At 68.0% G+C, this 55,660-nt stretch carries 55 protein-coding genes (2 of these 55 only partly in view); 20 read left to right on the forward strand and 35 right to left on the reverse strand.

Annotated elements, in window-relative coordinates; translation table 11 throughout:
* The 16 genes from ASF41_RS03680 to ASF41_RS03755 form a co-directional block, all read right to left on the reverse strand.
* On the reverse strand, positions 1-626 hold the start of the coding sequence (locus ASF41_RS03680) for a ribonuclease J (protein WP_056214634.1). It extends 1,048 nt beyond the left edge of the window; the window shows 626 of its 1,674 coding nt (coding positions 1-626); it begins with the start codon at positions 624-626; the stop codon falls past the left edge of the window.
* A gap of 14 nt (positions 627-640) precedes the next feature.
* Positions 641-1,420: a biotin--[acetyl-CoA-carboxylase] ligase gene (locus ASF41_RS03685; protein ID WP_056490904.1), complete on the reverse strand. Its 780-nt coding sequence runs from the start codon at positions 1,418-1,420 to the stop codon at positions 641-643.
* Positions 1,421-1,424: 4 nt separating this feature from the next.
* Positions 1,425-2,867: an NADH-quinone oxidoreductase subunit NuoN gene (gene nuoN / locus ASF41_RS03690; protein ID WP_056214627.1), complete on the reverse strand. Its 1,443-nt coding sequence runs from the start codon at positions 2,865-2,867 to the stop codon at positions 1,425-1,427.
* Positions 2,868-2,879: 12 nt separating this feature from the next.
* Positions 2,880-4,403, reverse strand: a complete 1,524-nt coding sequence (locus ASF41_RS03695) for an NADH-quinone oxidoreductase subunit M (RefSeq protein ID WP_056214623.1) — start codon at positions 4,401-4,403, stop codon at positions 2,880-2,882.
* 31 nt (positions 4,404-4,434) lie between these two features.
* Positions 4,435-6,528 carry an NADH-quinone oxidoreductase subunit L gene (nuoL, locus tag ASF41_RS03700; RefSeq protein WP_056490908.1) on the reverse strand — a complete coding sequence of 698 codons (2,094 nt, stop codon included), beginning with the start codon at positions 6,526-6,528 and terminating at the stop codon, positions 4,435-4,437.
* A 148-nt stretch (positions 6,529-6,676) separates the two neighbouring features.
* Positions 6,677-6,982, reverse strand: coding sequence for an NADH-quinone oxidoreductase subunit NuoK (nuoK, locus tag ASF41_RS03705; RefSeq protein WP_055947368.1), 306 nt, complete (start codon positions 6,980-6,982; stop codon positions 6,677-6,679).
* A gap of 43 nt (positions 6,983-7,025) precedes the next feature.
* On the reverse strand, positions 7,026-7,646 hold the full coding sequence (locus ASF41_RS03710) for an NADH-quinone oxidoreductase subunit J (RefSeq protein ID WP_056214617.1): 621 nt from the start codon (positions 7,644-7,646) through the stop codon (positions 7,026-7,028).
* A 217-nt stretch (positions 7,647-7,863) separates the two neighbouring features.
* A complete protein-coding gene (gene nuoI, locus ASF41_RS03715; protein ID WP_056275243.1) occupies positions 7,864-8,352 on the reverse strand; it encodes an NADH-quinone oxidoreductase subunit NuoI in 489 nt (162 codons plus the stop codon).
* Positions 8,353-8,376: 24 nt separating this feature from the next.
* Entirely contained in the window at positions 8,377-9,399 is a 1,023-nt protein-coding gene (nuoH, locus tag ASF41_RS03720) for an NADH-quinone oxidoreductase subunit NuoH (protein ID WP_056275240.1), read from the reverse strand.
* 12 nt (positions 9,400-9,411) lie between these two features.
* Positions 9,412-11,493: an NADH-quinone oxidoreductase subunit NuoG gene (nuoG, locus tag ASF41_RS03725; protein ID WP_056490911.1), complete on the reverse strand. Its 2,082-nt coding sequence runs from the start codon at positions 11,491-11,493 to the stop codon at positions 9,412-9,414.
* A 45-nt stretch (positions 11,494-11,538) separates the two neighbouring features.
* The gene (gene nuoF, locus ASF41_RS03730) at positions 11,539-12,840 is read right to left on the reverse strand and encodes an NADH-quinone oxidoreductase subunit NuoF (RefSeq protein ID WP_056275233.1); all 1,302 of its coding nucleotides are present in this window, start codon (positions 12,838-12,840) and stop codon (positions 11,539-11,541) included.
* Position 12,841: 1 nt separating this feature from the next.
* Entirely contained in the window at positions 12,842-13,945 is a 1,104-nt protein-coding gene (gene nuoE, locus ASF41_RS03735; RefSeq protein WP_056490914.1) for an NADH-quinone oxidoreductase subunit NuoE, read from the reverse strand.
* A 19-nt stretch (positions 13,946-13,964) separates the two neighbouring features.
* Positions 13,965-15,155 carry an NADH-quinone oxidoreductase subunit D gene (locus tag ASF41_RS03740; RefSeq protein WP_056490918.1) on the reverse strand — a complete coding sequence of 397 codons (1,191 nt, stop codon included), beginning with the start codon at positions 15,153-15,155 and terminating at the stop codon, positions 13,965-13,967.
* Between the two features lie 16 nt (positions 15,156-15,171).
* Positions 15,172-15,819, reverse strand: a complete 648-nt coding sequence (locus ASF41_RS03745) for an NADH-quinone oxidoreductase subunit C (protein WP_056490922.1) — start codon at positions 15,817-15,819, stop codon at positions 15,172-15,174.
* Positions 15,820-15,834: 15 nt separating this feature from the next.
* A complete protein-coding gene (locus ASF41_RS03750; RefSeq protein WP_056214588.1) occupies positions 15,835-16,422 on the reverse strand; it encodes an NADH-quinone oxidoreductase subunit B family protein in 588 nt (195 codons plus the stop codon).
* 60 nt (positions 16,423-16,482) lie between these two features.
* Positions 16,483-16,848, reverse strand: coding sequence for an NADH-quinone oxidoreductase subunit A (locus ASF41_RS03755; RefSeq protein ID WP_055948771.1), 366 nt, complete (start codon positions 16,846-16,848; stop codon positions 16,483-16,485).
* A 425-nt stretch (positions 16,849-17,273) separates the two neighbouring features.
* Here ASF41_RS03755 and ASF41_RS03760 point away from each other — a divergent pair, with 425 nt between their 5' ends.
* Together ASF41_RS03760 and ASF41_RS03765 are read left to right on the forward strand one after the other, a co-directional pair.
* Positions 17,274-18,407, forward strand: coding sequence for a glycosyltransferase family 4 protein (locus ASF41_RS03760; protein ID WP_056490925.1), 1,134 nt, complete (start codon positions 17,274-17,276; stop codon positions 18,405-18,407).
* A gap of 160 nt (positions 18,408-18,567) precedes the next feature.
* Complete coding sequence (locus tag ASF41_RS03765; RefSeq protein WP_056275218.1) at positions 18,568-20,898, forward strand: glycogen debranching N-terminal domain-containing protein; 2,331 nt, start codon at positions 18,568-18,570, stop codon at positions 20,896-20,898.
* Between the two features lie 190 nt (positions 20,899-21,088).
* On the opposite strand, the gene infC is transcribed toward ASF41_RS03765, so the two are convergent.
* Both infC and ASF41_RS03775 read right to left on the reverse strand, forming a co-directional pair.
* Positions 21,089-21,610: a translation initiation factor IF-3 gene (gene infC, locus ASF41_RS03770; protein WP_238280755.1), complete on the reverse strand. Its 522-nt coding sequence runs from the start codon at positions 21,608-21,610 to the stop codon at positions 21,089-21,091.
* 186 nt (positions 21,611-21,796) lie between these two features.
* Positions 21,797-23,029 (reverse strand): glycosyltransferase family 4 protein, encoded by a 1,233-nt coding sequence (locus ASF41_RS03775; protein ID WP_056490928.1) that lies wholly within the window; start codon positions 23,027-23,029, stop codon positions 21,797-21,799.
* Positions 23,030-23,212: 183 nt separating this feature from the next.
* On the opposite strand from ASF41_RS03775, the gene ASF41_RS03780 reads away from it, so the two are divergent.
* Entirely contained in the window at positions 23,213-24,004 is a 792-nt protein-coding gene (locus ASF41_RS03780; protein ID WP_056490931.1) for a carboxylesterase, read from the forward strand.
* Here the strand turns inward: ASF41_RS03780 and ASF41_RS03785 are convergent.
* Together ASF41_RS03785 and ASF41_RS03790 are read right to left on the reverse strand one after the other, a co-directional pair.
* Positions 23,991-24,275, reverse strand: coding sequence for a DUF1150 domain-containing protein (locus ASF41_RS03785; protein ID WP_056214573.1), 285 nt, complete (start codon positions 24,273-24,275; stop codon positions 23,991-23,993). The two genes, ASF41_RS03780 and ASF41_RS03785, sit on opposite strands and share 14 nt — an antisense overlap.
* Before the next feature lie 74 nt (positions 24,276-24,349).
* Entirely contained in the window at positions 24,350-24,787 is a 438-nt protein-coding gene (locus tag ASF41_RS03790) for an Hsp20 family protein (protein ID WP_056214570.1), read from the reverse strand.
* Between the two features lie 582 nt (positions 24,788-25,369).
* On the opposite strand from ASF41_RS03790, the gene ASF41_RS03795 reads away from it, so the two are divergent.
* The 7 genes from ASF41_RS03795 (at position 25,370) to ASF41_RS25550 (ending at position 29,491) form a co-directional block, all read left to right on the forward strand.
* Entirely contained in the window at positions 25,370-25,771 is a 402-nt protein-coding gene (locus ASF41_RS03795; protein ID WP_244479557.1) for a Tat pathway signal protein, read from the forward strand.
* A gap of 60 nt (positions 25,772-25,831) precedes the next feature.
* The gene (locus tag ASF41_RS03800) at positions 25,832-26,521 is read left to right on the forward strand and encodes a MotA/TolQ/ExbB proton channel family protein (protein ID WP_056214567.1); all 690 of its coding nucleotides are present in this window, start codon (positions 25,832-25,834) and stop codon (positions 26,519-26,521) included.
* Between the two features lie 118 nt (positions 26,522-26,639).
* On the forward strand, positions 26,640-27,134 hold the full coding sequence (gene tolR / locus ASF41_RS03805) for a protein TolR (protein ID WP_056214562.1): 495 nt from the start codon (positions 26,640-26,642) through the stop codon (positions 27,132-27,134).
* A gap of 3 nt (positions 27,135-27,137) precedes the next feature.
* Positions 27,138-28,238, forward strand: a complete 1,101-nt coding sequence (locus tag ASF41_RS03810) for a TonB family protein (protein ID WP_056214558.1) — start codon at positions 27,138-27,140, stop codon at positions 28,236-28,238.
* A gap of 21 nt (positions 28,239-28,259) precedes the next feature.
* Positions 28,260-28,790 (forward strand): metallophosphoesterase family protein, encoded by a 531-nt coding sequence (locus ASF41_RS03815; RefSeq protein ID WP_056490935.1) that lies wholly within the window; start codon positions 28,260-28,262, stop codon positions 28,788-28,790.
* A gap of 158 nt (positions 28,791-28,948) precedes the next feature.
* Positions 28,949-29,260 (forward strand): hypothetical protein, encoded by a 312-nt coding sequence (locus ASF41_RS03820; protein ID WP_056490937.1) that lies wholly within the window; start codon positions 28,949-28,951, stop codon positions 29,258-29,260.
* Between the two features lie 90 nt (positions 29,261-29,350).
* Complete coding sequence (locus tag ASF41_RS25550; RefSeq protein WP_200941248.1) at positions 29,351-29,491, forward strand: hypothetical protein; 141 nt, start codon at positions 29,351-29,353, stop codon at positions 29,489-29,491.
* An 18-nt stretch (positions 29,492-29,509) separates the two neighbouring features.
* On the opposite strand, the gene ASF41_RS03825 is transcribed toward ASF41_RS25550, so the two are convergent.
* On the reverse strand, positions 29,510-29,755 hold the full coding sequence (locus ASF41_RS03825; RefSeq protein ID WP_056381226.1) for a hypothetical protein: 246 nt from the start codon (positions 29,753-29,755) through the stop codon (positions 29,510-29,512).
* Positions 29,756-29,928: 173 nt separating this feature from the next.
* Between ASF41_RS03825 and flaF the strand changes: the two genes are divergently transcribed.
* Entirely contained in the window at positions 29,929-30,288 is a 360-nt protein-coding gene (gene flaF / locus ASF41_RS03830) for a flagellar biosynthesis regulator FlaF (RefSeq protein ID WP_056214542.1), read from the forward strand.
* 82 nt (positions 30,289-30,370) lie between these two features.
* Here flaF and ASF41_RS03835 read toward each other — a convergent pair whose 3' ends face one another.
* Positions 30,371-30,778: a flagellar biosynthesis repressor FlbT gene (locus ASF41_RS03835; RefSeq protein WP_056214538.1), complete on the reverse strand. Its 408-nt coding sequence runs from the start codon at positions 30,776-30,778 to the stop codon at positions 30,371-30,373.
* A 244-nt stretch (positions 30,779-31,022) separates the two neighbouring features.
* Between ASF41_RS03835 and ASF41_RS03840 the strand changes: the two genes are divergently transcribed.
* The gene (locus ASF41_RS03840; RefSeq protein ID WP_056490940.1) at positions 31,023-32,687 is read left to right on the forward strand and encodes a flagellin; all 1,665 of its coding nucleotides are present in this window, start codon (positions 31,023-31,025) and stop codon (positions 32,685-32,687) included.
* A 115-nt stretch (positions 32,688-32,802) separates the two neighbouring features.
* Here ASF41_RS03840 and ASF41_RS03845 read toward each other — a convergent pair whose 3' ends face one another.
* The 5 genes from ASF41_RS03845 to ASF41_RS03865 all read right to left on the reverse strand — a co-directional run bounded on the left by ASF41_RS03845 (position 32,803) and on the right by ASF41_RS03865 (position 36,299).
* Positions 32,803-33,198, reverse strand: coding sequence for a hypothetical protein (locus ASF41_RS03845; RefSeq protein WP_056490943.1), 396 nt, complete (start codon positions 33,196-33,198; stop codon positions 32,803-32,805).
* Positions 33,199-33,346: 148 nt separating this feature from the next.
* Positions 33,347-34,459 carry a molybdenum ABC transporter ATP-binding protein gene (modC, locus tag ASF41_RS03850; protein WP_056490946.1) on the reverse strand — a complete coding sequence of 371 codons (1,113 nt, stop codon included), beginning with the start codon at positions 34,457-34,459 and terminating at the stop codon, positions 33,347-33,349.
* A gap of 4 nt (positions 34,460-34,463) precedes the next feature.
* Positions 34,464-35,177, reverse strand: a complete 714-nt coding sequence (gene modB, locus ASF41_RS03855; RefSeq protein WP_407067251.1) for a molybdate ABC transporter permease subunit — start codon at positions 35,175-35,177, stop codon at positions 34,464-34,466.
* Positions 35,178-35,187: 10 nt separating this feature from the next.
* Positions 35,188-36,009 (reverse strand): molybdate ABC transporter substrate-binding protein, encoded by an 822-nt coding sequence (gene modA, locus ASF41_RS03860; RefSeq protein ID WP_056490949.1) that lies wholly within the window; start codon positions 36,007-36,009, stop codon positions 35,188-35,190.
* Between the two features lie 86 nt (positions 36,010-36,095).
* Positions 36,096-36,299, reverse strand: a complete 204-nt coding sequence (locus ASF41_RS03865) for a hypothetical protein (RefSeq protein WP_156389705.1) — start codon at positions 36,297-36,299, stop codon at positions 36,096-36,098.
* A gap of 131 nt (positions 36,300-36,430) precedes the next feature.
* On the opposite strand from ASF41_RS03865, the gene ASF41_RS03870 reads away from it, so the two are divergent.
* The 5 genes from ASF41_RS03870 to ASF41_RS03890 all read left to right on the forward strand — a co-directional run bounded on the left by ASF41_RS03870 (position 36,431) and on the right by ASF41_RS03890 (position 43,660).
* The gene (locus ASF41_RS03870; RefSeq protein WP_056275201.1) at positions 36,431-37,369 is read left to right on the forward strand and encodes a 50S ribosomal protein L11 methyltransferase; all 939 of its coding nucleotides are present in this window, start codon (positions 36,431-36,433) and stop codon (positions 37,367-37,369) included.
* A gap of 22 nt (positions 37,370-37,391) precedes the next feature.
* Complete coding sequence (locus ASF41_RS03875; protein ID WP_056490951.1) at positions 37,392-39,218, forward strand: aminopeptidase P family protein; 1,827 nt, start codon at positions 37,392-37,394, stop codon at positions 39,216-39,218.
* Between the two features lie 154 nt (positions 39,219-39,372).
* Positions 39,373-41,550 (forward strand): protein-disulfide reductase DsbD, encoded by a 2,178-nt coding sequence (locus ASF41_RS03880; RefSeq protein WP_056490954.1) that lies wholly within the window; start codon positions 39,373-39,375, stop codon positions 41,548-41,550.
* 121 nt (positions 41,551-41,671) lie between these two features.
* Entirely contained in the window at positions 41,672-42,904 is a 1,233-nt protein-coding gene (locus tag ASF41_RS03885) for an MFS transporter (RefSeq protein WP_056490958.1), read from the forward strand.
* 177 nt (positions 42,905-43,081) lie between these two features.
* Complete coding sequence (locus tag ASF41_RS03890) at positions 43,082-43,660, forward strand: hypothetical protein (RefSeq protein ID WP_056490960.1); 579 nt, start codon at positions 43,082-43,084, stop codon at positions 43,658-43,660.
* A gap of 24 nt (positions 43,661-43,684) precedes the next feature.
* Here the strand turns inward: ASF41_RS03890 and tolB are convergent, their stop codons facing one another.
* The 4 genes from tolB to tolQ all read right to left on the reverse strand — a co-directional run bounded on the left by tolB (position 43,685) and on the right by tolQ (position 47,781).
* The gene (gene tolB, locus ASF41_RS03895; RefSeq protein WP_056214500.1) at positions 43,685-45,004 is read right to left on the reverse strand and encodes a Tol-Pal system beta propeller repeat protein TolB; all 1,320 of its coding nucleotides are present in this window, start codon (positions 45,002-45,004) and stop codon (positions 43,685-43,687) included.
* A 165-nt stretch (positions 45,005-45,169) separates the two neighbouring features.
* Positions 45,170-46,579, reverse strand: coding sequence for a cell envelope integrity protein TolA (tolA, locus tag ASF41_RS03900; RefSeq protein WP_056490965.1), 1,410 nt, complete (start codon positions 46,577-46,579; stop codon positions 45,170-45,172).
* An 11-nt stretch (positions 46,580-46,590) separates the two neighbouring features.
* Positions 46,591-47,037 (reverse strand): biopolymer transporter ExbD, encoded by a 447-nt coding sequence (locus ASF41_RS03905; RefSeq protein ID WP_056214495.1) that lies wholly within the window; start codon positions 47,035-47,037, stop codon positions 46,591-46,593.
* Positions 47,038-47,064: 27 nt separating this feature from the next.
* A complete protein-coding gene (tolQ, locus tag ASF41_RS03910; protein ID WP_056214491.1) occupies positions 47,065-47,781 on the reverse strand; it encodes a protein TolQ in 717 nt (238 codons plus the stop codon).
* 394 nt (positions 47,782-48,175) lie between these two features.
* Between tolQ and ASF41_RS03915 the strand changes: the two genes are divergently transcribed.
* Positions 48,176-49,429 (forward strand): methyl-accepting chemotaxis protein, encoded by a 1,254-nt coding sequence (locus ASF41_RS03915; RefSeq protein ID WP_200941249.1) that lies wholly within the window; start codon positions 48,176-48,178, stop codon positions 49,427-49,429.
* 51 nt (positions 49,430-49,480) lie between these two features.
* Here ASF41_RS03915 and ybgC read toward each other — a convergent pair whose 3' ends face one another.
* Complete coding sequence (gene ybgC, locus ASF41_RS03920; RefSeq protein ID WP_056214484.1) at positions 49,481-49,927, reverse strand: tol-pal system-associated acyl-CoA thioesterase; 447 nt, start codon at positions 49,925-49,927, stop codon at positions 49,481-49,483.
* A gap of 341 nt (positions 49,928-50,268) precedes the next feature.
* Between ybgC and ASF41_RS03925 the strand changes: the two genes are divergently transcribed.
* Positions 50,269-53,022: an EAL domain-containing protein gene (locus ASF41_RS03925; protein ID WP_056490972.1), complete on the forward strand. Its 2,754-nt coding sequence runs from the start codon at positions 50,269-50,271 to the stop codon at positions 53,020-53,022.
* Positions 53,023-53,146: 124 nt separating this feature from the next.
* Here ASF41_RS03925 and ruvB read toward each other — a convergent pair whose 3' ends face one another.
* Positions 53,147-54,148, reverse strand: coding sequence for a Holliday junction branch migration DNA helicase RuvB (gene ruvB / locus ASF41_RS03930; protein ID WP_056215338.1), 1,002 nt, complete (start codon positions 54,146-54,148; stop codon positions 53,147-53,149).
* 276 nt (positions 54,149-54,424) lie between these two features.
* Between ruvB and ASF41_RS03935 the strand changes: the two genes are divergently transcribed.
* Positions 54,425-54,979, forward strand: a complete 555-nt coding sequence (locus ASF41_RS03935) for a Uma2 family endonuclease (RefSeq protein ID WP_056491257.1) — start codon at positions 54,425-54,427, stop codon at positions 54,977-54,979.
* A 40-nt stretch (positions 54,980-55,019) separates the two neighbouring features.
* Here ASF41_RS03935 and bfr read toward each other — a convergent pair whose 3' ends face one another.
* On the reverse strand, positions 55,020-55,517 hold the full coding sequence (gene bfr, locus ASF41_RS03940) for a bacterioferritin (RefSeq protein ID WP_056214475.1): 498 nt from the start codon (positions 55,515-55,517) through the stop codon (positions 55,020-55,022).
* Between the two features lie 62 nt (positions 55,518-55,579).
* Positions 55,580-55,660 carry the 3' end of a bacterioferritin-associated ferredoxin gene (locus tag ASF41_RS03945; RefSeq protein ID WP_056214472.1) on the reverse strand. Its footprint extends 189 nt past the window's final position, so only the last 81 of its 270 coding nucleotides appear in the window; its start codon lies off the right edge, out of view; it ends in the stop codon at positions 55,580-55,582.

Genomic DNA, 55,660 nt, shown 5'->3' on the forward strand with positions numbered 1-55,660 from the left:
CGCCCCTCGCGCACGACGTTGGTCGAATCGCTGATCATCGCCAGGATGCCCTCGTCGCCGAGCGCCCGGAAGGCGGTCTCCGAGGTCACGTCGCCGAGGATCGGGGTTGGATCGAGCTTCCAGTCGCCGGTGTGGAGCAGGAGGCCGTGCGGCGTCCGGATGGCGACCGCGTTCGACTCGGGGATCGAGTGCGAGACCGGCACGTACTCGATCTCGAACGGACCGACCTGCACCCGGCGGCCGGCCTGGATCTCCTTGAGGATCACCTTGGGCGCGCCCGGCTCGCTGAGGCGGCGGGCCTCCAGAAGGTTCTTGGCGAAGCGCGTCGCGTAGACGGGCGCCTTGAGCTTGGGCCACAGCTCACCGATCGCGCCGATATGGTCCTCGTGCGCGTGGGTGATGAAGATGGCGAGGAGGTCGTCCTTGCGCTCCTCGATGAAGCTGAGATCCGGGAACATCAGGTCGATGCCGGGGAATCCCTCCTCGCCGGCGAAGCCCATGCCGCAATCGACCATGATCCATTTGCGCCGCTTCGGGGGGCCGAAGCCGTAGAGCGCCGCGTTCATGCCGATCTCGCCCACGCCGCCGAGCGGCACGAAGACGAGTTCGTCTTGCCCTGTCGTCATTGTCCGTCCAAACCTCAAGCCGCCGTCGCGGCCGTTCCCAGATGCACCTCGCCCGCCGTCACGGTCCGTCGCGTCCCATCCTCCGATCGGACCACGAGCCGCCCTGCCTCGTCGATCGTCTCGAAAATTCCTTGTACGGACGTGTCGCCCATGCGCACCGAAACCGGCGCGCCGATTCCGGCCGCGTCCGCGATCCAGCGCTCGCGGATCCTCGCGAATCCGTAGCCACACGCCCAAAGCCGCGCGGCGTCGACGATTCCATCCGTCAGGTGGACGAACAGATCCTCGGCGCGCGTGTCGTACTGCATCTGCCTGAGGCACGTGGCGCGATAAGGCAAGCCCTGCGGCGTCGCAGCGACATTGACACCGAAGCCCATCACCACCGCGCGGCGCCCGCCGGGCCGGCTCTCGGCCTCCAGCAGGAGCCCCGCCAGCTTGGCGCCCGAGGCCAGGACGTCGTTCGGCCACTTCAGGCGGCACCCGGTGACGCCGGCCGCCGCGAGGGCGGAGACCAGGGCGAGGCCGGCGACGAAGCCGAGGGTCGGCACCTGGCCGGGCTCCACGTCGTCCACGGGCCAGAGCAGACTCGCGGTCAGGTTTCCGGGCTCGGACAGCCAGCTGTTGCCGCGCCGGCCCCGTCCGGCCTCCTGCCGCCGCGCCACCACCCAGAGCGGCCCGGCCTCGCCGTCGCGGAAGCGCGCCAGCGCCTCGGTGTTGGTGGAGCCGAGGCTTTCGTGGACGTGGAGGCGGTGCCCCTCCCCCCGCGCCCGGGTGCCGAGGACGTAGCCGCTCAAGGACCTAGAACAGCGACTTGGCGGCGGCACCCGCGGCGCCCACGATGGGACCGGGCACGATCCCGAGCAGCACCACGACCAGGCTCGCCAGGGCGAGGACGATGCGGGCCCCCGGCGGCATCGGCTCGTAGGCGGCGACCGGCTCGTCGAAATACATCACCTTGACGAGGCGCAGGTAGTAGAATGCACCCACCACGCTGGTGACCACGCCGATGATCGCCAGGGCGACGAGGCCCGATTTGATGGCCGCGAGGAAGACGTAGTACTTGGCGAAGAACCCCGCCAGCGGCGGGATGCCGGCCAGCGAGAACATCATCGCGGCGAGGCAGAAGGCCATGACCGGATGGGTGCGCGACAGCCCGGCGAGGTCGTCGACGGATTCGAACATCCGGCCGCCGCGGCGCAGCGACAGCAGCACCGCGAAGGCCCCCAGCGTCATCGCCAGGTAGATGATCATGTAGACGACGACGCCGCTGATGCCCTCCTGCGAGCCGGCGGCGAGGCCCACCAGGGCGTAGCCGACATTGCCGATGGAGGAATAGGCCATCAGGCGCTTCAGGGAGCGCTGGCCGATGGCGGCGAAGGAGCCCAGCGCCATCGAGGCGATCGCCACGAAGACGATGATCTGCTGCCAGATCGCGGTCACGTCCGGGAAGGCGCCGATGAAGAGGCGCACCGTCATCGCCATGGCGGCCATCTTGGGCGCCGAGGCGAAGAAGGCGGTCACGGGGGTCGGCGAGCCCTCGTAGACGTCGGGCGTCCACATGTGGAACGGCACCGCCGCGAGCTTGAAGGCGACGCCGGCCGCCACGAAGACGATGCCGAGCACGATGCCGAAGCCCGCGGTGCCGTCCAGCGCCGCGACGATGCCGGGGAACGAGACGGTGCCGGTGAAGCCGTAGACCAGGGAGGCGCCGTAGAGCAGCATGCCCGAGGAGAGCGCGCCGAGGACGAAGTACTTCAGCCCGGCTTCCGTCGACTTCAGGTTGTCGCGATGGAAGGCCGCGATGACGTAGGCGGCGAGCGACTGCAGCTCCAGGCCGAGATAGAGCGCGATCAGGTCGTTGGCCGAGGCCATGACCATCATGCCGATGGTGCAGAGGATCAGCAGGATCGGGAACTCGAACCGGTCGATGCGCTCCCGCTGGAAATAGTCGCGCGAGAGCAGGATCGTGGCCGCCGAGCCCAGCAGGATCAGGGCCTTCATCACCTTGGAGAAGTTGTCGACGATGAAGGAGCCGTTCAGGGTCGTGACCTTGGCGCCCGACTGGGACATGACCGCGAACAGCGCCACCACCAGCAGGATCAGGGCCCCGACATTGACGCCCTCGGCGGAGCGCTCGCCCCGGAACGCACCGTAGAGGATCAGCACCAGCACGCCGACGCTGAGGATCAGCTCCGGCAGGGCGGGCCCGAGCGCGGGCAGGACGATCTGAGCGGCGTTCATCGGGTCAAGCCTTCAGCGCGACGCGGGCGGCAGGGTGGCCGCGGCGGTCTGCGTGTTCGAGAGCGCGGTCCGCATGCTCTGCATCAACGCGTCCGTGGAGGGCGCGAAGGTGTCGAGCACGGGGGCCGGGTGGACGCCGTAATAGATCGTCAGGGCGACGAGCGGCGCGATGATGATCTTCTCGCGCAGGTCCAGGTCGAGGATGCCCTGCAGGTTGGGCTTCTCGAGCTTGCCGTAGATCACGCGGGCATAGAGCCAGAGGGCGTAGCCGGCCGACAGGATGATGCCGAAGACCGAGAAGAACGCCACCGTCGGGTTGGCCCGGAAGGCGCCCATCATGGCGAGGAACTCGCCCACGAAGCCGGAAGTGCCGGGCAGGCCGACATTGGCCATGGTGAAGACCATCATGGCCGCCGCGTAGAGGGGCATCCGCTTCACGAGGCCGCCATAGGCCGCGATCTCGCGGGTGTGCATCCGGTCGTAGACCACGCCGACGCAGAGGAAGAGCGCGCCCGACACGATGCCGTGCGAGATCATCAGGAACAGCGCGCCCTGGATGCCCTGCTCGTTCATCGTAAAGAGACCCAGCGTCACGAAGCCCATATGCGCCACCGAGGAGTAGGCGATGAGCTTCTTGATGTCGGTCTGCATCAGGGCGATCAGCGAGGTGAAGATGATCGCGATCACCGAGAGGGCGAACACCATCGGGGCGAAGGCGTGGCTCGCGTCCGGGAACATCGGCAGCGAGATCCGGATGAAGCCGTAGCCGCCCATCTTCAGGAGGATGCCCGCCAGGATCACCGAGCCGGCGGTGGGCGCCTCCACGTGCGCGTCGGGCAGCCAGGTATGGACCGGCCACATCGGCATCTTCACCGCGAAGGAGGCGAAGAAAGCCAGCCAGAGCCAGGTCTGCAGTTCCACGGGGAAGCGGGTGTGCAGCAGGGTCGGGATGTCGGTGGTGCCGGCGTGCCAGTACATCGCCATGATGGCGAGCAGCATCAGCACCGAGCCGAGCAGGGTGTAGAGGAAGAACTTGAAGCTGGCGTAGATGCGCCGCTTGCCGCCCCAGATGCCGATGATGAGGAACATCGGGATCAGGCCGGCCTCGAAGAACAGGTAGAACAGCACCAGATCGAGGGCGCAGAACACGCCGATCATCGTCGTCTCGAGGACGAGGAAGGCGACGAAGTACTCCTTCACCCGGACGTTCACCGAGAGCCACGAGGCGCCGATGCAGAACGGCATCAGGAAGGTGGTCAACAGGATCAGCGGCATCGAGAAGCCGTCGACGCCGAGCTTGAACCGGGTGGCCTCGCTCAGCCAGGCATGGGTCTCGACGAGCTGGAAGTTCGCCGTGGTCGCGTCGTAGCGGCCCCAGGCCACCAGCGAGAGCAGGAAGGTGGCGAGCGTGGTGATGAGTGCGGCCCAGCGGGCGTTGCGCTTCGCGGCTTCCGTCTCCTCGCCCAGGGTGAGGATGAAGGCTGCGCCGCAGAGCGGCACGATGAGCAGGCCGGACAGGATTCCGAGGCCTAACATGAGCGGGCGCTCCGATACGTGACGGCGGCCATCAATGGGCGACCTTGGGCAAGCCGGTCAGCATGTACCAGCTGATGAGGGCGGCGACGCCGACGAGCATGACGAAGGCGTAGTGGTAGACGTAGCCGGTCTGGAAGCGGACCACGCCGCGGGTCACGTCGAGGACGCGGGTGGCGATGCCGTCCGGGCCCATGCCGTCGATGACGCGGCCGTCGGCCTCCTTCCAGAGGAACTTGCCGAAGTCCTTGGCCGGGCGGACGAAGATCCGGTCGTAGAGCTCGTCGAAGTACCACTTGTTGAGGAGGAACCGGTACAGGCTCGGCTGCTGGGCGGCGAGCTGGCCCGGCAGTTCCGGCCGGCGGATATACATCCAGTAGGCCAGCACGAAGCCGATCAGCATCATGATGAAGGGCGAATAGGCCACCAGCGCCGGCACCGCGTGGATGTCGTGCATAATGTGGTTGTCGGGGCCGTGGCCGAGGGCGTGGCCCCAGAACGAGTCCATGCCCTCGCCGATGAACCGGTTCTTGAAGATCAGGCCGGCGAAGAGCGCGCCGAAGGCCAGGATGCCGAGGGGGATCGTCATCACCAGCGGGCTCTCATGCGGGGTGTGCGCATGGTCGTGGTGCTCGATGGCGCTGTGCGAGGCCGGCTCGACGTCGTGGCCGTGATCGTCGTGGGCGACGCCCTCGTGGTGGCCCGGGGCGCCGTCGGCCTGGGTCGAGGCGGCGGCTTGCGCCACCGCGTGGGTGTCGTCGTGGTGCGCCCCGTGGCCGGCCCAGCGGGCCGGTCCCTCGAAGGTCATGAAGAACAGGCGCCAGGAATAGAACGAGGTCATCAGCGCGGCGACGACGGTGCAGATGAAGGCCAGGGTGTGCCCGGGCCGCGTCGAGGCGTAGGCCGCCTCGATGATGGCGTCCTTCGAATAGTAGCCCGCGGTGAAGGGGAAGCCGATCAGCGCCAGGGTGCCGATGGTCATCATCGCCGAGGTGAAGGGGATGTAGCGGCGCAGGTTCCCCATGTTCCGCATGTCCTGCTCGTGGTGCATCGCGTGGATGACCGAGCCGGCCCCGAGGAACAGCAGCGCCTTGAAGAAGGCGTGGGTGAAGAGGTGGAAGACGGCCGCCGAGTAGGCACCGACGCCGAGCGCCACGAACATGTAGCCCAGCTGCGAGCAGGTCGAGTAGGCGATCACGCGCTTGATGTCGTTCTGCACGAGGCCGATCGTGGCCGCGAAGAACGCCGTGATGCCGCCGATGACCGTGACCACGACGAGGGCGTTGGGGGCGAGCTCGAACAGCGGCGACAGGCGCGCCACCATGAAGACGCCGGCCGTCACCATGGTGGCGGCGTGGATCAGCGCGGAGACGGGGGTCGGCCCCTCCATCGCGTCCGGCAGCCAGGTGTGCAGCAGGAACTGGGCCGACTTGCCCATGGCGCCCATGAACAGCAGCAGGCAAGCGAGGGTCAGGGCGTTCCAGTCGTAGCCCAGGAAGTGGAAGGTCGCGTCCTTGATCTCGGGCGCGCGGGCGAAGATGCCGTCGAAGGCGATCGAGCCCGTCAGCACGAAGACGAGGAAGATGCCCAGCGAGAACCCGAAATCGCCGACGCGGTTGACGATGAAGGCCTTCATGGCCGCGGCGTTGGCGGAAGGCTTCTCGTACCAGAACCCGATCAGCAGGTAGGAGGCGAGGCCGACGCCCTCCCAGCCGAAGAACATCTGCACGAGGTTGTCGGCCGTCACCAGCATCAGCATGGCGAAGGTGAAGAGCGACAGGTAGGCGAAGAAGCGCGGCCGGTGCGGATCCTCCTCCATGTAGCCGATGGAATAGAGGTGCACGAGGGTCGAGACCGAGGTCACCACCACCAGCATGATCACCGTCAGGGTGTCGATGCGGAAGGCCCAGTCGACCACGAGGTCGCCGGCGGTGAACCAGGTGGCCACCTGCACGCGGGTGGCGTGCTCGGTGCCCGGCACCTCCAGGAAGGCGCCCCAGGACAGCAGCGCCGAGAAGGCGAGGAGGCCGGTGGTGATGCCCTCGCTGAGCTTCGGGCCGAGCTGGCGGCCGAACAGGCCGGCGAGCAGCGCGCCGACGAGCGGGAGGAAGACGATCGCGTGATACATCGCTGGCTTGTCCGGCCTCCTGGGTGCGCCCGGTCCCCGCGCAATGCGCGGGGAGCCCGAGCGGCGCCCTGTGGGGTTCGTGTCACCGCCCCGGCGGCGCGCGCACCGCGCTGCCGGGCGTCGAATCGGGTGGCGTCGCGGTCCCGCGTCAGCCCTTCATCATGTTGACGTCCTCCACCGCGATCGAACCGCGGTTTCGGAAGAACACGACGAGGATGGCGAGGCCGATGGCCGCCTCCGCCGCCGCGACCGTCAGCACGAACAAGGCGAAGACCTGGCCGGTGATGTCGTTGAGGTGGGTGGAGAAGGCGACGAGATTGATGTTCACCGCCAGCAGGATCAGCTCAACGGACATCAGGATGACGATGACGTTCTTGCGGTTCACGAAGATGCCGAGCACGCCCAGCGTGAACAGGATCGCGGCGACCGTCAGGTAATGGCTCAGGCCGATCATCGGATGTGGCTCCCGGTCTCTGCCGTTCGAGGTCCGCCGGCCATCAGACTTCCACGCCCTGGCGCGAGGGCACCTTGCGGGTTTCCACCGCCATGGTCTGCGTGCGCGCGTTCTGGACGGCGATGTTCTGGCGCTTGACGCCCGGTCGGTCGCGCAGGGTCAGCACGATGGCGCCGATCATCGCGACGAGCAGGATCAGGCCGGCGAGCTGGAAGAAGAAGACGTAGTCCGTGTAGAGCACCCGGCCCAGCGCTTGGGTGTTGGTCACCGCCTCGGCGCTGGCGACCGGACCGAGGGGCGCCTGCACGAGGCCCGGATCGATGGTCCAGGAGCCCACCACGAGCAGCAGCTCGATCAGGAAGACCGCGCCGATCAGCGCGCCGATGGGCAGGTATTGCTGGAAGCCCTGGCGCAGCTGGGCGAAATCCACGTCGAGCATCATCACGACGAACAGGAACAGCACCGCCACCGCGCCGACGTAGACGACCACCAGGATCATCGCCAGGAACTCGGCGCCCATCATCACGAACAGCCCGGCGGCGTTCACGAAGGCCAGGATGAGGAAGAGCACGGAGGCCACGGGATTGCGCGAGGCGATCACCATGAAGCCCGAGGCGATGGTCACACCTGCGAACAGGTAGAAGAAGGCAGCGGCTGCGCTCATGCGATTCTAGAGATCAGCCGTCCCGAGGACGGCCCCTTCTGCCGAAATTGTGCCACGGCCCACCGGCCGCCCGTCTATAGAACCCGCCCCTGCGGCGCACAACCGCCTCGGCGGGGTCCAGCCGACTCCGTGGGAACGGAATCGCCCCTGATGTCTCGTCCGCGGGCCGCGCGAAGGATGCGCCCGGCAAGAGGATCCGCCCGGCGGGAGCGCGCGCTCAGCGGTAGGGCGCGTCCACCGCGAGGTTGCGGGCGATCTCGCGCTCCCAGCGGTCGCCGTTCAGGAGGAGCTTCTCCTTGTCGTAGAGGAGCTCCTCGCGAGTCTCGACCGAGAACTCGAGATTCGGCCCTTCCACGATCGCGTCCACCGGGCAGGCCTCCTGGCACATGCCGCAATAGATGCACTTGACCATGTCGAGGTCGTAGCGGGTCGTGCGGCGGGTGCCGTCGTTGCGGCGCGGGCCCGCCTCGATGGTGATGGCCTGGGCGGGGCAGATCGCCTCGCACAGCTTGCAGGCGATGCAGCGCTCCTCGCCGTTGGGGTAGCGGCGCAGGGCGTGCTCCCCCCGGAAGCGCGGGCCGCGATGGCCCATCTCGAAGGGGTAGTTGATCGTGGCCTTCGGCTTGAAGAAGTACTTCATCGCCAGGACGAACCCGGACGCGAACTCCTTCAGCAGCAGACCCTGAGCGACCTGATCGAGCTTCATGGCTCGGATCTCCGTGAGGGGTTGTCAGGCGCCCGGCGCGAGGCCGGTGAGCTTGAGGACAAAGGCGACGACGATGACCGAGACGAGCGAGAGCGGCAGGAACACCTTCCAGCCGAGGCGCATGAGCTGGTCATAGCGGTAGCGCGGCACCATGGCCTTCACCATGGCGATCATGAAGAAGAGGAAGCTGGCCTTGAGGGCGAACCAGATCAGGCCCGGCACCCAGGTGAAGGGCGCGAACGGGATCGGGGAGAGCCAGCCGCCGAGGAACAGCACCGTGCCCAGCGCGCACATGGTCATGATGGCCACGTACTCGCCCAGCATGAACAGCAGGTACGGCGTCGACGAATACTCGACCATGTAGCCGGCCACGAGTTCCGATTCGGCCTCCGGCAGGTCGAAGGGCGGGCGGTTCGTCTCGGCCAGCGCCGAGATGAAGAACACCACGAACATCGGGAACAGCCAGAGCCAGTACCAACCCAGGATGCCGAGGCTGGTGTCCTGCGCCATGACGATGCGCGAGAGGTTGAGGGAGCCGGCGCACAGGAGCACGCAGATGATGACGAAGCCGAGGGAGACCTCGTAGGAGATCATCTGCGCCGCCGAGCGCAGCGCCCCCAGGAAGGCGTATTTCGAGTTCGAGGCCCAGCCGCCCATCAGGACGCCGTAGACGCCCAGCGACGAGATCGCGAAGATGTAGGTGATGCCGACGTTGAGGTCGGCGATGGCCCAGCCCTCGGCCAGGGGAATCACCGCCCAGGCGGCCAGCGCCAGGGTGGCGAAGACCAGGGGCGCCAGCAGGAACAGCGCCTTGTTGGCGCCGGCCGGGATGACCGGTTCCTTCAGGACGAATTTCAGGAGATCGGCGAAGGACTGGAACAGGCCCCAGGGCCCGACCACGTTCGGGCCGCGCCGGAGCTGCACCGCCGCCCAGATCTTGCGGTCGGCCAGCAGCGCATAGGCGATGAAGACGAGCAGCAGCGCCAGGAGCACGAAGCTCTTGAGCGCCAGCAGCAGGACGGTGCCGAGGACTTCCCAGAAGGTCATCGCAGGAGATCCTTATTCGGCCGCTTCGAGGCCGCGCACCCGGGCGAGGCTCGAACACTCGGCGAGCACCCGCGAGGCGCGGGCGATCGCGTTGCTGAGGTAGAAGTCCGGCACCGCCGCGCTGAAAGCGGTTCGGGTCGGCTCGCCGCCGAGACCCGACAGGGTCTCCACGGTGGCCACCGCATCGCTCGGGGCGATGGCGTCGAGGGCGGCGAAGTGCGGATGCTCGGCGTAGAGCGCCCGGCGCAGGGCCCCCAACGAATCGAACGGCAGGCGCTTGCCCAGCACGTCGGACAGGGCGCGCAGGATCGCCCAATCCTCGCGGGCATCGCCCGGCGGGAAGCCGGCGCGGTTGGTAGTCTGGACCCGGCCCTCGAGGTTAACGTAGGTCGCACTCTTCTCTGTATAGGCCGCCCCCGGCAGGATGACGTCGGCCCGCGTGGCGCCCTGGTCGCCGTGGGTGCCCTGGTAGATCACGAACGCACCCGGATCCAGCGCGACCTCGTCGGCACCCAAGTTGTATACCACGTCGAGATTTCCGCCCTTCGCGATCCCCGCGAAGTCCAGACCGCCCTCCCCCGGCACGAAGCCGAGATCGAGGGCACCGACCCGGGCCGCCGCGGTCTGGAGCACGCCGAAGCCGCTCCACTCGGGCGTCACGGCGCCGATGTCCCGGGCGAGCGCCGCCGCCGCCGCGAGGATCGCGGCGCCGTCCGGCCGCGCCAGCGCGCCGGTGCCTACGATGACGAGCGGCCGGCTCGCCGCCTTCAGCGCCTCGGCGAAGCTGTGCCGGCCGGAGACGAGGTCGGCCAGGGTCTCGGGTCCGGCGCCCAGGTAGGTATGGGGGTAGGTGAGGTCGACGGGCTCACCGATCAGGCCGACGGCGAGCGGCCCCATCCGCCAGCGCTTGCGGATACGCACGTTGAGGAGGGAGGCCTCCAGGCGCGGGTTGGTGCCGATGAGGAGAATCGCATCCGCCTCCTCGATCCCGGCGATGCCGGTGCCGAGGGTGTAGGCGGCTCGGCCCCAGGCCGGGTCGATCGCCTCGCCGGTCTGGCGGCAGTCGAGGCTCGTCACCCCGAAGGAGGTCATCAGCGCCTTCAGCGCGTAGATCTCCTCGACGCCGGCGAGATCGCCCACCACCGCGCCGATGCGCTTGGGGTCGGTGCCCTTCACCTTCGCCGCGATGGCGGCGAACGCCTCACCCCAGGACGCAGGGCGCAGGCGGCCGTTCTCCCGCAGGTAGGGCCGGTCGAGACGCTGGGTGCGCAGACCATCCACCGCGTGGCGGGTCTTGTCGGAAATCCACTCCTCGTTGATTTCCTCGTGCACGCGCGGCTCGATCTGCATGACCTCGCGCCCGCGTGCATCGACCCGGATGGCGCAACCGACGGCGTCCATCACGTCGACGGATTCGGTCTTCGACAGCTCCCACGGCCGCACCTCGTAGCTCTGCGGCTTGTGGACGAGGGCGCCCACGGGGCAGAGGTCGGCGACGTTGCCCTGAAGCTCCGAGCCCATGGCGGATTCGAGGTAGCTCGTGATCTCCATGTCCTCGCCGCGCCCGATGGCGCCGAGATCCGGCACGCCGGCGACCTCCGCCAGGAAGCGGACGCAGCGGGTGCAGTGGATGCAGCGGTTCATGGCGGTCCGCACCAGCGGGCCGATGTACTTCTCTTCGACGGCGCGCTTGTTCTCCCCGTAGCGGGTCGAGTCGACGCCGTAGGCCATTGCCTGGTCCTGCAGGTCGCAATGGCCGCCCTGGTCGCAGATCGGGCAGTCGAGCGGGTGGTTGATGAGGAGGAACTCCATAACCCCCTCGCGGGCCTTCTTCGTCTGGCCCGAGCGCGTCAGCACCTCCGGCGGCTCGCCGTTGGGTCCGGGCCGGCAATCCTTCACCGCATAGGCGCAGGAGGCCACCGGCTTCGGAGCGCCCTTGAGCTCCACGAGGCACATCCGGCAATTGCCCGCGATGGACAGCCGCTCGTGGAAGCAGAAGCGCGGAATTTCCGCGCCTGCGGCCTCGCAGGCCTGGAGCAGCGTGTACTCCGCCGGAACATCGACCTCGGTGCCGTCGACGACGATCTTGGTCATGCGTGGGTCTCGGTCTCGAAACTTAAGGGCGGCGCGAGGGGCGGATCACTCCGCCGCCATCGGCACCGGATCGGAATGCGGGTTGGCGCTGTAGCGGTCGATGCGCTTCTCGATCTCAGGACGGAAGTGCCGGATCAGACCCTGGATCGGCCAGGCGGCCGCGTCGCCGAGCGCGCAGATGGTGTGACCCTCGATCTGCTTCGTCACGTCGAGGAGCATGTCGATCTCGCGGCGCTGGGCCCGGCCCTCCGCCATGCGCAGCATCACGCGCCACATCCAGCCCGTGCCTTCGCGGCAGGGCGTGCACTGGCCGCAGGACTCGTGCTTGTAGAAGTAGGCGATGCGGGCGATCGCCGAGACGATGTCGGTGGACTTGTCGAGCACGATGACCGCCGCCGTGCCGAGGCCGGAGCCGAGGTTCTTGAGCGTGTCGAAGTCCATCTTGGCATCGATGATCTGCTCGGCCGGGACCAGGGGCACCGAGGAGCCGCCGGGAATCGAGCAGAGCAGGTTGTCCCACCCGCCACGCATGCCGCCGCAATGCTTGTCGATGAGTTCGCGGAAGGTGATCCCGAGTTCCTCCTCGACGTTGCAGGGCTTGTTGACGTGGCCCGAGACGCAGAACAGCTTGGTGCCGGTGTTGTTCTTTCCACCGAGGCCGGCGAACCAGGCGCCGCCGCGGCGCAGGATGGTGCCCGCCACCGCAATGGATTCGACGTTATTGACCGTCGTGGGGCAACCATAAAGACCCATATTGGCGGGGAATGGAGGCTTCAGGCGCGGCATGCCCTTCTTGCCTTCGAGGCTCTCCAGCAGAGCCGTTTCCTCGCCACAGATATAGGCGCCGGCGCCGTGGTGGACGTAGATGTCGAAGGGATAGCCGTGGACATTGTCCTTGCCGACGAGGCGGGCCTCGTAAGCCTCGTCCACCGCCCGCTGGAGGGCATGCTTCTCGGCGACGTACTCGCCGCGGATGTAGATGTAGCAGGCATGCGCGGCCATCGCGAAGGATGCCAGCATGCAGCCCTCGATCAGGAGATGCGGATCGTGCCGCATGATCTCCCGGTCCTTGCAGGTGCCCGGCTCGGACTCGTCGGCATTGACCACGAGGTAGTGCGGACGCCCGTCGGACTTCTTGGGCATGAATGACCACTTAAGGCCTGTTGGAAAGCCAGCGCCGCCACGGCCCCGCAGGCCCGACTGTTTCATCTCGTCGATGATCCAGTCGCGGCCCATTTCCAGCAGGAATTTGGTGCCATCCCAGGCGCCGCGCTGCTTGGCGGCCTCGAGCCCGGGAGAATGCAGGCCGTAGAGGTTCGTGAAGATGCGATCCTGATCGGCGAGCATGTCAGTTCCCCTTCTTTGGGGCGGAAAACCCGGGTGTCTCCGGCCTCGTCGTTGAAGCCTTCGTCGATGAGGCCTCGGTGCCGGCCGACTGAGGGTCTTTGACGTCCGCGCTGGCACCCGTGGCCGCTGGCTGGGGCGGTGGCTCGTTGCGCGGCAGGCTCGACTGGGTACCGGCTTCCGCACCTGCGGCTTCCGACTTCGCGATCATCTCCGGAGCCGGCGCGGTCGGCGAGGCTGGCTGCGCCGTCGAGTTCGTCCCGTCGGCGGCATCCATCTTATCGCTCGCCTTCACGGGAGACTCTCCGGCCGCAGCCCGCTGGGCAGGCCCGTCGGTCGCCGACGTCCCGACGGCCCGACCCGCATCGGGACGGGCGGGCTTCGGGTCCCCGGCGGCGCGCTGTTCGGACGAAGCCGCCTCGGCCTTGCCCTGCTCGCTGCCACCTTCGACCTCTTTCTGCTCGAAGCGCTTGCGCCAGGTTCCGACGCGCGATCCGTCGAACAGGTTCGCATCGGTGAGTGTATCGGCGCCCCCGAGCGGCTCGGACGAGGTCCGTCCGACTTGCGAGCCGACCTTCACCGGCCTGCCAGCGGCGAGGTCGTCCATCAGCTTGCCGAGGAGGTCGGGTGTCAGGTCCTCGTAGTAATCCTGATTGATCTGCGCCATGGGAGCATTGCAGCAGGCGCCCAGGCACTCGACCTCGAGCCAAGAGAAGTTACCGTCAGCACTCACGTGGCCGGGCGCTCCGAGACGGTGGTGCAGGTAGTCCTTCAACTCGCGCGCGCCACAGGAATCACACGGCACGGTCCCGCAAAGCTGGATCCAGAACTTGCCGACCGGCTCCAAGGCGAACATCGTGTAGAAGGTCGCGACTTCGAGCACGCGGATATGCGGCATGCCAAGTTCGTCGGCCACCGCCTCAATGGCCTTCTGCGGCAGCCAGCCGCCATTCTGCTCCTGCGCCTTCCAGAGCAGCGGGATCACTGCCGAGGCCTGACGGCCCTCAGGATACTTCTCGATTTGGCCCTTCGCCCAATCGGCGTTCTCGGACGAGAACGTGAAGGTGGCGGGCTGCTCGGCAGCGGAGGCGAGTCTGCGGTTGGCCATCAGTTTCGAACCTTGATCCTCACCGGTCCACTTCGCCGAACACGATGTCCAGCGTGCCAAGCACGCAGGACACGTCGGCCAGCATGTGGCCGCGGCACATCCAGTCCATCGCCTGAAGGTGGGCGAAACCCGGAGCGCGGATCTTGCAGCGGTAGGGCTTGTTGGTGCCGTCGGCGACGAGATAGACGCCGAACTCGCCCTTGGGTGCCTCGACGGCGGCGTAGACCTCGCCGGCCGGCACGTGGAAGCCCTCGGTGTAGAGCTTGAAGTGGTGGATCAGCGCTTCCATCGAGCGCTTCATCTCGCGGCGTGGCGGCGGAGCGATCTTGCCGTCCGTAGCTGAAATCGGCCCCTGGCCCGCCGGCTGGCGCAGCTTGATGCAGCACTGCTTCATGATCTTGGCCGATTCGCGCATCTCTTCCATGCGGATGACCTGGCGATCGTAAGTGTCGCCGTTCTTCCCCACGGGGATATCGAAATCCATCTCCTCGTAGGCCTCGTAGGGCTGCGACTTGCGCAGGTCCCACGGGATGCCGGAACCACGGACCATCACGCCGGAGAAGCCCCAGGCCATCGCCTCGTCCACGGTGACGATACCGATGTCGACGTTGCGCTGCTTGAAGATGCGGTTGCCCATGACGAGGTTGTCGAGATCATCGACAACCTGCAGGAACGGATCGATGAACGCTTCGATGTCGTCGATCAGTGCGGGCGGCAGGTCCTGATGGACGCCACCGGGCCGGAAGTAGTTGGCGTGGAGCCGAGCGCCCGATGCACGCTCGTAGAAGATCATCAGCTTCTCACGCTCTTCGAAGCCCCAGAGCGGCGGCGTCAGGGCGCCGACATCCATGGCCTGTGTGGTGACGTTGAGAAGGTGGGAGAGAATGCGCCCGATCTCGCAGAACAGCGTGCGGATCAGCTGCGCCCGCCGCGGCACCTCGAGCCCGAGCAGCTTCTCGATGCCGAGGCAGAAGGCGTGCTCCTGGTTCATCGGCGAAACATAGTCGAGCCGGTCGAAGTAGGGCGTCGCCTGGAGGTAGGTCTTGTGCTCGATGAGTTTTTCGGTGCCGCGATGGAGCAGGCCGATGTGGGGATCGACCCGCTCGACGATCTCCCCGTCGAGTTCCAGCACGAGGCGCAGCACGCCGTGAGCCGCCGGATGCTGCGGTCCGAAATTGATCGCGAAGTTGCGGATGTTGTGCTCGGTCATGGCCTCGCTCCGCTGCTCAAGCCGACGTCTTCTCATCGCCCGGGAGCACGTACTCGGTGCCCTCCCACGGCGAAAGGAAGTCGAAGTTTCGGAATTCCTGGGTGAGCTTGACCGGCTCGTAGACCACGCGCGCTTCGTCCTGGTCGTAGCGGACTTCGACGAAGCCGGTGAGCGGAAAGTCCTTGCGCAGGGGGTGCCCTTCGAAGCCGTAATCAGTGAGCAGCCGACGCAGGTCCGGGTGGCCCGAGAACAGGATGCCGTAGAGGTCGTAGGTCTCGCGTTCGAACCAGTTCGCGGCCGGAAAGACCTCGATTACGGAGGGCACCGGCGTCTGGTCGTCGGTCTGCACCTTCAAGCGGATCCGTGAATTATGGCGCAGCGAGAGCAGGTGATAGACCACGTCGAACCGCTTCTCCCGGGCCGGATAATCGGCGCCGCAGATGTCGATGAAGCAGCGAAAGGCGCAGGCTGGGTCGTCGCGCAGGTAGGTCAGCGCGTAGACGATGTCGCTGGCCTGCACCACGAGGGTGAGTTCGCCGAAGGCGATGGTGCGGGAGACGATCGCGGGCCCGAGCGCACCGGCGACATGGTCGCTGATCCGCTGCAGGGCGCCGACGCCGGACTCCGGCGCGGTATGGTCAAGGATGCTGATGCCATTGGTCATGCCGGGCGTCCTTCCTCAGCGCTCGATCGTACCAGTGCGGCGGATCTTCTTCTGGAGCAGGAGCACGCCATACAGCAGCGCCTCGGCCGTGGGCGGGCAGCCCGGGACGTAAATATCCACCGGCACCACCCGGTCGCAGCCGCGGACCACCGAGTAGGAATAGTGGTAGTAGCCTCCGCCGTTGGCGCAGGAACCCATCGAGATGACGTAGCGAGGCTCCGGCATCTGGTCGTAGACCTTGCGCAAAGCCGGAGCCATCTTGTTGGTCAGCGTGCCGGCGACGATCATCACATCGGACTGACGCGGGCTCCCGCGTGGCGCAAATCCGAAGCGCTCGCAGTCGTAGCGCGGCATTGACATCTGCATCATCTCAACGGCGCAGCAGGCGAGACCGAAGGTCATCCACATCAGCGAGCCGGTGCGGGCCCAGTTGATCAGATCATCCGTGGACGTGACGAGAAACCCGCGATCGGCGAGTTCGTCGTTGATCGACAGGAAGGTCGGATCATTGGCGCCGATCGGAAGGCCCGTGCTGGGATCGATGATGCCCTTGGGGGCCTGGGCGATCGCCGGGGCGCGGGAGAGGTCGGGGCTGAAGGCCATCGGTTTCTCGGGATCAGGCTTCGGATGGGCGGACTTCGTGGACGGCGCGATTCGGGAACACTAGTCCCATTCGAGGGCGCCCTTGCGCCACTCGTAGACGAAGCCGACGGTCAGAACGCCGAGGAAAGCCATCATCGACCACATGCCGAACCATCCAAGCTCACCGAAGGAGATTGCCCACGGGAACAGAAACGCGACCTCGAGGTCGAAGATGATAAAGAGGATCGCGACGAGGTAGAAGCGCACATCGAACTTCATGCGCGCGTCGTCGAAAGCATTGAAGCCACACTCGTAGGCCGACAGCTTTTCCGGATCGGGGCTGTTGTAGGCGACCAGGAAGGGCGCAACCAGCAGGGCCGCAGCAATGAACACAGAGACGCCGATAAAGACGATGAGGGGCAGATAGTCTGCCATCAGGCCGGACATGCGGGACCTCTCGTATTGGCAGGCGATTGCGACGCCTTCGACGCCTTAGGCCGCATGGAATTGCTCCAATGCCAGACTGCGCCGGCGCGAGGCTTAGACGACCCCCCGGAGTGAAACAAGGGCATCGTGCGTCGCACAAAATCGGCCATGCGCCTGAGGTAGTTCTTCCCCCGTTCCGAACAACACGACCGATGCGCGCAGGGGGTCGTTCGGCCGGTTTCCTACAATTCCTGCCATGGACTTGTCTGGCATGCCAGACGGCATCGAACGCGGGGATAGCGGGGACATCTTAGTCCGTTTTTCAGAGAGTTCTGGCGTAGCTCAAGGGCCGGGAACCATAACCTTGGCCGTCCGTTTCGTTCATGTCCCACTCAGGCCGGATCGCGTTAGGTCGGCGCAACATTCGACCTCATAGGAGACGCTTCGTGCGCATTGCCCAGATTGCTCCGCTTTCGGAGGCCGTACCCCCGAAGTTCTATGGTGGTACCGAGCGCGTGGTGTCATGGATCACCGAGGAACTGGTCCGCCAGGGCCACGATGTGACTTTGTTCGCTAGCGGTGATTCGGAGACCTCGGCCAAGCTCGCAGCCTGCACGCCCGAGGGCCTGCGCCTCCTCGGCTATCGGGATCACACTGCGAGCCACCTTGCCATGTTGCACCACGTGCACAAGCGAGCGCACGAGTTCGATATCCTCCACTTCCACATCGATCTGCTTCAGTATCCGATGTTCGAAGATCTAAATCACAAATGCCTCACGACGATGCACGGGCGCCTCGACGTGCCGGACTTCATGCCGGTCTACCGCACCTTCACGGGTATGCCTCTGGTGTCGATCTCGGACAATCAGCGTGATCCGATGCCCGAGAACGTCAACTGGCTCTCGACCATCCACCACGGTCTTCCGGCCCAGAACTGCCCGTTCTATCCGGAGTCGAAAGGCGGCTACCTTGCCTTCCTCGGCCGCATCTCCCCGGAAAAGCGTCCCGACCGTGCGATCGAGATGGCGATCCGTTCCGGCATACCGCTGAAAATCGCCGCAAAAGTCGACAAGGCCGACCAAGATTATTGGGACGAGGTCATCGAGCCGATGATCCACCATCCCCTCGTCGAGTTCATCGGCGAGATCAACGAGGAGCAGAAGAAGGACTTCCTTGGCAACGCCCTCGCCCTTGCCTTCCCGATCGACTGGCCGGAGCCCTTCGGCCTCGTGATGATCGAGGCGATGTCGGCCGGCACGCCGGTCATCGCTTTCCGGAACGGTTCCGTGCCGGAGGTGATCGCGGATGGTGTCTCTGGCGTCCTGTGCGGCTCGATAGATGACGCGGTGGCGGCGGTCCACGCAGTGAAGTCGATGAGCCGTACTGGTGTGCGCAGGCACTTCGAAGGTAATTTCACCGCCGAGTGCATGGTGCGTAAGTACGTGGCCGCATACGAGCGATTGCTCGCCGGCGCGAACTCGGTGATCAAGCTACCGCATGCCGGCGCTTTCTCCTCGCACTATGGCGAGATGAACGGCTCCGCCCTGCCCCAGATCTCCGTCGCTGCGATGCCTGCCTGATACTGTCCGAGCCGGGCCCCGCCCGGCATCGGATTTGCTCGCCGCCGAGCAGGCTGGCGCCGCAAGATTGCCGCACTACCTCCGCCACTGAGGGCCGCCGCGCCGCATCATGCGACCGGCGGCCCTTTTGATTCGACACCCATTTCGGAGACGCTCAGGCATGGCAGCGGATACACTGAAGGCGACCTCCGAGCCCGCGACCGAAACGCGGATTCCCCGGGGCTTCCAGGATGCCGACGAAGTCCTGCCGCAATATCACATCGAGGCGCAGACCTCACTTGTCGAGCGCCCGCTGCGCTCGCTGAAATACGGCGAGGCTTTCGCGGTTCTCGACAGCTACGGCGATATCGGCGTGCTCCCTGGTCCAGAAGGCCTCTACTTCCAAGACACGCGCTACCTCTCACGTCTGCATGTCACCATCGAGGACCAGCGACCGCTGCTGCTGTCCTCGGTGATGCAGGACGACAACGGCGCGCTCAGCGTCGACATGACGACGCCCGACATCCGCATCGATGCTCATGACGAGACCACGATCCCCCGCGAACTGATCGCGATCGAACGCACCAAGTTTCTCTTCAAGGGCGCATGCTACGATAGGATCGGCCTCCGCAACTATGATTCCCGGCACTGGCATCTGAAGGTCGCCGTCACCTTCGACGCCGATTTCCGGGATCTCTTCGAAGTGCGCGGCATGGACCGCCCTGTGCGCGGCAAGCGTAGCGTTCAGGTGGCGAGCGAATCCGAGGTCCAGTTTCGCTACGCCGGCCTCGACGAGGTCGTGCGCACCACGAGCCTGCATTTCGGGCCAACGCCCAAGCACATCGAGCCGGGCCGCGCCGAGTTCGTCGTCTCCCTGCCGCCAGGCGGTCGCGCTTCGCTGTTCCTGAGAGCGGTCTTCGAATCACACCGCGCCTTCACCAGCGCTCCCGCTGCCGAGCGGGTCGGCGAGGATGCAGCAGCCGGCCTGTCGCGCGCCGCAGGGAGTTCCGCTGCTCCGCGCCACCCGAAGGGTCTCGCCGAGGGTGTCATTTTCGCTCGGGCTTATCGCGACTCCCGTCGCGACCTGCGCCAGCTCACTGCCGGCATCACGACGATCATTTCGTCGAACGACCAGTTTAACGAAGCCGCCTGTCGCGCTACCGCCGACCTCTACATGCTGGCAAGCCGGACGCCGGAAGGCATCTACCCCTTCGCGGGCATTCCCTGGTACTCCACGGTATTCGGGCGCGACGGGATCATCACCGCCATGATGGCGCTTTGGATCGACCCGAACTTCGGAAAGGGCGTCTTGCGCTACCTCGCCTCGACCCAGGCCCAGGCCGTCGACCCGGCCGCCGACGCGCAGCCCGGCAAGGTTCTGCACGAAACCCGGCGCGGTGAGATGGCCATGCTCGGCGAGGTGCCGTTCCGGCACTACTACGGCACCATCGACGGCACGCCGCTCTTCGTGATGCTGGCCTGGGAGTACTATGCCGTCACGGGTGACCTGGAGACAATCTCGGGGATCTGGCCTGCTCTGGAACTCGCCCTCACCTGGATGGACGAGTACGGCGACCGGGACGGCGATGGGTTCGTTGAGTATGCCCGCGACACCGACAAGGGCCTTGAGAACCAGGGCTGGAAGGACAGTCACGACTCCATCTTCCACACCGACGGCAATCTGGCGAAGGGCCCTATCGCTCTCTGCGAAGTCCAGGGCTACGTCTATGCCGCCAAGAACGGGGCGGCCAAGCTCGCCTCGCTCCTGGGCCATGACACCCTGGCGCAGCGTCTCGGCGAGGAGGCGCAGACCCTGCGCGACAATTTCGACAAGGCATTCTGGTGCGAGGCGATCGGCACCTACGCCCTCGCCCTCGATGGCGAGAAGCGGCAATGCGCCGTACGCTCGTCCAACGCCGGCCATGCGCTTTTCACCGGCATCGCGCGGCCGGAGCGCGCAGCGAGCGTCGCCGCAAACCTCCTGTCGAAGGACGGCTTCAACGGCTGGGGCGTGCGCACGATCGCCCGCGGCGAAGCTCGCTACAATCCGATGTCGTACCACAACGGCTCGATCTGGCCGCACGACAACGCACTGATCGCCCTCGGACTGGCGCGTTACAACCTGAAGCCGGAAGCGTCGCGGATCTTCGAGGGCATGTTCGACACGGCTCTCTATCAGGATCAGAAGCGGCTGCCGGAGCTGTTCTGCGGTTTCATGCGACGCCACCAGCGTGGCCCCGTCTCCTACCCCGTGGCCTGCTCGCCACAGGCCTGGGCCGCAGCGGCGCCGTTCGCCTTCCTGGCGGCCTGCCTCGGGTTGGAGATCGACCACGACCGTAATCGGGTCCGCTTCCGCAATCCGACCTTGCCGCCGTTCCTCGACGGCGTGTCGATCTTCAACCTGAAGATTGGCACCTCACGCGTGGACCTGCGCCTGCAGCGCTACGGCGAGGACGTTACGGTCAATGTCCTCCGGCGGACCGGCGATGCGCAGATCTCTCTGCTGAAGTAGGCCCCGAAGAGCGGGCGGCATTCGCGCGGGATGCTGCCCGCTGGGCAAAAACGCTCTCTACTTGGAAGGCCGCCGGTCGACACACCGACGCGTCGTCGACCGGGTCCATGCAGGCGTGGAAAACAAAAAACACCGCCTGCCGAGAGGAAGGCGGTGCACTTTCTGCGTCAGGCGCTCAGCTGGGAGCGGCTCAGCGCGGAGCCAGAATCATGATCATCTGGCGGCCCTCGAGCATCGGCTCGCTCTCAACCTTAGCGATCTCCTGGGTCTCGTTCTTCACCCGCTCGAGAAGGCGCAGGCCGATGTCCTGGTGGGCCATCTCACGGCCGCGGAAGCGCAGAGTCACTTTGACCTTGTCGCCTTCCTCGAAGAACCGGATTACGGCCTTCATCTTGGTATCGTAGTCGTGCTTGTCGATCCCGGGGCGGAGTTTGATCTCCTTGACCTCGACCGTCTTCTGCTTCTTGCGCGCTTCGTTCTGCTTCTTCTGTTCGTTGAAGCGGAAACGGCCGTAGTCAAGAAGCTTACAGACGGGAGGGACGGAGTTCGGTGCGATCTCGACGAGGTCGAGACCCGCCTCCTCGGCCATTGCGATGGCGTCGAAGAAGGCGACGACGCCACGGTTCTGTCCGGTGTCGTCGATGAGCTGCACTTCGCGAACGCCGCGGATGTCCCGGTTGGCGCGCGGCCCGTCCTTCTGCGGGGCCGGCATAGCTCTCATAGGTCTACGAATGGCTTTGGTCTCCTAATGAAACGACGAGACGGCAGCCCGCGAACTCAAACCCCGTTTGGGGTCGATCCTGGCCACCCATCGCTCGCGAAATTCGGTGCGACACCTTGGCTGAACTCTCGTGCAAGTCAACACGGTCGTCGCAGTTTGGTTCATTGGACGCAGCGATCACCCGCGTGCGGCCACGGCCCGGCTGACGATGAGGTCGGCATAGACGGCAAGTGTGTCGCCGACCATGCCTTCGAGGGAGAAGTGCGCCTCGACATGCGCTCGGCCGCGCCGGGTCATCGCATCGCGTGCGCTGGCCCCAAGGGACAGCGCGTCCGACAGAGCGTCGGCCAGAGCACCGGCATCACCCGGCGGAACCCGCCATCCCGTCCTCTGGTACGGCGGAACTTCGGGAGGTGCCAACACCGTTTCCGGCACGGCTCCAAGATCCGACACCACCACAGGGGTGCCCAGGGCCTGGGCCTCCACGGCGGAACGGCCGAAAGCTTCGGGCTCCACGGATGGTACCGCCACGACGGAGGCTGCCCGGAAGGCCGCCGGCATATCGGTGCAGTGCCCAACCCGGTGCACAATCGCCTGAAGGCCGCGCGCCGCGATTAACGCGTCGAGCTCGCGCTCGTAGGCGACGCGTCCCTGCGGATCGCCGGCGAGGACGATGGCAACGTCGGTGATGCCGCGATCGCGCATCAGCGCCGCCGCCTCGATCAGGACCCGCTGACCCTTCCAGCCCGTCAGCCGCGCGGCGAGCAGCACCACGCGCTCATGCGGGGCGACGCCCCAGGCACGGCGCAGGGCTTCGACCCGCGCCGGCAAGACCGCCGCGGGCGCGAACTGCGCCAGATCGGTGCCGCGATGGATGACCCGAACCCGGTCGCCCGCCTGTTCCGGGTGCAGGGTGCGGATCAGGTCGGCCGTGTAGTGCGAGTTGGCGATGACCACGTCACCCCGTGCCATCACGGAGTTGTAGAGGACTTTTACCCCCGTACGGCCGGAATAGCTGCCGTGATACGTCGTCACGAAGGGAAGCTTCACGCGGCGCGCGGCACCCAAGGCGACCCAGGCCGGGGCCCGCGAGCGAGCGTGGACGACGTGCACGCCCTCGCGTCGGCACAGGCGGGCGAGGCGCCCCACATTTACGGCCATGGCAAGCGGATTCTTCGAAGCCGCCGGAAACGGGAGCCAGATGCCGCCCTTGGCCTGCAATTCGCCGATCAAGCGGCCGCCCTCGGTGGCCACCAGCGCCCGGGCGCCGGCCGCAGCCAAGGCGGCGGCGACATCGACGGTGGTGCGCTCGGCGCCGCCGGCATCAAGCTCCGGAATGATCTGCAAGATGGTCGCCCCTGCGAGCGGCGCACGCTCGGACGGAAAGCTGCCGCGCACGTCGCCGTTCATGACGGGCAAGCCGGAATGGCCCACGGCCCGGGATCGAAGCTCGGGTCGCGTACCCAAGGAAAACAGCGTCCGTCTTGCGTGTCGGTCATGGCCGTGAGCTTGAACGCCGCGCTTTACGGCCCGGTAAACGAAATGCAAAGGCGATGCGTTCAGTTCGATGCATCCCAGGGCAAGGGTTAACGAATGACGTCTGCGCAGGATGGGGCGCTGGAGTTCCTTGAGGTCGGGACCGGATCGGCGGCACGGCAGATCGCAGTGCGACGGAGAGCCGGCCAAGGCCCTCCACTGGTCTGGCTCGGCGGCTTCCGCTCAGATATGGGCGCCACCAAGGCGATGACGCTCGATGCGTGGGCCAAGCGGCAGGGCCGACCTCTGGTTCGGTTCGACTACACTGGCCATGGCGAATCGACCGGCGTGTTCGCCGAGGCCACGATCTCAACTTGGCTCGCGGATGCACAGGCGGTCGTTGCTGCCTACGCGCCCGAGAACCCGATCCTGGTGGGTTCGTCGATGGGCGGCTGGATCGCATGCCTGGTGGCCTGTGCGCGCGCAGGCAACCGCCGGACGGCGCCGTCAGGCCTTGTCCTCATCGCGCCGGCCCTGGATTTCACCCAAAGCCTCCTCTGGGACCGGTTCACGCCAGAAATCCGGGCGCAGATCGAACGGGACGGCGCCTGGCTTCGGCCAAGCGCCTATGATCCGACGCCGGTCCCGATCACTCACGCGTTCATCCAGGACGGTCAGCGCCATTGTCTGCTCGGAGCGAACTTCGATCCCGGCTGCCCAGTCCATATCCTGCAGGGCATGGACGACCCCGACGTTCCCTATACACACGCCTTGCGCGTGGTGGAGAGACTTCCGAAGGCCGGCACCCTCCTTACCCTCATCGCGGACGGCGACCATCGTCTGTCCCGGCCGCAGGATCTGCAACGGCTTCTGACGACGGTCACCGAATTCCGGGTCAGTGCAGACTGACCGTGTAGAGGTCGTTGGCGGCCGCATTGGCCACCACGGCATCCCGAGAGTCGGCGAGCAGGATCGGTGCACCGCTGGCGGAGAGAAGCGCGAACAGGTCAAGACCAGGCGTCAGGTCAGGTGCCTGCGGAAATATGCGCTTTACCTCGTCGGAGCGGATCGCGCGCACATAGGCGATATGTCCTTCGCCGAGCGCAGCGAGATCAGCCACATTGAAGTCGGCCGGGTCGAGATCGGCCTGGGTGAGCGGATTGGTGTTGAACTCGGTCATGGACTGCCCTCCTTCTTGGCAGAGCGGTACACCGGGAACGGGCCCGGCAGTCGATGTGAGCCGAAGCCCTGGCATCAGGCCTCGTCGCGAGACGCGATGGCAATCTTGCGGACGATTCTGTCCGGCTCCGGCCGAGTCAGGTCGATCGACAAGAGACCGTTCGAGAGATCGGCGCCCATCACCTCCATGCCGTCCGCGAGCAGAAATGCGCGCTGGAACTGACGCGCAGCGATACCGCGGTGCAGGAACTGCCGGGTCTTGTCGTCCACCTGCCGGCCACGCACCACCAGCTGGCTCTCCTCCAGCATCACGTCGAGCTGATCGCGGGTGAACCCCGCAACAGCCAGGGTGATGCGAAGGCGCTCCGGCTGATGCTCGGTCCGCGCCAGACGCTCGATATTGTAGGGCGGATACCCATCGTTGGCGGCCTTCGACACCCGGTCGAGAGCCTGTTCGATCTCATCGAATCCGAGGAGAAAGGGATGTCCGAACGGAGAGGGCCGAGTCGTCACGAACGCATATCCTTCCAGCGAAGCCCGAAACAGAGTTTCATGAGGCACTTCGGTGATCGGGGCCCGCCTTCGCAGCACCCCTCCCGGCATTCGATCGCCGGTCATCGCGATATGGAGGCGGACTCGGAACGCATCAAGGGCGAGGCCGCCCCGACACATTGCCCCATCAGCCTCCGAGCACCCGTTAGCCCCTGAGGGCTCAGGCGCTTTCGGCATCCAAAGGCGGGACGGTTCGGCAGATCGCAAGCTAGACCGCTTCTGTGTCCCGAGTAACAGTTTGGAATTCCTCTGATATTCCGCCCTGCGCTTGATCTGCGGTCGCGTCCTCGGATATGCCCACCCCGCGTAGGGCAGTCCCTGGATCGTGGTTCTCAGACCGCGCGCTGGGGTGCTTACCGAAATCGATGCCGGGCCAAGCAGGGCTGTCGAGACATCCTGTCGAGACAGGCGATCGCGCTGGGATCCGGTTGCGTCGCGCTGAGCGACGGTACTTTAGCGGGAGTGCGCGGCGTGAGCGAAGACGGGTCCTTGCGTAGGAATAAGACCATCGTGGCGAAGCATGTCGTTGCCGGCCTCGCGTCCCTGGCGATACTCACGAGCCTCGCCGCACCGGTCACCGCGCAGGACGGCAAGACCGCGCCGATCAAGCTGGAACTTAATCGCCTGGAACCCGCCGGCGATGCCTGCCGCACCTATCTTCTCGTGGACAACAGCCGCGGCCCAGCGTTGAAATCCCTGAAGGTCGACCTGTTCGCCTTCGATACCGAAGGCATCGCCCAAAAGCGCTTGTCCGTGGAGCTGGGACCGGTGCAAGACCGCAAGACGATGGTCCGCCTCTTCGACTTCCCGGGGATCGCCTGCCCAAAGATCGGTCGCCTGCTGCTCAACGACGTCCTGGCCTGCGAGGGCGGCGAGGCCAGCCGTGAGACCTGCCTCGACCGCATTGAGACCGAGAGTAAGACCACCGCGGCCTTCGTGCGCTGATCAGCGCATTCGAGATCCGATATCGAAGCCCGCACACCGTACGCACTGAGAGAGACCATCATGGACCCGACCGCAGCGCAGGCCGAAGTCACGCACGACTTTTCCTTCATCGGACTGTTCCTGCAGGCGGATCCGATCGTGAAGGGCGTGATGATCCTCCTCGTGATCGCCTCGATCGCGTGCTGGACCGTCGTCTTCGAAAAGATCGTCCGGATTGCCGCCGCCAAGCGTCAAGCCAAGGCGTTCGACGTGCTGGTGCGGTCCGGTGGAGCGCTTGAATCATCCGGCGGCGGCATGGACGCTCAGATCATGGGAGCGGCCGCAGAGGCTTGGCGGGATCAGGATTCCAGCGAGACCCGGGCCGAGCGGCGCGACCGCATCGAGCGCGCGATGCGCGCGGCCCTGACCAGCCGGATCAAGCGTCTGCAAACCGGCCTGCCTCTCCTGGCCACCGCTGGCTCGACGGCGCCCTTCATCGGGCTGTTCGGGACGGTCTGGGGCATCATGAATTCCTTCTCGTCCATCGCCAAGAGCCAGGACACCTCGCTGGCGGTGGTCGCTCCAGGGATCGCCGAAGCCCTGTTCGCCACGGCCATCGGTCTCATCGTCGCGATCCCTGCCGTGATGGCCTACAACAAGCTTATCAACGATGTCAGTCGGATCCAGTCCAGTTTCGTCTCCAGCATCGGCATTCTCGGCAATCGCCTCGCCCGCGACCGAGCCGTGCATGGCCGTGCCGCCGCCGAGTGAACGCTCCTCCCTGACCAAGGCACGCTCCGGCGCCGCGCGAGCGCCGATTCCTGACAGCAACATGTGCGGCGGACCGGCCTGATCGCCCTTCGCCCTGGCCCTGGAGGGCCGCTTCACAATGGCAATGGGTTCGATCCGCGCCGGCGGCGGCGATGACGATGATGGTCTCGACGCAGCGCCGATGTCCGAGATCAACGTCACCCCGATGGTCGACGTTATGCTCGTGCTGCTGATCATCTTCATGGTGGCCGCTCCCCTGATGACCACGGGCGTGCCTGTGCAGTTGCCCAAGACCACCGCCCAGAAAGTCGCCCAGGCCAAGAAGCCGCTCGAGATCTCCATCGACAAGGACGGCAGGCCCTACCTCGCCAAGGAAGAACTCACGCCGGATGCGATCCTGCCCCGCCTGCGCGCATTAGCGGCCCAGGACCCGACCCAGGTGATGCTGGTGCGTGGCGACCGCGACGTGCCCTATGGCAAGATCATGGAGGTGATGGGCCTCGTCGGCCAAGCCGGCTTCACGAAGGTCTCGTTGATCGCCCAATCGCCCGGCGGTGCGCTGCCCGCTTCGCCGGCCGCCGCTCCGGCCCCTGTCAGCGGAACGCCGCAGTAATCCATGAACGCCCTGCATCCCAATAGCGCCTTCGCGACACCGGTCGAACCGGAACAGCGCGGTCCGTCCGGGCTCGCCGCGGCGTTCCTCGTTGCGCTGGCCCTGCACCTCGCAGCGCTGGTCGGCATGGCACTGTTCGGCACGGCGCCAACCGCGCCTCCGGGCGAGAATATCGTGACGATCGATCTCGCCCCGCAGATGACAGAGGCGAACACCCAGGCGCCCGCCGAGCAGGCAGCCCAGGCACCCGCCCCGCCTGAAGCGAATCCGGTGGAAACGCCAGAGGCGGTTCCGGTCACGAAACCTCTTGAGACGACCGAGGTGGCGCCGCCCGAAGCCACCGTCCCGCCGCCGCCGGACGCGGCACCGATCGCCCCCGAAGCCACCACCATGGCCGAGCCGCCTGAGGCACCGGTCACGCCTCCGACCGAAGCGGTCGTCGAACCGCCGCCCGAGGATCAGGTCATCACCTCGACGGGACAGGAAGCGCCCGCCCTGGCGCCGCCCCCGCCCACGATCGCGGAGGCTCCCAAGCCTTTAGAGGTGGAGAAGCCGAAGCCGGATATGGCCAAGATCCTCGAGGCCAAGCGTGAGGCGAAGCGGAAGGCCGATCGCGAGGCCCGCCTGAAGGTCGAACAGGAGGAGCGCCGCGAGGCCATCGCCGAGGCCCGTCGCGAAGCTGCCAAGGAAGCCAAGGCAAAGGCTGCCAAGGAGGCTGCACGCCGCGCGGCGGCCGCGGCGAGCGAAGGGCGTGCCCAGCAGAATTCGGCTTCCGCTTCGCGGCAGAGCAGTGCGGGCTCAGCCGCTGGCGGGAACGATCCGAATGCGCTCAGGGCATGGCAAGGCATGCTGAGCTCGGCGATCCGGGGGCGAATGAACGCGAATGCGGCGGCTGGCACCAGCGGCGGCGTGGCCGTCGTTCGGTTCACGGTGTCCCGCTCCGGTCAGGTGCTGAGTTCGGGGCTGGCGAGCAGCAGCGGCGTCGGCGCCATCGATAGCGCGGCCTTGGCGACCGTTCGTGGCTCACTCCCCGCAGCACCCGCCGGGATCAGTCTGAGCAGCCTCGCCGTTACCGTGCCGCTGCGCTTCAGTCCCGGACGCTGATCGCGGCGCGGGCAGCCAACTGTGGCCGTGTGGTTCACCAGCGACACGCATTTCGGCGATCCGCGCATCCTGCGGATCGACAAGCGGCCCTACGCCGATCTTGCGACACACGACGCCGCACTCATCGCCGCCTGGAATGCGGTCGTCGGGCCCGAGGACGACGTCTGGCACCTCGGCGACTTCGCCCTCGGTTCCTCCAACAGCCGCATTGCCGCGATCCTGGGAAGCCTGTCAGGCACCAAGCACCTCATCATCGGAAACAATGACGGGGCCGGGACACTGCATGCGCCCGGATGGGCTACGATCGCCCATTATGCCGAGATTACCGTCGATGCGCGGCGCTTGGTACTCTGTCACTACGCGTTCCGGACTTGGAACGGAATCGGTCGCGGTGCCGTCAACCTGCACGGTCACTCGCACAACAAGTTGAAACCGATTCCCCGGCAGTACGATGTCGGTGTCGATGCGCAGGGCCCCGCCCCGATTTCCCTGGCCGCAATTCTGGTTTCCCGGCGCCGGCGGACGACGCCATGGGCCAGCGTGGAACCTTAACGACAGGTTCGCCGTTTCTGGAACCTGCACGCGATATGAGTGCTGCTCCTCCGATGCAATATCGGAGAGTTCAGTACTGATCTTGCGGACACTTTCGAACGCTCGATGAATTCTGTTCACCGGCGGCACGTCCAAGTGTCCCCATCTCAGGTGTCCCCATGCGTCAACCTCTTCAACTGACTCTTGCCGCCGGCCTCGTGATGGCTCTCCTGACGCCAGCCCTCGCCGCCCCCGCCTGTCTCGATGCGCAACGCAAGATCGATGAGGCCAATGCCCTCCGCTACCAGTTCCGTCAGGAGGCGCGGATCGGCCATCACGACCGTGCCTGTGACACCCTTGACGAGATCGGCGACCGTTATGCCGATGCGCGTGATGCCTTCGAGGATTGCGGCGCTGGCGTCGTCGCCATCGATCTGCGCAGCGAGTCGCGGGCTCTTCGGGCGGTCAAGCGCGCCAATCGTTGCGATTGATGGGGTGTGGGCCCGCACGCCCGCCCGCCACGCTTCGTTTCACTGTCAACCCGCACGCGACAGAGTGAGTCGCCGCCAAGGTCAGCCATCATGAACACCACCGCCGCCTTCGACCTGAAGACCACGGATCGCAGCTTCTCCACCGGCCCCTCCTTCGCGGCCGCCCTCTGCGGGTTCGTCAGCACCACCGTGGCGACCACGATGGTGATGTTCCTGATCAGCAGCCTCTGAGTCTTACGGATCGTTCGCTCAGGGAGCGACGAACCAGAACCGGCGCTTTGAGAACAGCATGTCCGGTTGTCCTACCGTCGCGGTCTGACGGCATGGCGGATCTGGGCGAGATGCCTCCGGCGTCTTCGCCGATGGCATCAACAGCGCAGTGGACACAGGAAAAAGGCCCAGCTTGGCCTGCACGACCGGTTGGCGGACGGCGGAAATCGTGACGAGCCCGACCAGCAATCCGCCCGCGACAGTGCCCAGAATGAAATTCATCATGGTGGCGGTAATCCAACACCCTGCGCGTGATCCGCGTGGGCGCGCGCTCTCCGTCGTCGCATATCCGGGCATGATTACGGCACGGCGTGATATTACGGTCCCTTAACAATCGGATGCCTAAGTTCGGCCCGCGCCCCGAATCGGGTCTGCACACCTTGAGGGAGGATCGAGCGATGTCGTACGGGGCCAGCGCCTATGCCCGGGTTGCACAGACTGCACTGTCGCCGCGCGAGGCAGAGGCTGCCGTCTTGATCAAGGCTGCGACACGTCTGCAGGCGATCCAAACCGATTGGACCAATCAGTCCCCTGCCCTGAACGACGCCCTGAACTTCAATCAGAAGGTCTGGACCATTATCGCCGGAGCGGCCACGGCTCCCGAGAGCCCGTTGCCGGTCGAAATCAAGAACAATATCGCGGAACTCTCGACCTTCGTCTTCAAGCGGATGATCGACACGCTGATCGAACCGAGAGCCGAGAAGCTCTCCGCCCTCATCAGCATCAATCAGAACATCGCCGCCGGCCTGCGCATGTAGCTTCCGAACCGCAAGCCTCCATCGAAAGAGCCCGCCGCTGAGAAGCGGCGGGCTCTTTCGATTCAGCCTCGGTATCCCTGCATCAACCGCGGGACGCCGTGGGCGGTGCCAGCCGCTCGGCCAGCGATTGCTCGTAGTGGATCAACTCCTTGCAGCGCTTCAGAGCACGATAAAGTTCGCGCTCGGCGATGAAATCATGGATGTCGCGCAGGTAGGGCGCCATGCTGGGCGCTGCCGCGATCAGGGCATTGGCCTGCGTGATGAAGAGATCCTCTGTCTCCGAGGTCACCTCGGCGAGGTACATTACCGTGAGGGTGAGATAGAGGCGCTTGCAGGCGGTGTCCGCCTCGCTCTCCAGGATGATGTCGCTCTCGCGCAGAAACTTCGTCACGGTCTCGATGACGAAGCTGGAACGCCGTGAGCCGTTGCGAATCGCGGTGCCCCCGATCAGCAGACGTTCGAACGGCTTCAGTTCGATCTTCAGGGGCATGGCGATCCTCGTTGCTAACCTCACAGGCATATTGGCTGGCCTTGGTTAACAGGATCTCAATAACGATCCCGACCCACACCGTCAACATATTGATAAAAAACACCTTTTTTGGAAATCGATGGCAATTGATCTTTCCCGTCAAGCTTTCGTTCGATGCGTGTCTTAAGTCGATCGCAACGGATGGGTGTTCATATGACAGGGCCTCCAAAAACGGAGGCGCACCGATCAGAATGGATCGAACAGCATGTCCTCAGGCATCACCCTTACCGCCGCGACCCGCCAGAACCTGCTCTCGCTGCAGGGCACGGCCGACCTTCTCTCCAGCACCCAGAACCGGCTCTCGACCGGCAAGAAGGTCAACTCGGCCCTCGATGACCCGACGAGCTTCTTCACCTCGCAGTCGCTGTCCGGCCGCTCGGGCGATCTCGGCTCTCTCCTCAACGGCATTTCGAACGGCGTCCAGACCATCCAGGCCGCCAACCAGGGTATCACCTCGATCCAGAAGCTGGTCGACTCCGCAAAGTCCACCGCCAACCAGGCACTGGCCGACAAGAGTGCTGTCTCCAGTGGAACCCCTGCTACTGCCGCAATCCTCACAGCGGTGACTGGCTTTCAGGGCACCACCACGGCTGCCACCGATGGTACGCAAGACTTTTCGGGCACCCGCAACGCCACTTTCACTCTTGGTGACGGGACCAACACCACCACGATTACGCTTGATGCGACGACTCTGAGCGGTGTTACCAGCAATGTCGCAAAAGCGACTGCCGACGACGTCGTGAAGGCGATCAACAATCAGCTTGCCAACGATACGACCAATCCGGCAGCGGTCTCCGCGTCCAAGACCACCGACGGTCGTATTGTCTTCACCTCGACGGCAACGGGTTCGGCAGCCTCCGCGGTTGTCACCAACACCGCTGGCAACGAAGTGGATATCGGGTTCGGCACGGCGGTCGCTGCGCAGACTGCCACGGGTGCCGCTGCTAAGAGCACGGCAACCGCTGCGATCGCAGTTGCCAATACGGCTGTAGCGACGACCCTTGATCTCTCCGGCGCCAACACGGCTGCGTTCAACATCCAGTTGGGCAGCGGTCCGGCCAAGACTATCACGGTGGCGGCAGGTGCGACACCCGCTGCGACGACGAAGACCGAGATCCTTGCCTCGATCAACAGCCAGCTTTCATCTGATACTGGCTTCAAGGGCCAGGTCACTGCAAGCTTCGACACCAACAACAAATTGACCTTCACGTCGACTGCGACCGGCTCATCTCAGAAGATTACCATCGACAACTCCGCCGGCGGCAACACGGACCTCGGCTTCGGCGTTGCCGGTACCACGACCAAGGCTGTCGTCGCCTCGGGCTCTGGTTCGGCCAGTGGTACGAACTCTACCCGGACTGCGCTGGCCAAGCAGTTCAACGACCTGTTGACCCAGATCACGCAGCAGGCCCAGGACTCCAGCTACAACGGTATCAATCTGCTGTCCCGCTCGGGCAGCGATCCAAGTGAGAACTCGCTGAAGGTTACTTTCAATGAGACCGGTTCTTCGAGTATCACGATTGCCGGCGCGAAGCTCGACGCCGATGGTCTGGGTCTCAACTCCATCACCGGCGGCTTCCAGTCGGATGATGAGATCAACTCGGCCCTGACGGCCATCACTGCCGCCACCAGCCAGCTTCGCGCCCAGTCCTCGACCTTCGGCTCGAATCTCACGGTGGTGCAGAACCGTCAGGATTTCTCGAAGAACCTGATCAACATCCTCGACACCGGCTCGGCCAACCTGACGAACGCGGACCTCAACGAGGAAGCCGCCAACTCGCAGGCCCTGTCGACCCGCCAGTCGATCGGCATCTCGGCCCTCTCGCTCGCCAACACGGCGCAGCAGGGCATCCTGCAGCTCCTCCGCTAAGGGAAAGCCGGCCGCCGGCCTTCGGGCCGGCGGCTTTTTTCTGATTCGAGTGGACGTCAAAAGAGAAGGCCGGGGCGCACCGCCCCGGCCTTCTCTTCGTTTCGCTCGCTGCAGCTCAGGCGGTACGGTCGAAGGGGCGGGCCACGGGCTTGGCGCGGGCCTCGGCGGCCTCCGCATAGGCGCGGGCCTTGAGCACCACCGGGTCGGGCAGCTGCACCACGACGTCGCCCGAATTCGGATCCACCTCCTGGTAGACCACCGCCTTGGTGTCCTGGTCGATCCGGATGCGTGGCTCCATCACGGTCTGGGTCGCCTTCGCGTCCTGCTCGGACGTGGGCGTCCGGACGGTGCCGGCACGCGGATCGGCTGCCGGGTCTTGGCTGCGAATCTCCACCCGCACGGCCGGTGCGAGGGGCGCCGGGGCCTGAACGGGCTGAACCGGGGGACTGGGAGCCGGCGTGGCGCCGGTGACGCGGGCCGGAAGCACGGCGCCGAGGCTAGTGATCGACATGGCACGCTCCTGTTCGCGGATTTCGCGGTCTCCAGCCAGACAAGGCTTGCGGCGTGAATGGGATCTTAAGGAATCGGTTCCGCCACCGGCTTCTTGGCCGACAGGCTCAAGGCAATGCCAAGGCGATGCATCGAATCTTAACGATCGGTCAGATCTCGACGGCGCCGGCCGCCCGTCCCATCCCGTGCGGATCGAAGGCGACGCTCTTGACGATGGCGAAGACCGGCCGACCGGGGACGAGGCCGAGTTCGTGCACGGAGGCGCGGGTCAGGCGTGCGGAGAGCACGGCGCCGCCGCAATCCACCTCCACCAGCACCGTGCCGTCCGCCTGAGGATGCAGGGCAAGGACTTGCCCGCTCAGGCGATTTCGGGCGCTCAAGCCGATGGGCTCGTCGAGGGAGAGCAGGACGTCGCGGGCGGGAACGTGGACGCGGATGCCGGTGCCGACCGCCCGATTGAGGCGCGGCACGAGGAGGCGCCCGGCCCGCCCGGAGAGGAGCGTCAGGCCGGAATTCAGGGCGTCGGCCTCCACCACCATGTCGAGGAGGGCGCCGGCTTCGGCCGCGTGGAAGGGCCCGAGATCGCCCCGGCGCAGGATGCCCTCGGCGGGTCCGGCGGCGGCGACGCGGCCCCCTTCGAGCACCACGATGGTGTCGGCGAGGCGCGCCACCTCGGGCACCGCATGGCTGACGTATACCAAGGGGATCGCGGCCACGTCGCGCAGGCGCTCGATCAGCGGCAGGATCTCGGCCTTGCGCTCGGCATCGAGGGCGGCGAGCGGCTCGTCCAGGAGCAGCAGGCGGGGCCGCGACAGCAGCGCCCGGCCGATCGCCACGCGCTGGCCCTCGCCGCCGGAGAGACCGGCCGGCCGCCGGTCAAGGAGGTGGCCGATGCCCAGGAGCGCGATGACCGCCTCCGGTTCCAGGCCGGCTCTGTCCCGGCGGCCGCGGGCGAACCAGCGCCCGTAGGCGAGGTTCTGCCGGACCGAGAGATGGGGCATCAGCCGCGCCTCCTGGAAGACGGTGCCGATGCGGCGGCGATGGGCGGGTACCGCGCGGCCGCGCTCGGTGTCGAGCAGGGTCTCGCCGTCGAGGGCGATCCGGCCCCGGTCGGGCCGGGCCAGACCGGCGAGGCAGGCGATCACCGTGCTCTTGCCCGAGCCCGAGCGGCCGAACAGGGCGGTAAGGCCCGGCGGAGCGGTGAAGGCCACGTCGAGGCGGAAGGCGCCGCGCGCCAGGGCGAGATCGACCGCGAGCGTCATCGGCTCACCCCGCCCCGATCCGGCGCCCGACCCGGCGGGCCAGGAGTTCGGAGACCAGGAGGGCCGCCATCGAGATCGCCACGGAGACCAGGGTGAGGCGCAGGGCCCCCGCCTCCCCGCCGGGCACCTGGGTCAGGGTGTAGATCGCCGAAGGCAGGGTCTGGGTCTCCCCGGGAATGTTCGACACGAACGTGATGGTGGCGCCGAATTCGCCCATCGCCTTCGCGAAGGCCAGCACCGCGCCGGCCAGGACCCCCGGCAGGGCGAGGGGCAGCGTCACGGTGAGGAAGACCGCGCAGGGTCCGGCGCCGAGGGTCGCGGCGGCCTGCTCGACGCGGGCATCGACGGCCTCCAGGGAGAGGCGCATCGCCCGCACCATCAGGGGAAAGCCCATCACCGCGCAGGCGAGCGCCGCCCCGGTCCAGCGGAACGAGAGGACGATGCCGAGATCGGCCAGGACGGCCCCGAAGGTCCCGCGCCGGCCGAAGGCCAGGAGCAGGAGGTAGCCCGTCACCACCGGGGGCAGGATGAGCGGAAGATGGACCAGCCCGTCGAGGAGCGCCCGTCCGGGGAAGCGCCGACGCGCCAGCACCCAGGCGACGGCCAGCCCCGGGCCGAGGCTCGCCAGGGTGGCGACCCCGGCCACGCGCAGGCTGAGGGCGATGGCGGACCATTCCTCCGGCGAGAGGCCGAGCCGGTCCAGGATCGCGGCGCTCAAGGCCGGACGATCAGGTCCGGTCCTCGGCGCCGATCACCGAGAAGCCCTGGCGCTCGAAGAACACCCGGGCGGCGGGGCTGCGCAGGTAGGCGAGAAGCGCAGCCGCATCCGGGTTGGTCGACTCCTTCGTGAGTGCCACCGGATAGATCACCGGCGGGTGGCTCGCGGCCGGGAAGGTGGCGACCACCCGGACGCTGGGGTCGGAGACCGCGTCGGTGGCGTAGACGATGCCGAGCGGCGCCTCGCCGCGGGCCACGAGCAGGAGGGCCGCCCGCACGTTCTCGGCCTGGGCGAGGCGGTCCTTCACGCCCTCCCAGGCGCCGAGGCTCTCCAGCGCCGCCTTGCCGTACTTGCCGGCCGGGACCGCCGCGACGTTGCCCATGGCGATGCGACCGTCGCCCAGCGCCTTGGCGAAGGTCGCGGCGAGGTCGGGGCCGGGCTTGAGCGCCAGGGCAACGGCCGAATCCTTGGGGGCGATCAGCACGAGGGCGTTGCGCAGGAGGTTCGAGCGGGTGCCCGGCTTGAGGCCGTCCTTGCCCGCCACGTCATCCATCCAGGCGAGATCGGCCGAAAGGAACAGGTCGGCCGGCGCCCCGGCCTCGATCTGTTTGGCCAGCGCGCTGGAGGCCGCGTAGGAGATCCGGGCGGTCTTGCCCGTCTCCGTCGTCCAGGCGGCGGTGGCCGCGTCGAGGGCGTTCTTCAGGCTGGCGGCGGCGAAGACCACCACGGGCGTCTCGGCCCGTACGGGTATTTCGGCCCGCGCCGGCGTCACGCCGGCCCAGATCGCCAATCCCAGCACCGCCCCGAGCCACGTCCGCCGCGTCGGAATCATCGATCAGCCCTTCGTCTGCGGCCGGCACGACCCGGGAGAGGCCGCCGGCGCCGGAGCCGCCATAGCACGGATCGGGACGGGGCTCGTCAGGCGCCCCGCTCCTCGTCCTCGACGGGCGGACGCTCCGAGCGGTGCAGACGGCTCAGGAGCACCAGCATCGGTCCGGGCAAGGGTCCCGTCAGCGTCTCGGCATCGGTGAAGCCCCCGCGATCGCGCACGAGGCGACGGCGGGCCTTGGACTTTTCCGCGAGAACGACCGGCGTTCGTCCGCCGGCTCTTCTGATTTTCATACGCACAACGCACGCTCCGACATCGACGCGAGCCTGGAGAAGCCACAGCAAACGCGGATCCGGCGGTTCCGTTCCGGCCAAGCTTGCGCGCGAGGTGGCGGCGGGACGTCGCGGGTGGTAGAGCCCCGATCATGCTCGAAGGCCTGCCTCCCCACCGTCCGACCCATGTGCTGCGCCTCCTCACCGACGAGGGGTCGGCGCGCGCGATGACCGACCTCCTCGGCGAGATGTTCGACCCGACCCAGACGGCCGTGGCCGCCTTCGAGGCCGAGGACGGCCGGACCTGGCGGCTCGAGGCCTACTTCGCGGATGCGCCCGACGAGGCGATGATCCGCGACCTGATCCGCCCCGTGGTCGGCGCGCAGGCGGACGTCGCCACCTTCGAGACCATCGACCAGCAGGATTGGGTCCGCGCCTCCCTGGAGGGCCTGAAGCCCGTGCGGGCCGGCCGCTTCCTCGTCCACGGCAGCCACGACCGCGACACGGTCCGGGCCAACGACCTCGCCATCGAGATCGAGGCGGCGCTGGCCTTCGGCACCGGCCATCACGGCACGACGCTGGGCTGCCTCCGGGCCTTCGCGGGGATCCTCAAGCGCGGGCGCCCGGCCCACGTGCTCGACGTCGGCACCGGCACCGGCATCCTCGCCTTCGCGGCGGCGAAATACCTGCACACGCCCGTCATCGCCGGCGACCTCGACCCGGAGGCGGTGACCACCGCCATCGGCAATGCCCGCCTCAACGGCCTCGGGCCGGTCCTGCGGCTCTACCAGGGTCCGGGGGTGCGCCACCCCCTCGCCGACCGGCCCCGCCGCTTCGACGTGGTCTTCGCCAACATCCTGGCGCGGCCGCTGAAGGGGCTGGCGCCCTCGCTGACGGCGGTCGTCGCCGACCGCGGCGTGCTGATCCTCTCCGGCCTCATCGAGCGCGACGTGCCGGGCGTCCTCTCCACCTATCGGCACCGGGGCTTCCACCTCGCCCGGCACGGGCTGATCGAGGGCTGGGCGACGCTGGTGCTCACGCGCGGCGGCGCGGCGGCGCGCCCGCGCCGGACGCGGTTGCGGCCCCTCTGAGCCCGGCGTAACCCTGGGCGCCATGACCCGCGCCCGCTTCCAGACCTTCGACGATCCGAGCCACCGCCACGGGGCCGACCGCATCCGGGCCCTGCGCGCGGCCCTGCGCGACGCCGGCCTCGACGGCTTCGTGGTGCCCCGCGCCGACGAGCACCAGTCCGAGTACGTGCCGCCGCAGGCCGAGCGCCTGGCCTGGCTCACGGGCTTCACCGGCTCGGCCGGCACCGCCGTGATCCTGTCCGAAGAAGCCGCCCTCGTCGTCGACGGGCGCTACACCCTGCAGGCGCCGGCCCAGGTCGACACCGCCCTCATCACCCCGGTGCCCCTGGCCGAGATCAGCGTCGCGGCCTGGATCGGCGCCCACATCAAGGCCGGCCAGGTGCTGGCCTACGATCCCTGGCTGCACACCCCCGACAGCGTGGCACGCCTGGAGCGCGCGGTGGCCAGGGCCGGCGCGCGCCTGCAGGCGGTGGATCGGAACCCCGTCGACGCGGTCTGGACCGACCGGCCGGGGCCGCCGGCGGGGCCCGTCGTCGCCCATCCGCCGGAGCTCGCCGGCGCGTCCGCCGCGGACAAGCTCGCCCGCATCCGCACGGCCCTGGCCGAGGCGGACGACGCCGCCCTGGTGATCTCCGATCCGCACAACCTCGCCTGGGCGTTCAACCTGCGCGGCAGCGACGTGGCCCACACCCCCCTGGCGCTGGGCTACGCCCTGGTGCCGCGGGACGGCCGCGCGGCCCTCTACCTGACCTCGCCCGCCGTGAGCCCGGAGCTGCGCGCCGCCCTCGCGCCGCTCGCCGACCTCCACCCGCGCGCGGCCTTCGCGGACGGCCTCGCGGCGCAGGCGGCGAACGCCGCGCGCCTGCGCCTCGACGCCGCCACCGCCGCGTACGCCCTCAAGCAGCGGGTCGAGGCGGCCGGAGGCGTCGCCGATCTCGGCCCCGACCCGATCACGGCCATGAAGGCGGTGAAGAACGCGGCGGAGATCGCCGGCACCCGGGCGGCGCATCTGCGCGACGGCGTCGCCGTGACCCGCTTCCTCGCCTGGCTCGCGCACCAGGGCGAGACGCTGACCGAGATCGCCGCCGTGGAGGCCCTGGAGGATTTCCGCGCCGCGGGCGGCCTGCTGCGCGACGTCTCGTTCCCGACGATCTCCGGCAGCGGCCCCAACGGCGCCATCGTCCATTACCGGGTCAGCCGCGAGACCGACCGGCGCATCCGGCCCGGGGAGCTGTTCCTGGTGGATTCCGGGGCGCAATACCGCGACGGCACCACCGACATCACCCGGACGGTGGCGATCGGCACGCCCTCCGAGGCGATGCGCGACCACTTCACCCGCGTGCTCCGGGGGCATATCGGCATCGCCCGGGCGGTGTTTCCGAAGGGCACGACGGGCGCGCAGATCGATGCCTTCGCCCGCCTGCCCCTCTGGGAGGCCGGCCTCGACTTCGACCACGGCACCGGCCACGGCGTGGGGTCCTTCCTGTCGGTGCACGAGGGGCCGCAGCGCATCGCCAAGACCGGAACGGTCGCCCTCGAGCCCGGCATGATCCTCTCCAACGAACCGGGCTACTACCGGCCCGGCGCCTACGGCATCCGCCTGGAGAACCTCGTCCTGGTCGAGGCCCGCGACGTGCCCGGCGGCGAGCGCCCGATGCTCGGCTTCGAGACCCTGACGCTGGCGCCCTTCGACCGTCGCCTGATCCGCCCCGAGCTCCTGAGCCCGGAGGAGACGGCCTGGATCGACGCCTATCACGCCCGCGTGCGGGAGGCGCTGGAACCGGACCTCGACGGGGCGACGCGGGCCTGGCTGGCGGCGGCGACCCGGCCGATGGCGGCGTCGGTCTGACCCCGGCCCGGCCGGAGCGCCGGACGGCCCTTGCGACCATCCTGCGCCTTTCGGCGGCGCGAAAAGGCGGGGACAAGGGATCTCGCGGCTTCGGGATTTTGCGCTCCGGCCGAACGGACGTAACCTGCCCGCCTCCATCTCCGAACAGGATTCTATGATCCGGCTTCTCGCCCTGGCGCTCGCGCTGTTCGGCCTCGCTCTGCCCACCGCCTCCGCGCAGGGCTTCAAGGTGCCGGCCGACCTCGTGAAGGCGAGCCTCGTCGGGGAGCCCGCCGCGATCCGGCCGGGCGAGCCCTTCACGGTGGGGATCCGCCTGGTGATGCGGCCGCACTGGCACGTCTACTGGCGCAATCCCGGCGATTCCGGCCTGGCTCCGGAGGTCGCCTGGACGCTGCCGCCCGGGTTCTCGGCGGGGCCGATCCAGTGGCCGAGCCCGAGCCGCATCCCGGTCGCCCACCTGATGAACTACGGCTACGAGGGCGAGGCCGTCCTCCTGGCGCAGGTGACCCCGCCGGCCACGCTGGCCTCGGCCAAGCCGGTGACGCTCCAGGCCAAGCTGACCTACCTCGTCTGCGAGCGCGAATGCGTGCCGGGCTCGGCCGAGCTGCGCCTGACCCTGCCGGTGGCGCAGACCGGCACCAGCACCGGCGTCGCGCCCGGATCGATGATGCTGTTCGAGGCCGCCCGCGCGGCCCTGCCCGCGCCCGCCCCCTGGCCGGTGCGCTACGGCGCCGAGAACGGGCGTCTGCAGGTGCACCTCGCCGCGCCGGCCGGGCTCGCGGCGTCCGACGTCGCCTACTTCCCCTATGCGGAGACCGCCATCGAGAACGCGGCGCCCCAAGAGGCGCGCAGCGACGCGGATGGGCTGCACATCGACCTGGCCCGCGGCGACGCCACCGCAGCGGCCCCCGCGACCCTGCCGGGGGTGCTGACCTTTGCGGAGGCGACGCCGGACGGACCCGTGCGCCGCGCCTACGCCATCGGGGAGGCCCCGGACGCCACCGCCGTCGCGACGGCCTCGGCCGCGACCACGAACGCGGCGATGGCGCCCACACCGGCGCAGGCCCCGGCCGAGAGCCTGACCCTCTGGAGCGCGGCCGGCCTCGCCTTCCTGGGCGGCCTTCTCCTCAACCTGATGCCCTGCGTCTTCCCGGTCCTGTCCATCAAGGTCCTGAGCCTCGTGCGGCATTCCGGCGAGCCGGCGGGCCGGGTCCGGCTGCACGGCCTCGCCTACACGGCGGGCGTGCTCGCGTCCTTCCTGGCCCTCGCCGGCCTGCTGATCGCCCTGAAGGGGGCCGGCGCCGGCATCGGCTGGGGCTTCCAGCTGCAATCGCCCCTGGTGGTGGCGGGCCTCGCCTACCTGCTGCTCGCCATGGGACTCAGCCTGTCGGGCGTCGTCCATCTCGGCGCCGGCATCGCGGGCCTCGGGGACGGCCTGACCCGGCGGGCCGGCCTGGAAGGCTCGTTCTTCACCGGAATCCTCGCCACCGTGGTGGCCACCCCCTGCACCGCCCCCTTCATGGGCTCGGCGGTGGGCTTCGCCCTGACCCAGGAGGCCGGCGTGAGCCTCGCGGTCTTCGCGAGCCTCGGCCTCGGCCTCGCCCTGCCCTTCCTCGCGCTGACGATCTGGCCCGCGGCCCTGCGGCGGCTGCCCCGCCCCGGCGCCTGGATGGACACCCTGAAGGGGGCGCTGGCCTTCCCGATCTACGCCACCGTGGCCTGGCTGGTCTGGGTGCTGTCGCAGCAGGTGGGCTCGGCCGGGCTCCTCGCCGCCCTGGTCGGCCTCGTCCTCGTGGGCCTCGCCGCCTGGGCCTGGGAGCGCGGGCACGGGGCCGGCCCGGCCGGCACCTGGGTCGCGCGCGGCACCGCCGTGGCGGCGCTCGCCGCCCTCGCGATCCTCACCCTCGGCCTCGACCGGGACCGGGCGGGGGCCGACGCCGCGCAGGCCGACGGCAGCGCCTTCACCCAGGCGCGCCTCGACGGGCTCCTGGCCCAGGGCAAGCCGGTCTTCGTGAACATGACGGCGGCCTGGTGCATCACCTGCCAGGTGAACGAGCGCGTGGCCCTGCGCGCCGAGGCGGTCCAGGCCGGGCTGAAGGCGCGGGGCATCACCGCCCTCAAGGGCGACTGGACCAACCAGAACCCCGAGATCACCCGCCTGCTGGAGCGCCACGGCCGCAGCGGCGTCCCGCTCTACCTCCTCTATTCCGGTGCGGGCGAGCCCACGGTCCTGCCCCAGATCCTCACCCCCGGCCTGGTGCTGGAGGCCCTGCAGGCGGTGCCCCTCGCGGCCGCGGACCGGAGTGCGGCCCTGACCGAAGTGCGACCCTGACGAAGGTCTCCGCCGGCGGGCCGGTCGCGCCGCGGACGGTCGAGCCCCGTGGCTGCACGGTTCAGTCCGCCCCGTCATCCTTGCGCTTGACGCGCAAACCGCCCTGCCCCAGCACGGCCGCATGAGCACCGATGCCGCGCCGCGCTGGGACGTCTTCCGCAACGGCGATTTCCGCCTCTTCGGAGCGGCCCGCTTCCTCACCTGCCTTGCCTTCCAGATGCAGGCGGTGGCGGTGGGGTGGTTCGTCTACGACATCACCCGCTCGGCCCTGGCCCTGGGCCTCGTGGGCCTGGCGAGCTTCCTGCCCGCCATGCTCTCGGCCCTGGTGACGGGCCACGTCGCCGACACCTACGACCGCCGCCGCGTGGCGGCCCTGGCCTACGCGACCCTGGCGTCGGCGGATCTCGGCCTGCTCCTTGCGGCCCGGCTCGGCACCACGACCCTGTGGCCGATCTACGGGCTCGTCGTCGTGATCGGCACCTGTCGCGCCTTCGCCAACCCGGCCCTGCAGGCCCTGCTGCCGACCCTGGTGCCCCGCCCCCTGTTCGGCTCGGCCATCGCCTGGAACGCCTCGCTCTGGCAGAGCGCCTCGATCCTCGGCCCGGCCACCGGCGGCTTCCTCTACGCCCTCGGGCCGGCGGTGGTCTTCGGGGCGGCCGCCGTGAGCTTCGCGCTCGCCAGCGCCCTCATCCTAGCGATCCGGTTCCGGCCCGCCCCCATCGCCGAGCGGCCGCCCGTGACCTGGGAGACCCTCTCGGCCGGCCTGACCTACATCCGCACGCATCCGGTGGTGCTCGGCGCCATCAGCCTCGACCTCGTGGCGGTGCTCCTCGGGGGCGCCACCGCCCTCCTGCCGATCTTCGCGGCGGAAGTGCTGCACGTGGGCCCCCTCGGCCTCGGCGTCCTGCGCAGCATGCCGGCGGCCGGTGCCGTGCTCACCGCGATCGCCCTCGCCTACCGGCCACTGCAGCGCCGGGCCGGCCTGCGCATGCTCCAGGCCGTGGGGATCTTCGGCCTCGCCACGGTGGGCTTCGGCCTCTCGACCTCCCTGCCCCTCTCCATGGCCTGCCTGTTCGTCACGGGGGCGGCCGACATGATCAGCGTGTTCGTGCGCCAGACCTTCGTGCAGGGCGAGACGCCCGATTCCATGCGCGGCCGGGTCTCAGCGGTGAACTCGGTCTTCATCGGCGCCTCGAACGAACTCGGCGAGTTCGAATCCGGCACCCTGGCGGCCCTGATCGGGGCCGTCCCGGCCGTGGTGGCGGGCGGCCTCGCCACCCTCCTCGTCGCGGCGCTCTGGGGCCGGGTGTTTCCCGCGCTGCGGGCCCGGGACCGGCTCGTGCCGGCGGAATGAAGGGCGGATCTATCCCTTAGCCGCCCGATTCGCTGCACACCAGGGATAAAGCCTGCGTAAACAGTGCCTTACACGATGTCTCGGAGCCCCGTTGCCGATCCATCGCGCCGGCACGGCCGAGCTTTTCGACATGACAGCGGCCTGCACGCAGGCGTAGAAATCCTGCAGGAAGCTGCAATGGCTGACATCAAGGTGGTTGCCGGAAATTGCGGAAAAGGCAGAGGCACCTATGAGTCGGGCGTTCTGACCAGCCCGGACGGTGTCGAGCGCTCCGTCGAGAGCATCCTCGCCGTCGAGGCGCACGGAGAAATCGCGGGCACCCGGAACTGGGGCGGGCAACTTCTCGAAGGTCTGAAGGGAAGTCTCGCCCTCGCATCGAACATCGATCTGAGCGGCACGGCGCTGCTAGCCGCGACCGCCCTGACCTCGGTGTCGGCCGAGGAATCCCAACCTCAGACGCTGCTGGAAATCACGTTCCAGGACGCAGGCCTGCTGATCGCCCTGGCCGACCCGCGGCTTCCGGCGCTGATCAGCAACGATCGGGAAGTACTGCGACGGGGGTTCGCTCGGGCCTCACAGCGGATGACCCAGACGGTCGACGGACCGGGACACGCGGATTCGTCCCTGGCGACGACGGCGAGCGAGGCGGCTCAGGCGGCAGTCGGTGCCGTTCAGGCCGTGACCGGCGCCGCCGGCGCATCGCTGAGCTCGGCTTTCAGCTTCGTGCGCCGAACCACGGGCTACGAGCGCGGCTGACACGGCCGCCGCGCGCGTCCCGTCCTACTTCCCCGACAGCAGCGGCGACCAGGTCGGGTCCGAGGCGTAGGACGGGGTCGGGACCGGCTGCTCCACCTTGCCGGTGATGTCGACCATGTAGAGCTTGCCGCCGCCCTGGCCGCCCGGATCGCGGAAGAACAGCACGTACTGGCCGTTCGGCGCGAAGGTCGGGCCCTCGTTGTGGAAGCCTTCCGTGAGCACGCGCTCGCCCGTTCCGTCCGGCTTCATCACGCAGATGGCGAAGCCGCCCTTGCGCTGGCGCGTGAAGGCGATGAGGTCGCCGCGCGGCGACCAGGCCGGCTGCGAGGCGGAGCCCTCGCCGAAGGAGAGGCGGGTGGGCGTCCCCCCCGAGGCGCTCATGACGTAGATCTGCTGCGAGCCGCCGCGATCGGACTCGAACACGATCTGGCTGCCGTCGGGCGAGAAGGTCGGCGAGGTGTCGATGGCATTGCCGTTGGTGACCGGCGTCTGCGCCTTCGAGGCGAGGTCCATGATGACGATGTCGGCGTTGCCGCCCTCCTGGACGCTCATCACGAGACGACGGCCGTCGGGGGAGAAGCGCGGGCTGGTGCTCATCGAGCCGGACTTGCCGAGGGCCTGCCGGCTGCCGGTCTCGAGGTTGATGACCTGGATGCGCGGCTGCTGGCCGGTGGTCTGGGTCATGAAGGCGATGTCCTGGGTCGCCGGCGAGTAGCGCGGCGCGACCACGGCGTTGTCGCCATTGGTGAGCGCCCGCACGTTGGCGCCGTCCTGGTCCATCACCATCAGGCGCTTGCGCCGGTTTTCCTTCGAGCCGGACTCGTCCACGAAGGCGATGCGGCTGTCGAACCAGGGGCCGAGGCCGGTGATCTTGGTGTAGACCGCGTCCGAGATGAGGTGGCCGGTGCGGCGCGCATTGGCCGGATCGGTGCCGTATTGCTGGCCGGTCATCTGCTGGCCCGAGGTGACGTCCCAGAGGCGGAACTCGACCTTGAGCTTGCCCGAGGCGTCACGCGCCACCCGCCCGGTGATCAGGGCCTGAACGCCCGCCGCCTTCCACTTCTCGAAACCCGGGACCGCATCGAAGCCCGGGGCCTCGGGGAACTTCGCTTTCTCGACGGGCGTGAAGTAGCCCGACCGGCGCAGGTTGTTCGTGACCACGCTGGAGACGAGGAGGCCCAGGCTCGGATCCCCCGAGAAATCCGTGACCGCGATCGGCATCGGCTGGAACGACCCGCCGCCGATGCGCAGGTTGAGCTGCGCCGCCGCCGGGTTCAGGCCGCACAGGACGAGGGCCAGGAGGGCGAGGAGCGACGTCAGGCCCTTGGGAAGACTGGGATGCATGATCGATTCCGTGGTCGTGGGAATGCGAGGATCGTCGATGTGGTCGGAGGGGAGCGTGGCTGCGGATCTGCGCCTGTCCTGGCGGATCGGGCCGAGGGCTTGCCTCGACCCCCGTGAACGCCGGGCATCCGCACGCTTCGACGCGGTCACGCTCCGACGGGCCTATCACACCCGCGAGAACTCGAACTCCGCGTTGATGGCTTTCCAGTCGTTGTAATACGGCGCGTACTGGGCCGGGATCTTGTAGGGCGCGCAGCGACGCACGGCGCGCTGAGCCGCCTCGGCGATCGACCGATCGACCGCGTTGGCGCCGCCCCGCATGATGCGCGGTTCGGAGGTCAACGTGCCGTCCGGATTGAGCCGGATGTCGAGCATCGGCAGCACCACGCCTTGGGTGGCACCGGGCGGCGCCACGTAACAGCGCTCGATCTGCTGCTGGAGCATGCCCACGAGGGCATCGCGTAGGGAGGGCGACAGGCGCTGGGCGTTGCCGGAGGCCGCGCCCAGGGATGCGGTGCGCTGCACCTCGCGGCCGGTGGCGCCGGTGGATTGCGAGGGCGCCTTCGAGGCGAGGAGCGAACGGATGTCGCCCGCGCTGAACTTGTCGGCGAGTTCGGCCTGCTTCTTGGCCTTCGCTTCCCCATCCGCCTTCGCCTTGGCGTCGGCCATCGCCTTGGCCTTCGCCTTGGCGGCGGTTTCGGCCTTGGCCTTCGCGGCGGCCTCGGCCTTGGCCTCGGCGTCCGCCTCCGCCTTGGCTTCGGCGAGCTCCTTCTGACGCTCGGCCTCCGCCTTGGCTTTCGCCTCCGCGACCGCCTTCGCCTTGGCCTCGGCTTCCTTCTCGGCCTTCGCCTCGGCGTCGGCCTTCGCCTTGGCCTCTGCCCGTGCTTTGCGGGCCGCCTCCGCCTTCGCCTCGGCCTTCGCAGCCTCGACCTTGGCGGCGGCTTCGGCCTTGGCCTCGGCTTCCGCCTCCTGCTTCTCGATGAGTTCGGCGAGTTGCTCGCGCTTGACGGCCTCGGCCTTGGCCTTCGCGGCGGCCGCGGCCTTGGCTTCGGCCGCCGCGGCTTTGGCCTCGGCAGCGGCGGCAGCCTTCGCCTCGGCGGCGGCGGCGGCCTTGGCTTCGGCGGCGGCCGCAGCCTTCGCGGCGTCCGCCTTCGCGGCCTTTTCCGCCGCTTCGGCCTTGGCCGCTTCCGCCTTGGCGGCTTCGGCCTTGGCGTCCTGCGGATCGGGCTCGCTGGAGCGCAGCGGCATCTCTTCGGCGCTCGCCACCTTCATGTCGGCGGGGCGCTTCGGCGGGGCCGGGGCATCGACCTTGGCGTTCTCGGGCTCGCGCTCCTCGAACTTTTCGGCGACGCGGTCGGCACGCGGCTTGGCGTTGGGCTGGGGCGCATCGGCGTTGCGCTCGCCCTTGGTCAGTTCCGAATATTGCTGCTCGGTCATCACCTCGACGGGCACGCCCTCCTGCGCGTCCGGTAGGGCGGGCGCCGCCACCGAGAGCAGGGCGACCGTCAGCAGGCCGACATGCGTCGCCGCCGAGACCCAGACGCCCGGTTCACTGCGCTTGAAGGGAATCCGCACCGCCGGGCCCGCTACTTCTGGTCCGGCTCGGTGACCAGGGCGACCTTCTTGAAGCCGCCGCCGGTCACGATCGCCATCACCTGGGCGACGCGGCCATAATCGACCCGCTTGTCGCCACGCACGAACACGCGCTCCTCGAAGCCGGCCTTCGAGCTCTCGGTGAGCTTCGGGACGATGGTGTCGTCGGAGAGTTCGCTCTCCCCGAGGAAGACCTGGCCCGACTGCCGGATCGACAGGGTCACGGGCTTGGTGTCGGAATTGAGCGGGCTCGCCTTGGATTGCGGCAGGTCGAGGGGCACGCCCACCGTCATCATCGGCGCCGCGACCATGAAGACGATCAGCAGCACGAGCACGACGTCGATGAACGGCGTCATGTTGATCTCGTTGATGGCCGCGTGCCGGCGTCCCCGCCGACGCCGTCCGCCGCCACCCTGCGCTGCTCCGTGGGCCATGCCCATGATCGTTCCTCGGGTGTGGGGGTGGGGTCAGGCGACGAGCGAGAGGCGCTCGTCGATCTGCCGCGAGAGGATGGCGGAGAACTCGTCGGCGAAGCCTTCGAGGCGCGACTGGTTCTTGGCCACCGTGGACTGCAGCTTGTTGTAGGCGAGCACCGCCGGAATGGCGGCGAACAGGCCGATGGCGGTGGCGAACAGCGCCTCGGCGATGCCCGGCGCCACCACGGCCAGCGAGGTGTTCTTGGAGGCGGCGATCGACGTGAAGGCGGTCATGATGCCCCAGACCGTGCCGAACAGGCCGATATAGGGACCGGCCGACCCGATGGAGGCGAGGAAGAGCAGGCGCGACTCGAGGCGCTCGACCTCGCGCTGGATCGTCACGTCCAGCACCTTGTCGATGCGCTGGGACAGGCTCTGGATCTGGCGCCCGGAGCCCTCGAAGGAGCGCTTCCACTCGCGCATCGCGGCCACGAACAGGGCGCCCTGCCCCACCGGCTGCCGGTCGTTGAACGAGCGATAGAGCTCCTCCAGGGAGCGGCCGGACCAGAAGGCCTCCTCGAAGGCGTCCATCTCAGCCTTGGTGCGGCGGAACAGGAGGGTCTTGTCGACGATGATCGACCAGCACCAGATCGAGGCCCCGATCAGCCCGAGCATCACGATCTTGACGACGAAATGCGCCTGCAGGAACAGGCCGAGCAGGGTCATGTCGGGGGCCGGCATCGCCTGCATGGCATCGGCTGGGTTCATGACATGATCCTCGAAAAACCCCGCGCGGAGCCGTCACGGAACCGGTGGTCCGTCCTGCGCGCTTCAACCGGAACTTTGAGCGATTTCAAGGCTCAATGGCCCGCGAATCTGTCGAAAGTATGAGCCGGCCGTGTGCAGTGCACCCGTCCGGCCCGAGGGCAGTTAAGCACCCGGCAGGGTTAACATTCCCTTGCGGCCCGCGCGGGCGGAGCCCCGGAGGGGGCCGAGGGATCGGGATGTCCGCCGCGCGTCCTCGGCGAAGGCCGCCGGAGAACAACATTTGTCCAGAGGCTGAACACGAACGGCTCAACTGCGCTTTAACGAAATTTTAAGCATCATCACAGATAAAACTAGATCATTGCTATCGAAGACCGAATTCCGGCGGGTCGCTACGATGAAAACCCAGAGAACGATACTGGACGCATGGCGCCGCCCCCACGCCGAGAACCGGGCCAAGGTCTCGCCGCAGATGGATCTGGAAGCGGTCCTCGATGCGCTGCCGGTCAACGTGCTCGTCGTCGATCCCGTGAGCGCGAACATCACGTTCGCCAACCGGCGCAGCATCGAGACCATGCACGCGCTGCGGCAAGACCTGCCCCAGGACGTCGATCCCGACCGCATGGTCGGAACCTCGATGGATGTGTTTCACAAGCCCCCCCAGCACCAGCGCAGCATCGTGGCGGACCCGTCGCGCCTGCCCTGGCACACGAAGATCCGCCTCGGCCCCAAGACGCTCGACCTGCATGTCTCGGCGGTGATGGCGCAGGGCGCCTACATCGCCGCCGTCCTGTCCTGGGCCGACGTGACACCGTTCGCCGACGCGATCACGGCCTTCGACGGGGCCATCCGGGCGGCCCTCGACGGCGCCGGCGGTGCCACCGACACCCTGCGCCACGCGGCCAACCAGGTCCTGGAGAAGACGGGCGAAACCTCCGCGGCCGCCGCGACGGCGTCGCGCGGCGCGTCCGGCACCTCTGCCAACGTCCGGACGGTGGCCCGCGCCGTCGAGGAACTCAACACCGCCAATGCCGAGATCACGCAGCAGATGGACCGCTCCCGCTCCGTGACGGGCGAGGCGGTGGAGGAGGCCCGCGAGGCGGTGACGCGCGTGCGCGCCCTCAGCGAGAATTCCGGCCATATCGGCCAGGTCGTCGGGATGATCGGGCAGATCGCCAGCCAGACCAACCTCCTCGCCCTCAACGCGACCATCGAGGCGGCCCGCGCCGGGCCGGCCGGACGCGGCTTCGCCGTCGTGGCCAGCGAGGTCAAGGAGCTCGCGGCCCAGACCGCCCGGGCGACGGACGACGTGTCCCGTCAGGTCGCGATGATCCAGGCCGCGACGACGTCCACGGCCTCCACCATCGAGCGCATCGCCGGCATCATCGGGAGGATCGAGGAGAGCGCCATCTCCATCGGCTCGGCCGTCGAGGAGCAGTCGGCCACCGCCACCGAGATCCGCCGCAGCGTCGAGGAGGCCTCGGGCCGGACCGAGACGGTGAGTTCCAGCGTCGCCGCCGTCGCCACGAGCGCGACGGATTCGGCCGACGCGGCCCAGAGCATGCTGCGCGCGACCGCGGATCTCAATCGCGAGATCGAGGCGGTGGCGGGCGCGGTCAAGCTCTTCCTGGGCGAAGTCCGCAAGATCTGACGCGGACGCGGCCACCTCCGGGCGCGGGACCGGACGTCGGCACAGGCCCCGCTACGATGACCGGGGCGTGGGATCGGGGTCGTCGCGCTCCGGGGACAGGAGCCGCCGCAGGCTGTCGGGCAGGCGGATCGCGCGACCGTCGCGCACGCAGGCGACGACGACCTCGGCCTTCACCAGCACCGCGCCGTCCCGCCGGACCTCCTGGGCGAGGTGCATCGAGGCGCCCTTCATCGCGGTCGTCCAGGTCCGGACCTCGAGGAGGTCGTCCATCCGCGCCGGCTTGGCATAGTCGATCACCATGCGGCGCACGACGAAGTGCAGGCCGGCCGCGTCCCGGTGCAGGTCGGACTGGTCGCCCGCGAGCCCGCGCAGGAGTTCGGTGCGTCCCCGCTCCATGAAACGCAGGTAGCTCGCGTGGTAGACGAAGCCCGAGAAGTCGGTGTCCTCGTAATAGACGCGCACCGCGAGGGCGTGCACGCCGGGTTCGGGCTGGGTCAACGTGGCGGCTCCCGGATTCGTGATGAACGCCCCCCGCGGCCCGCAGACCGCCCGCCGAGGCCTCCGCGACGGGGTGCGCAGCGTCCGCGAGCGATGGGCCGCTCTAGCAGATTCCGAGGGGCGAGCAACGCGGTCCCGCGGGAGGCCGCGCGTCGACGGCACGGGTTTCGGCGCGGGCGGAGCAAAGATTCCGCCGGAAAGCACGGACGGAAAATTAAGGCGTTCCCACGTTGATCCACCGGAAGGCGCTGGAGCGCCGAGCACTTGGCGCCCCCCGGGAAGCAACGCCGAGTCGCTCCGGGGCGATGTCTGTGCCGCCGTGGCGGTACAAGGATAGGAACATGCTTACGGCCAGCGTTCGGAAGCGATCGGCTCATCTGATCGCCCTGGCGAAAACCCTTCACGCCGGCTCCATCGTGCTGCTCGCATCCGCGGGTGGCGTTCTCGGCCTGGCGATCGCCGCGGGGGCGGGGCTCTTCATCGCGGACCTGCACGGCCGGGCCGTCGCCGATACCGAGCAGAACCTCGTCAGCCTCGCCACCGTCCTGGCGGACCAGGCCGACCGGGCCCTGCAGGCGATCGAGCTCGTGCAGGACGCCCTCATCGACGAGATCCGTGCCGCCGAGATCGCCACGCCCGCGGCCTTCGCGGCCCAGGTCTCGACGCGCGCCATGCACGAGTCCCTGCGCGCCCGCACGGCGGCCCTGCCCCAGGTCAACGCCGTCACGGTGGTCGATCACACCGGGACCCTGCGCAACTTCACCCGGTTCTGGCCCATCCCGGACGTCAACATCGCCGACCGGGCCTACTTCAAGGCCCTGGCCTTGGACCCGCTGCTCCAGCGCTTCGTCAGCGAGCCGGTGCAGAACCGCGGCAACGGAACCTGGACCCTGTACATCGCCCGCAAGATCTCCGCCCCGGACGGGACGTTCCTCGGGCTCGTGCTCGGCGCGGTGGAGCTGGAGTACTTCGCCGGCCTCTACGGCCAGATCGCGCCGCAGCCCGATTACGTGATCTCGCTGTTCCGCACCGACGGCGTGCTGCTGGTGCGCCATCCGCATCGGGACAACGCGATCGGACGCGGGTACACCACGACCGGGGCCGCCCTGATCGCCCTGCAGAACAAGGCCGGCGGCGTCACCCGGACCGTCAGCCCGATCGACCAGCAGGACCGGCTCATCGCGACCCGGGCCCTCTCGACCTATCCGGCGACCCTGAGCGTCAGCCGCACCACCGCGGCGGCCCTGGCGCCCTGGCGCCGCCAGGCCACGGTGCTGGGCGCGGCCGCCGGCCTCCTCGACCTCGGGCTCGTCGGGCTCTTCGTGCTCGGCCGGCGCCAGGCCGGCGGCCAGGAACGGCTCCTGCGCGCGGAGGAGCGGGCCCGCAGCGAGCACGCGCTGCGCACGCAATATGCCCGCTTCGGGGTCGCCCTCGACACCATGACCCAAGGGCTCTGCCTGTTCGACCAGGACAACCGGCTGATCGTGATGAACGCGCGCTACGTCGCGCTGCACGGCGTCCCGCCGGACCTGCGCCAGCCCGGCACGACGCTGGCGGCCATCCGGTCCCATCTCACGGCGAGCAACGGCGATCGTGCTCCGCCCTGGCCCGCCCCGGAGGAGGCCGCGCGATCGCCGGCCTCCTTTACCTGGGATCTCGCCGATGGGCGGGCCATCGCCGTCAAGCACGTTCCGATCCGGGGCGGCTGGCAATGCACGCACGAGGACGTCACGGAGCGCCGCCGGAGCGAGGCGCAGATCGTCCGGATGGCGCGCCACGATGCGCTGACCGGATTGCCCAACCGGGCCTTCCTGCGCGAGCACATGGCGGGCGTGCTCGCCGGCCGCGGCGGCAGGCGGACGGCGGTGCTCTACCTCGACCTCGACGGCTTCAAGGGGGTCAACGACACCCTGGGTCATCCGGCCGGGGATGCCCTCCTGTGCCTGGCGGGGCAGCGCCTGCGGGAATGCCTGCGCCCGTCCGATTTCGTCGCGCGCCTGGGGGGCGACGAGTTCGCCATCGTGCAGTCCGGGATCGTCGCGCCCGGGGAGGCGGCCGATCTCGCCGCGCGCCTCGTCGCGATGCTCCAGATGCCCTTCGCGGTCCAGGACCGGGAGATCGTCATCGGCACCAGCATCGGCATCGCCCTCGTGGAGCCGACGGACACCGAGAGCGACGCCGTCCTGCGCCGTGCCGACGTGGCCCTGTACCAGGCCAAGGCGGCGGGCCGGGGCACCTGGCGCTTCTTCGAGACCGACATGGACGTGGACATCCAGCGCCGGCACCAGCTCGGGACCGAGCTGCGGCGCGCCTTGGCGGCCGGGCAGTTCGAGCTGCACTACCAGCCCCTCGTCGCGGCCGGGACCCGGACCCTCAAGGGCTTCGAGGCGCTGCTGCGCTGGCGCCATCCCCAGGAGGGCCTGATCGGTCCGGCGACCTTCATTCCCCTGGCCGAGGAGATGGGCCTGATCCGGTCGATCGGCGCCTGGGTCCTGGCCCAGGCCTGCCGCGACGCGGCGACCTGGCCGGACACGCTCACGATCGCCGTCAACCTCTCCTCCGTGCAGTTCCTCCGCGGCGACCTCGTCGAGGACGTGACGCGGGCGCTGATCGGCGCCGGACTCGTGGCGAGCCGGCTGGAACTGGAGATCACCGAATCCGTGCTCCTGCGCGACCACGCCGACACCTTCCGGATCCTGCATCGCCTGAAGAGCCTCGGTGTCCGGATCGCGATGGACGATTTCGGCACGGGCTATTCGAGCGTTAGCTACCTGCGCCGGTTTCCCTTCGACACGCTCAAGATCGATCAGTCCTTCGTCCGCACCCTCGGGCAGGACGGGGGCGCCATCGCCATCGTCCGGGCCCTGGTGGGCCTCGGCAAGGCCTGCAACATGGGCGTCGTCGCCGAGGGCGTCGAGACGGCCGAGCAGGCCGCCCTCCTCGAGGCGGAAGGCTGCGACGCGCTGCAGGGCTTCCTCTTCAGTCGGGCCCGGCCGGCGCCCGACCTCACGGACATCCTGACCCGCCGGACCTTCGCCCCGCCGGATCGCGCGGACGCGCGGTCCGACCGGACGCACCAGCGCGACGCGGCCTGATACGGGGTCCGCTCGAGCGAAGCGGGCCCGGATCGGCAAGCCCGCGCGGCGCTCGAGCGAAGCCCAAATCCGCCATCCCGTAGGGATCGGAAGGATTTGGTACGATCCCTCGGCCGCACGCCGTTCAGGCGTCCGGGTCGCCGGCGTTGAACAGGCCGAACTGCCCGCTCGGTTCGCGCCGGGGCTCGGGAAAGCCCATGTGGCGGAAGGCGTGGGGCGTGAGCATGCGCCCGCGCGGGGTGCGCTGGACGAACCCCTTCTGGATCAGGAACGGCTCGATGATGTCCTCGATCGCGTCGCGGGGCTCCGACAGCGCGGCCGCGATGGTCTCGATCCCGACCGGCCCGCCGTTGAAGGAGCTCGCGATCATCGTCAGGTACTTGCGGTCCATCACGTCGAGGCCCGCCGGATCGACGTCGAGGAGTTGCAGCGCCCGGTCGGCGATGGCGCGGGTCACCGTGGGCGCATCGGCCACGATGGCGAAGTCGCGCACCCGGCGCAGCAGCCGCCCGGCGATGCGGGGCGTCCCCCGGGCGCGCTTGGCGATCTCGTTGGCGCCCTCCGGCGACATGCCGAGGCCGAGCACCCGGGCGCCCCGGCTGACGATGAGCTCGAGCTCGTCGACGTCGTAGAATTCCAGCCGGATCGGAATGCCGAACCGGTCGCGCAGGGGCGTGGTCAGCAGGCCGGCGCGGGTGGTGGCCCCGACCAGGGTGAACTTGGGCAGCTCGATCTTCACCGAGCGGGCGGCCGGCCCCTCGCCGATGATGAGGTCGAGCTGGTAATCCTCCATCGCCGGATAGAGGATCTCCTCCACCGCCGGATTGAGGCGGTGGATCTCGTCGATGAAGAGCACGTCGCGCTCTTCCAGGTTCGTCAGCTGGGCGGCGAGGTCGCCCGCCTTGGCGATGACCGGGCCGGAGGTGGAGCGGAAGTTCACCCCGAGTTCGCGGGCGACGATCTGCGCCAGCGTCGTCTTGCCGAGTCCGGGCGGCCCGACGAACAGCACGTGGTCCAGGGCCGAACCGGTCTTCTTGGCCGACTCGATGAAGATGCTCATGTTGGCGCGCGCCGCCCGCTGTCCGATGAATTCGGACAGGCTCAAGGGCCGGATCGACTGCTCCAGGTCGTCCTCGCGCCGCTCGGGCGTGAGGAGCGATTCGGGAAGCGGATGGAGGGTCGGCGATTTGGGCGCCGATGCCTTCGAGGTGGGTCTCGCAGGTTTGCTCACACGGATTCTCGGTGGGGGCCGGGGCCAGCGTCCATCATCTGTTCTCCTGGCGGATGTCGCATAACGGCGCCGTTCGCGCTACATTCCCGTCGCGGCGCAGGGTGTGTGGGGCGCTGGTTCGTCGCAGCCGGAGAGCTTCCCGTGGGCGGTGCGTCGCAGGAATTCGAACGGATGGCCCTCGACGACTTCGAGGAGTTGCTGGCCGACAAGCCCCGTAACGAGCGCTGGGAGCTGATCGGGGGACGCGTGGTCCGGATGATGGTCGGCGCGCGCTGGGAGCATGCGCGGATCGTCCAGAACATCGCCCTGGGCCTGGAAGTCGGTTTTCGCGCGAAGGGATCGTCCTGCCAGACCTTCACCGAAACATTCTACATGAAGAGCAAAACCCTGGAGGCCGCGATGCTTCCGGATGTGCTCGTCGTCTGCGGCGACATCGAACCAGGCGCAACGTCTGTTGAGAATCCCACGGTCCTGGTCGAGGTGCTCTCACCTGGGACCGAGGCCCGGGATCGCTTCGAGAAGTGGGCCGTCTATCAGCAGCTCGCCTCACTTCAGCACTATGTGCTGGTGGCGCGGGACCAGCCGCATCTCGAGGTCTTCGACCGCATCGAAGGACGCTGGAGCGGGTATCGGGTGATCGATGGCCTCGATGAGGTCCTCGATCTTTCGACGATCCAGGCGGTGCTGCCCCTGCGCGATATCTACTTTCGGGTCCTATCCGTTTGAGCGCCGGGCCTCGAAGCCCGGCGCCCCATCATTCCTATCTTTATTCGGCTTCGGGAGCGATCGGCTCCAGGCCGCCGATGTGCTTCTGGGCGTAGAGCGGCAGGCCGATCTGGCCGATCAGCTCCAGCTGCGTCTCGAGGAAGTCGATATGGCCCTCCTCGTCCTCGGCCAGATCCTCGAACAGGCGCTTCGACACCCGGTCGTTGATCGAATCACAGTACTTGGCCGCCTCGAGGTACAGCGCGCGCGCCTCGTTCTCAGCGGCGAGATCGCACTCGATGATCTCCTGGACATTCTGACCGATCCGCAGGGGATCGAGTTCCTGCAGGTTCGGGAAGCCGTCGAGGAACAGGATCCGGTCGACGAACCGATCCGCGTGGTTCATCTCCTCGATGGATTCCTTGCGCCAGAACTTGGCGAGCTCGATGTAACCCCAGTCGTTGAGCATGCGGAAATGGAGCCAGTACTGGCTGACCGCCGTGAGCTCGCTGCGCAGTCCCCGATTGAGGTACTCGACGACCTTCGCATCACCCTTCATCCGCCCAATCTCCCTTGAGGCACGTTCAGCCGGAGGGGAGCTTCAGCACCCGGAATGGGCGCTCAGGCGGCGATCCCCTCCTCCGCAGCCTGGACCTTGACCAAACTACAGGAGCTCGCGCAAGTCGCCGTGCACGCATGCGC

The organism is Methylobacterium sp. Leaf111 (assembly GCF_001423285.1).
Classification (GTDB): domain Bacteria; phylum Pseudomonadota; class Alphaproteobacteria; order Rhizobiales; family Beijerinckiaceae; genus Methylobacterium.

Excerpts from the sequence above, each read along its gene's own strand:
- nuoN (WP_056214627.1), bottom strand. The coding sequence starts at position 2,867 with ATGAACGCCGCTCAGATCGTCCTGCCCGCGCTCGGGCCCGCCCTGCCG.
- ASF41_RS03695 (WP_056214623.1), bottom strand. The coding sequence starts at position 4,403 with ATGTTAGGCCTCGGAATCCTGTCCGGCCTGCTCATCGTGCCGCTCTGC.
- nuoL (WP_056490908.1), bottom strand. The coding sequence starts at position 6,528 with ATGTATCACGCGATCGTCTTCCTCCCGCTCGTCGGCGCGCTGCTCGCC.
- nuoK (WP_055947368.1), bottom strand. The coding sequence starts at position 6,982 with ATGATCGGCCTGAGCCATTACCTGACGGTCGCCGCGATCCTGTTCACG.
- ASF41_RS03710 (WP_056214617.1), bottom strand. The coding sequence starts at position 7,646 with ATGAGCGCAGCCGCTGCCTTCTTCTACCTGTTCGCAGGTGTGACCATC.
- nuoI (WP_056275243.1), bottom strand. The coding sequence starts at position 8,352 with ATGAAGCTCGATCAGGTCGCTCAGGGTCTGCTGCTGAAGGAGTTCGCG.
- nuoH (WP_056275240.1), bottom strand. The coding sequence starts at position 9,399 with ATGACCTTCTGGGAAGTCCTCGGCACCGTCCTGCTGCTGGCGCTCAAG.
- nuoG (WP_056490911.1), bottom strand. The coding sequence starts at position 11,493 with ATGACCAAGATCGTCGTCGACGGCACCGAGGTCGATGTTCCGGCGGAG.
- nuoF (WP_056275233.1), bottom strand. The coding sequence starts at position 12,840 with ATGCTCGCCGATCAGGATCGCATCTTCACGAACCTCTACGGCCTGCAT.
- nuoE (WP_056490914.1), bottom strand. The coding sequence starts at position 13,945 with ATGGCCAACCGCAGACTCGCCTCCGCTGCCGAGCAGCCCGCCACCTTC.
- ASF41_RS03740 (WP_056490918.1), bottom strand. The coding sequence starts at position 15,155 with ATGACCGAGCACAACATCCGCAACTTCGCGATCAATTTCGGACCGCAG.
- ASF41_RS03745 (WP_056490922.1), bottom strand. The coding sequence starts at position 15,819 with ATGACCAATGGCATCAGCATCCTTGACCATACCGCGCCGGAGTCCGGC.
- ASF41_RS03750 (WP_056214588.1), bottom strand. The coding sequence starts at position 16,422 with ATGGCCTTCAGCCCCGACCTCTCCCGCGCCCCGGCGATCGCCCAGGCC.
- ASF41_RS03755 (WP_055948771.1), bottom strand. The coding sequence starts at position 16,848 with ATGTCCGGCCTGATGGCAGACTATCTGCCCCTCATCGTCTTTATCGGC.
- ASF41_RS03765 (WP_056275218.1), top strand. The coding sequence starts at position 18,568 with ATGGCAGCGGATACACTGAAGGCGACCTCCGAGCCCGCGACCGAAACG.
- infC (WP_238280755.1), bottom strand. The coding sequence starts at position 21,610 with ATGCCGGCCCCGCAGAAGGACGGGCCGCGCGCCAACCGGGACATCCGC.
- ASF41_RS03775 (WP_056490928.1), bottom strand. The coding sequence starts at position 23,029 with ATGAACGGCGACGTGCGCGGCAGCTTTCCGTCCGAGCGTGCGCCGCTC.
- ASF41_RS03780 (WP_056490931.1), top strand. The coding sequence starts at position 23,213 with ATGACGTCTGCGCAGGATGGGGCGCTGGAGTTCCTTGAGGTCGGGACC.
- ASF41_RS03785 (WP_056214573.1), bottom strand. The coding sequence starts at position 24,275 with ATGACCGAGTTCAACACCAATCCGCTCACCCAGGCCGATCTCGACCCG.
- ASF41_RS03800 (WP_056214567.1), top strand. The coding sequence starts at position 25,832 with ATGGACCCGACCGCAGCGCAGGCCGAAGTCACGCACGACTTTTCCTTC.
- tolR (WP_056214562.1), top strand. The coding sequence starts at position 26,640 with ATGGCAATGGGTTCGATCCGCGCCGGCGGCGGCGATGACGATGATGGT.
- ASF41_RS03810 (WP_056214558.1), top strand. The coding sequence starts at position 27,138 with ATGAACGCCCTGCATCCCAATAGCGCCTTCGCGACACCGGTCGAACCG.
- ASF41_RS03820 (WP_056490937.1), top strand. The coding sequence starts at position 28,949 with ATGCGTCAACCTCTTCAACTGACTCTTGCCGCCGGCCTCGTGATGGCT.
- ASF41_RS25550 (WP_200941248.1), top strand. The coding sequence starts at position 29,351 with ATGAACACCACCGCCGCCTTCGACCTGAAGACCACGGATCGCAGCTTC.
- ASF41_RS03825 (WP_056381226.1), bottom strand. The coding sequence starts at position 29,755 with ATGATGAATTTCATTCTGGGCACTGTCGCGGGCGGATTGCTGGTCGGG.
- flaF (WP_056214542.1), top strand. The coding sequence starts at position 29,929 with ATGTCGTACGGGGCCAGCGCCTATGCCCGGGTTGCACAGACTGCACTG.
- ASF41_RS03835 (WP_056214538.1), bottom strand. The coding sequence starts at position 30,778 with ATGCCCCTGAAGATCGAACTGAAGCCGTTCGAACGTCTGCTGATCGGG.
- ASF41_RS03840 (WP_056490940.1), top strand. The coding sequence starts at position 31,023 with ATGTCCTCAGGCATCACCCTTACCGCCGCGACCCGCCAGAACCTGCTC.
- ASF41_RS03845 (WP_056490943.1), bottom strand. The coding sequence starts at position 33,198 with ATGTCGATCACTAGCCTCGGCGCCGTGCTTCCGGCCCGCGTCACCGGC.
- modC (WP_056490946.1), bottom strand. The coding sequence starts at position 34,459 with ATGACGCTCGCGGTCGATCTCGCCCTGGCGCGCGGCGCCTTCCGCCTC.
- modA (WP_056490949.1), bottom strand. The coding sequence starts at position 36,009 with ATGATTCCGACGCGGCGGACGTGGCTCGGGGCGGTGCTGGGATTGGCG.
- ASF41_RS03865 (WP_156389705.1), bottom strand. The coding sequence starts at position 36,299 with ATGAAAATCAGAAGAGCCGGCGGACGAACGCCGGTCGTTCTCGCGGAA.
- ASF41_RS03870 (WP_056275201.1), top strand. The coding sequence starts at position 36,431 with ATGCTCGAAGGCCTGCCTCCCCACCGTCCGACCCATGTGCTGCGCCTC.
- ASF41_RS03875 (WP_056490951.1), top strand. The coding sequence starts at position 37,392 with ATGACCCGCGCCCGCTTCCAGACCTTCGACGATCCGAGCCACCGCCAC.
- ASF41_RS03880 (WP_056490954.1), top strand. The coding sequence starts at position 39,373 with ATGATCCGGCTTCTCGCCCTGGCGCTCGCGCTGTTCGGCCTCGCTCTG.
- ASF41_RS03885 (WP_056490958.1), top strand. The coding sequence starts at position 41,672 with ATGAGCACCGATGCCGCGCCGCGCTGGGACGTCTTCCGCAACGGCGAT.
- ASF41_RS03890 (WP_056490960.1), top strand. The coding sequence starts at position 43,082 with ATGGCTGACATCAAGGTGGTTGCCGGAAATTGCGGAAAAGGCAGAGGC.
- tolB (WP_056214500.1), bottom strand. The coding sequence starts at position 45,004 with ATGCATCCCAGTCTTCCCAAGGGCCTGACGTCGCTCCTCGCCCTCCTG.
- ASF41_RS03905 (WP_056214495.1), bottom strand. The coding sequence starts at position 47,037 with ATGGGCATGGCCCACGGAGCAGCGCAGGGTGGCGGCGGACGGCGTCGG.
- tolQ (WP_056214491.1), bottom strand. The coding sequence starts at position 47,781 with ATGAACCCAGCCGATGCCATGCAGGCGATGCCGGCCCCCGACATGACC.
- ASF41_RS03915 (WP_200941249.1), top strand. The coding sequence starts at position 48,176 with ATGAAAACCCAGAGAACGATACTGGACGCATGGCGCCGCCCCCACGCC.
- ASF41_RS03925 (WP_056490972.1), top strand. The coding sequence starts at position 50,269 with ATGCTTACGGCCAGCGTTCGGAAGCGATCGGCTCATCTGATCGCCCTG.
- ASF41_RS03935 (WP_056491257.1), top strand. The coding sequence starts at position 54,425 with ATGGCCCTCGACGACTTCGAGGAGTTGCTGGCCGACAAGCCCCGTAAC.
- bfr (WP_056214475.1), bottom strand. The coding sequence starts at position 55,517 with ATGAAGGGTGATGCGAAGGTCGTCGAGTACCTCAATCGGGGACTGCGC.